Genomic DNA, 57,671 nt, shown 5'->3' on the forward strand with positions numbered 1-57,671 from the left:
GCGTGAACACGTCAACTTTCATGATTGGCTCAAGAAGTTGTGCACCCGCTTTAGGGATAGACTGACGGAATGCGCCTTTAGCAGCGATTTCGAACGCGATTGCTGACGAGTCAACTGCGTGGAAACCACCGTCGAATAGCTCAACTTCAACGTCTAGTACTGGGAAGCCCGCTAGTACACCTTCGTCCATCATTGACTTGAAGCCTTTCTCAACTGCTGGCCAGAATTCCTTAGGAACGTTACCACCAACAACTGTAGACTTGAACGTAAAGCCAGAACCAACTTCACCAGGCTTGATACGGTAGTCAATCTTACCGAACTGACCAGAACCACCAGACTGTTTCTTATGCGTGTAGCTATCTTCAACTTCTTGTGTGATAGTTTCACGGTAAGCAACCTGAGGCTGACCAACGATTAGGTCTACACCGTATGTACGCTTAAGGATATCTACCTTAATGTCTAGGTGAAGCTCACCCATACCTTTAAGGATAGTTTCACCTGAATCTTCATCAGTCTCAACTTGGAATGAAGGATCTTCTGCAACCATCTTACCGATCGCGATACCCATCTTCTCGTTACCACCTTTATCTTTAGGTGCAACAGCGATTGAGATTACTGGATCAGGGAAGATCATCGCTTCAAGTGTACACTCGTGCTTAGGATCACATAGCGTGTGACCTGTTTGAACGTTCTTCATACCAACAACAGCGATGATGTCACCCGCTTGTGCTTCAGTAAGTTCAGTACGCTCGTCCGCTTGCATCTCAACCATACGGCCGATACGCTCTGTTTTACCAGTTGCAGAGTTAAGGATAGTGTCACCTTTCTTCATGCGACCAGCGTAGATACGGATGAACGTAAGCGCACCGAAACGGTCGTCCATGATTTTGAACGCAAGCGCTTTAAGTGGCGCATCAGCGTCAACAGTTGCTACTTCACCAGTAGGCTCACCTGTTTCAGGATCTGTTAGTGGCTGAGGCTCAACTTCTGTAGGAGAAGGTAGGTAATCTACAACAGCGTCTAGTACAAGTTGCATACCTTTGTTTTTGAACGCTGAACCACAGAAAGTTGGGAAGAACGCAAGATCACGAGTACCTTTACGGATACACGCTTTGATTTGTTCGATAGAAGGTACTTCACCTTCCATGTATGCTTCCATTAGGTCGTCGTCTTGCTCAACAGCAGACTCAACTAGCATTTCATGGTATTCTTCAACTTTGTCCACCATGTCTGCAGGAACGTCTTGTACTTCGTAGTTTTCAGGAAGACCTGTGTCATCCCAAACGTATGCTTTCTTCTCAAGTACGTCTACAACACCACAGAATTGGTCTTCGATACCAATTGGAAGCGTCATCACTAGTGGGTTAGCACCAAGTACTTTCTCAACTTGATCAACTACGCGGTAGAAGTCTGCACCCATACGGTCTAGTTTGTTTACGAAGATACAACGAGCAACTTCTGATTCGTTCGCATAACGCCAGTTAGTTTCTGATTGTGGTTCAACACCACCAGAACCACAGAATACACCGATACCACCATCAAGTACTTTTAGTGAACGGTATACTTCTACTGTGAAGTCAACGTGTCCAGGAGTATCGATAACGTTTAAACGGTGGCCTTTCCACTCACAAGTTACCGCTGCTGATTGGATTGTAATACCACGCTCAGCTTCCTGCTCCATGAAGTCAGTAGTAGACTCACCGTCGTGTACTTCACCAGTTTTGTGGATTTTACCAGTAAGCTTTAGAATACGCTCAGTGGTGGTAGTTTTACCCGCATCAACGTGCGCGAAAATACCAATGTTTCTGTATTTCGATAAATCTGCCATTGTTTTACTCTATTTAAAGTAGAAAAATTATTCGGCGGGAGTATATCACCTCTTGTAGCGAACATCATCCTTGAAGTCGTCTAAAATGCAATCAATTCGCGAAAAAGTTTCTAATGCGAAACTTTGTGACCTATTTTTACCGTATCGCTTACTGCTAGGCCGCTGTATTTAAGAAAATTCCGTTGTATTTTGTCAATTTCAGGGCGGTGAGCTTGGGTTTTTGTTTAAAATATCTGCTTTCCGAACAAGTTGGCATGCTGGACTTGGAAGGCATCATCTAGCAAAGAAAAATGCGCTATTTTACCCACTTCAATGCTACCAAGTTCATTGTCCATATTTAAATAAGTTGCGGGTACTAAACTTGCCATATTGATGGCTTCTAGAAGCGGAATATTGGCCAATTCTGCTAAATTCTTCACTGCTTTTTCAAGTGTTAGTGTACTGCCGGCCAAACTGCCGCTGTGAGTTTTCGCCACGCCATCCTTGACCACAACTGGCATTTCACCCAATTGATATTCACCATCTTTAAGGCCACCAGCATTAATACAATCACTGATCAAGGCCACCTTATGCTGACCTTTTAGGCGGTAGATCAACTGTAAAATCGCAGGGTGCAAATGAATACCGTCGGCAATCACTTCCACCAAGGCTTGGCTATCAAGTAACAACGCACCAGCACAGCCCGGTTCACGGTGATGAATGCCGCGCATGCCGTTAAACACGTGGGCCCCGCCGCAGGCACCATGTGCCAAAGCGGCATTGGTTTGCGCAAAATCCGCATCACAATGACCTAGCATCACTCGCACCCCATGTTTACTTAGGTACTGTGTCATCTTTACGCCATTAGCCTTTTCTGGCGCAAGCGCCACTGCTTTAAGCGCACCATCAGCCGCGCTAATCATTTCATCAATTAAGGCTTCATCTAGCGGCTTAAAGAAAGCTTCGTTATGGGCACCTTTGTGTTTCTCGCTAAAAAACAAGCCCTCACTATACCCGCCTAGCACCTGAGCACCTGGCATCTTTTGCTTATAGGCGGCTCCAATAACCTTCATCGCGGCAATAGTTTGTGGCCACGTAGTCGTCACCGTGGTAGCCAAAAAGCCAGTGACGCCATGTTTGAGCAACGAGGTGCTAATAGTTTCTATACTGGAGAGTTTGCCATCAATAACATCGCACCCCTCTCGGCCATGAATATGCAAATCAATTAACCCAGGCCACATATCTAAATTAGAATAACATTCGGTATTATCAGGCGCTTCCGCCGCTGGAATAATCGCGTGAAAACGCTCACCTTTTATTACCGCAACGTGCGCTTCAAAGACGCTGGTAGGGGTATAGATACGACGGGGCCGAATATAACGAAGCTGTTCAAGCATGCACTTTGCTCCCTAATAGGGCCGCGCCTAATGCACCACTTGCATCACCATGCTTGGCTCTAACAATATCTGGTACTGACACCGCTGAAAATACATGAGGTTCGATGGCTTTTGGGAGCGCCTCTACAAGTTCATCGATAAGCGACATGCCACCGCCAAGCACGATAACTTCAGGGTCATATGCTTTGATTAAATTTGCAAACGCCGAGCCCAACAGATCCATATAGCAATTAAACGCATGGATTGCTTCACTTTCTCCAGCCCGCATCGCTGTGATAACTTGTTCTGAGGAACGCTTCCGCGTAGTGAAATGTTGATACAAACCGGCAAGCCCTGGTCCTGCGACATAGCGCTCTAAACACCCTTGCAACCCACAGCCACACGCTAAAATAGGCAGGTGATATTTTTGCTGTAACACCGCAGAAAGCGGATGGTGGCCATATTCACCGGCGATCCCTTGGGCACTTTTATACAACGCACCATCAATGCAAAACCCGCCTCCAGCACCGGTGCCTATTATTGCCCCAAAGACCTTTTGATATTGCTTACCGGCTCCAAGACTGGCCTCTGATAACGCAAAGCAACGGCAGTCATTTTCAACCGCGATGGGCCGTTCCAGTTTTGCAACGAGATCAGCCTTAACTTCTTTACCATTGGCGCAAGGGACATTTGCTGATAGCACGCGCTGCTGCGCATTTACTATCCCCGGCATACCAATACCAACCTGTCCTTTACAACCATATTTGTCATCGGCTTGCTGCACCAAAGTGACGATTTGCGCCAAAAACGCCTCATAACTGTGCTTTGGTGTCGCCACACGCCAAGACTCTAAGCGTTGTAGCTTTTCATCAAACACCGCAATTTCAATTTTGCTCCCGCCAACATCCACTCCATAAATCATACTTCACTCCCAAATGGATGAATGACTACGCCCTGTACGACTCTATTCACTTCCCCCGACGGGCAAGGATTGTCCGGTGAAATACCGAGATTCAGCGCTTTATAGAAACTTAACTGCTGTGCAAACAACATATACAGTAATCCTTGCCACACATCTTCTAGTGGTGGCACTTTAGGACAAAGTGAATGCACCGTCATGGCTGTACCGTCACGCTGCAATTCAGCAACTAAATCCTGATCGTACAAGCTGGTATAACCATCACTTGAGATAAAACATACCACGACAGTTTTGCTATTGATAAGTGATTTTGGACCATGACGGAACCCAAGCGGTGACTCGCTCACGCTCATTACTTGGCCTGCCGATAACTCAAGCATTTTTAACGCAGCTTCCTTTGCAAATCCCAACAAACAGCCAGAGCCTAGGTACACCAAACGCTCAAATGGTTGTTGTGCAAATGCACGGATATTTTGCTGCTCTGCCGCAGCTAACATGCTTTGCGCTGCATTGATCAACTTATCCACGGAGCCGTCATCCACTGCAAAAAGTTGTAGCGCTGCAACCATCATTGACGAATAGCTACTCGTCATTGCAAAACTTTGGTCAAGCGTAGGTTCCGGTAGCAATATACTTGTTGCATTGCTTGTCTGCAGCGCTGCTTGATGCAACTTTCCATCACGGTTGCAGGTGATAAAAAGGTGCTGGCTGTTACTAACCAGCTGTGTTACCAACTCTACGGCCGCCACACTTTCTGGACTATTACCAGAGCGAGCAAAAGATACTAATAAACAAGGTTTATCCGTCGCTAGGTATTGTCGTGGTGCAGCAACTAAATCAGTTGTGCTCACTGCCCGCACACTTTGGCGCATGTGTGCATTAAGATGAGTGGCGATAGCGTCACCGATATAAGCGGATGTACCCGCCCCCGTCAAAATAACCTGAGTATCAGGGTCATCTAGAAGAGGAGCTAACTCCACCAAAAGCTTAGGCTTTATGCTCGCGACTAATTGAGCGGTTTCTTGCCACATCTGTGGCTGCTGGGTGATCTCTTTTGCTGTCCAATAGGCATTTCGTGTTTTTAATTGCGCAATTTCGTGTCCTAGCAAAGTGTTCATGACGCTTTCTCCATGGCAAAACACGCATTTGAATAGCGAGCCACAACACGTTGAATTTTGGCAATCACTAACGCTTTGGCATCCCTTGCTATTTCACCACGGCGTACTTGTTGATATAGCTCTGGAAAATATTGGCTGATAAGCGGCAATGATAAGGTCTGCTGCGCTAGGTTTTCGAGCATAGTTGCTAACGCCTTTTGCACCGCATCTTGATGCCAGTAATAGCGAATACGGTCGCTAAAGCTAAATTGACGCAAGAAACGGAGTTGCTGTGATTCGCCGTGATAAAAACGCTGCCAACTCGTAGGCTCTGCCAGCATGACCTCGTCCACCACCTCAACAAACTGACTATGAACATAGGGTAGTAATTGCTTTTCAATATGGTGAAGCGCGAATAATCCCTCGCGCAGCGCAAAGGTCAATTCAGGCCCGACTTTCAAAATGGCAAAGTGATCAGCAACCAACGACTGATAAGCGGCTGCAGTTTGATAATCTGTCGAATGCGCTTCGAAAGCAATACGGTCAACGGTACGAATAAAATCTTTTAATGCACTCGCTTCATTCGATTTGTAGTCAAAAACTTGGGTGTTATCAAACTCAACACCCGGCTGCACCACCATTGCAACCACGCGTTGCCAAGCATCCGCTAACCCTTTATTTGCAAAGAGTTCACGATGGCAAGCTAGGGTTTCTTGCGCAGCAACTTGGCTGGTCGGTTGTAGACTGTCAATCTGTTCATCAGCGCCACCTGGAGGGGGAACTTCAGTACCAATCACATAAACAATATCACTACGACCAAACGTCGCAATCGCGGCTGCTTCCGCGGTTTGACACAACAAAGCAGCGCGATTAGCTACAATATCATCGCTTAACACGTCAGGATCGTCAGCACAGGGCATGCTGGCATCTAAGTGAATTTTCTTAAAACCAGCCTTCACGTATTCAGCGACTAAGTCACACGCTTTGGCCATTGCGGCTTGGCTATTTTCACTCGTCCAACAGACTGGTCCTAAGTGATCACCACCAAAAATCAGTAACTGCTTATCAAAACCAAGCTCGTCGGCCATCTCTTCGACTTTGGCAATAAAATCCGCGGGACGCATCCCGGTGTAACCGCCAAATTGATTAACCTGATTGGCCGTGGCTTCAATTAATAGCAGCGTATTTTCCTGCTTGGCATATCTTATCGACGCTTCTAGCACCCAAGGGTGAGCTGAGCAAATGGCATAAATGCCTGAGTTTTTCCCTGATTTATTGGCTTCGATTAGGGCTTGAAAACGCCGCATATGATCACCTCTTAAGACGTTATTAAATGTACCTCAATTCCGGCGGCAACCAATTGCTGATGAACATCAGCTGGAATACCACTGTCCGTAACCAAAACGTCAATTTCTTCGCAGGCGATAATACGGTGTACACCTTTACGATCGAATTTACTGGAGTCCGTCACCACTATGACTTGCTTTGCAACCTTACACATCTCGCGGTTAAGCGCAGCTTCCGGTTCAAAGTGTGTTGTTACACCAACATCAACGGAGAACCCATCAACACCGAGCACCAGACGGTCAAAGTGATATTGCTTTAGCTGATCTTCTGCATGGCTGCCATAAAACGACAGCGACTTTTTACGCAGTGAGCCTCCAGTCATCAACACTTCAACGCCATCGGCTGCAACGAGCGCTTGCGCCACGTTAAGACCATTGGTCATCACCACTAGCTGTTGATGCTCGGTAAGTTGCTTCGCAACCTCTTCAGTGGTGGTTCCAGAGTCCAGAATTATAGACTCATCATTGCCTATAAGGCCCGCCACCAACTTTGCAAGCTCGACTTTCACTTGGTGATGATGATCGTGCTTTTCCGTTATGGTGAGCTCTTTGGTTAACCTAGAACTCGCAACGGCACCACCATGAGAGCGAACCAACAAACCTTTTTCATGCAGGGCATTGAGATCATTTCTGATCGTCACGGTTGATACACCAAATTGTTCTGCCAGCTCAGATACTTCTACTCGTTCCGTTTGACCAACGAGTTGAACGATTTCGTGGCGTCTTTCGATGGTGTTCAGCATGACACCTCCTTTCGTTTTGGTTAAATTTAGTCTACACAGCTTTCATTTGCTTTCAATTTATTTTTTTAACTTTAAACAAAAACAAACACAACCACCTGTTTCATAAGGATTTAAAGTTAAATTAGAAACACATCGAAAACAAAACGAAAGAATGTGAAAGATATTTTTCTTGCGTTCAAAATAAAACTGCCGTAATAATAACCAAAAAATAACATTTCGTTTTTAACAACAAGAGTGAACAACTAAGAGGTTATTATGGGTGATCTAAACCGCCGGCGATTTCTTCAATCAATGGCTGCTATCGCAGCAACAAGCGCAGTGGTTGGCTGCGCGAGTAACAATAATAAGACGCCGCTTACACCAAAGCCACAAGGAAATTCAGTTCAAGGTCTAGTCGTACCGAAACTGGATGTCGTGCGAGTGGGCTTTATTGGTGTAGGTCAACGTGGTGTTGGCGCGGTAAAGCACTTTTGCCATCTTGACGGTGTCGAGATCAAGGCCATCTGCGATACGCACCAAGCAGTCGTCGATAGAGCCGTTAAAATTGTTGTCGACAAGGGTTTACCAAAACCTGCGACTTACGGCAAGAGTGATATGGACTATCGCCGCATGTTGGCGCGCGATGACATTGATATTGTGATCATCTCTACGCCTTGGAAATGGCATACGCCTATGGCGGTAGACACAATGGAAAGTGGCAAACACGCTTTGGTCGAAGTGCCAGCAGCAGTAACCATAGAAGAAGCGTGGCAATTGGTAAATACCGCAGAGCGCACGCAAAAGAACTGCATGATGTTGGAAAACGTTTGCTATGGTCGCGACGAGCTGATGGTATTAAACATGGTTCGCCAAGGGCTATTCGGTGAGTTACTGCACGGTGAAGCAGCTTATATCCATGAACTTCGTTGGCAAATGAAAGAAATTGAGCATAAAACTGGCTCATGGCGCACACATTGGCATACCAAACGTAACGGTAACCTCTACCCAACCCATGGTCTAGGCCCGGTTTCTCAATATATGAATATCAACCGTGGCGATCGCTTCGACTATATCTCCTCCATGAGTTCACCAGCGCTTGGTCGTGCAGCCTATGCTAAACGTGAATTTCCAGCAAATCATGAACGAAACCAACTTAACTATATTGCTGGAGATATGAACACCAGCATCATTAAAACCATCAAAGGTCGTTCGATTATGGTACAGCACGATACCACTACCCCACGCCCTTACTCCCGCCATAATTTAATTCAAGGTACTAACGGCGTATTTGCAGGATTCCCCAACCGCATCGCGCTTGAAAATGGCGGGAGTAAGAGCTTTCACGAGTGGGATTACGACATGAATGATTGGTACGGTAAATATGACCATCCACTTTGGCAAAAAATGGGAGCTGAAGCAGAGCGCAACGGCGGCCATGGTGGCATGGATTTCTTAATGTTCTGGCGCATTATTTACTGCCTTCGTAATGGCGAGCCGCTAGATCAGGATGTTTACGACGCAGCTGCTTGGTCAGCGGTCTTCCCTCTTTCAATGGACTCAGTTGCAGACAGAAGTAATAGCAAGGACTTCCCGGATTTCACCAGGGGCACATGGCGCACTGCAGCACCACTAGGCATTGTCACATAACTAACCAGAGGTTAAATACGCTATCTATAGCAAGTACTAACAATGCCTGAATAAGCGCCCGTAAAGCGGGCGCAATAATAACAACACTCAACAGGACAACAAGATGAAACACACTCTAAAACTGTGTGCTGTGGGATTGGCCGTGAGCTGTGCCCTGTCCCAATACGCGCACGCACAGGAAACAGAACAAAACAGCGGATCTGACGAGCAAGATAAAGCCAAGCAACAAGTAGAGAAAATTGAAGTACGCGGCGTACGTTCCAGTATCAAAGAGTCACTCTTTCTCAAGAAAAACGCAGTCGGCGTAATGGACGCCATCGTTGCCGAAGACATTGGCAAGTTCCCAGATCAAAACCTAGCTGAAGCGCTACAACGAATGACAGGTATCGCTATTACCCGTAACGCAGGTGAAGGACAAAACGTCACAGTACGGGGCCTTGGCGGGGACTTTAACGTTACCACCATCAATGGTCGGAGAATGGCATCTGAACACACAAGCCGTGACTTTAACTTCGATTTAATTGCGCCTGAAATGGTTCAAGCATTAGAAGTATACAAGTCACCACAAGCACAAACACAAGAAGGGGGGATTGGTTCGGTCATCAATATAAAAACCCGCCGACCGTTAGATATGGATGGCTTTACCCTCGCCGGAAGTGCCAAAGCCATTTACGAAGAACGTACCGGCGATACCAACCCTCAAGCCTCCTTCCTAATTAGTGATACCTTTTTTGACAATACCTTTGGCGCCCTATTTACCGCCGTTTATTCCGAGCGGACACAACGCGAAGACTCCTATGAAGGACAAGGGTTTTACGATCCAGAAGAAAATACTGACGTGCGAGTCCCTGTTGACAGTAACCGAAATGGCGAGCTAGATGAGGGCGAGAAAGTACACCCATCAATGATCCCAGGATATGTACGCTACTCGAACTGGCAAGATAAACGTGAGCGTATTGGTGCAAGCCTCGCCTTACAATGGCGTCCAACGAATGATATTGATGTCACCTTTGATAGCTTATACTCAAGCTACAAAACCGACGGTGAAAAATATCAAATCTCTTTCGTCACCTATGATGAGCCTTGGACGCCGGGGATCCCAGCAGTAGGTGAGTTAAAATTTAATGAAGATGGCAACGTCAACTACATTGAGTTAGTCGATGGTGCAATGGCTGAGCTACTGAACGTCTCTGAACCTCGCAATACCGACACTTGGCAGGCCGGTCTTAACTTCAAGTGGTATGCTACCAGCGACCTAACGCTTGAATTTGACGTGTCTAAGTCCCGTGCTGAGCGGATCAATGATGGCGACAACCGCTACATCGTGGCGCGTGGCTTTGTTGATACTATCACCATAGATCAAACAGGCGACAATCTCCTGCCAGATGTGACCATGTCACCAGCACTTAATGCCGATCAACCCTTTGGTGCTCACTACAGCTACAACTATGGCACGGAAGTAATAAGTGATGTTGAAGAGTTAAGACTAGAAGGAACATTTATTCCGGAATGGGAATTTGTCAAAGACATCAAGTTTGGCTTTCATTACGGTAAGCAAACTAAAGGCAGAGACGTGAGCAAATCAAATAACCCATCAATGTTCAGTAATGGTGGAGCTTATTTTAAAAACTCAGATTACGACAGCTTTGATAACTCAAGCGTAGAAAAGCTCGGTGGCCTTAACTTATTTAGACTACCCGCAGATGTACTTGTACCCGCCAACTTTGATAACTTCCTAGATGGTGAGCCAGGCATGCACCCTGCGCCGTGGGCAAGCTTCGACTACGACAAACTCTATGCTTTTTATCAATCCATTAATGCCCAAGCCGCAGATGAAAAAATTAGAGCTTCCAAGAGCCCTAAAGATTCCTACGAGCTTTCTGAGTCAACGTTTGCACTTTATTTAGAGACCAATCTAGTCGGCGAGCTGTCGGAAATGCCTTACAACCTAAACCTAGGCGTAAGAGCAATCAAAACCGAGATCACCTCTGATGGCTACGTTTTTGATTACCCAAGTCTGGTATACAACGTAGAAGAAGACGAAGATGGCGACATTATCTATCGCATAGAAGGGGATATTGCCGATTATTACTCCGATTCTTACGTAGAAGATGACTACACTGATGTACTGCCTAGCATGAACTTTAAGTTAGAAATAACAGACTCACTGTTATTTAGAACCAGCGCGGCTAAAGTTATCACCAGACCTAGCATCGATTTTCTAACCCCATATAGCTCAATTAATTTCAGTAAGTTTGAGCTTAATCTTGCCACCCCTGGGATCAAGCCACTTAGAGCAGACCAACTTGATTTGGGACTAGAGTGGTACTTCTCTGATTATGGTGCGCTCACCTTTGCAACCTATTACAAAGACATTAAATCTGTTATCGCTCAGGGGCGTATCGGTACGATAAAAGTGGGGAAATTCTTAAAAGACGGCGTTGAAGTTGACGGTCCGGAATTTACCCAAGTATCTCCACGTTCAGAAGCAGGAGCAGAGATCAAAGGGTTCGAAATTGCTTACCAACAGTCGTTTGAGGAATTGCTACCGGCACCTTTTGATGGCCTAGGTATGCAAATCAACTATACATTTACGGATAGTAAATACGACGACCCCGAAAAAGACGAGCTACCATTCGCTGGAATGTCTGAGCATTCTTACAATGCGGTTATCTATTATGAGAAAGATGACTACCAAGCGCGTATCGCTTACAACTGGCGAGATGATTACCTGAAGTATCCAGATGCGTGGGGCGGCCCTGAATGGGCAGCAGATTATGGTCAGTTTGATTTCAGTGCCAGCTATAATCTTACTGCAAAGACACGGATTGACCTAAACGTGACCAACCTCACCAATGAGCGTCAATGGTCATACATTAAAACCCAAGAGCAAGTGAGCCACTTGAGCCGTTACGGCCGCAGTATCAGTTTAGGCATTAACACTTCTTTCTAATCAACATGGGGCAACGCGCCCCATTCAAGGAACTTAAGATGAAGAATACAATAATGACACCGATACTGCTGTGCGCCTCGCTATTTGCCTCAGCACAAGAGGCTTATATCAGCAGTTACGGCAACGCTTGGGTCAACAACGATATTGACGCCAGCAGGCAATATATAACTCAAGCTGGAATTGCCCGATGGCAAGATAAGCAGCTTAGATTTAATCACTATTTTTATGCCAATAACGTTGGCACCTATACCCTCTATTTACACCTTGAGAAACCAAGTGCACCAAGTACATTGCTAGTAACGCATAACAATAAACAAGTGACGCTTAACCTCGATAGACAAAGCCCGACTAAGGTTAAAGTCGGTGACTTTGCTGTGACACAAGTTGGCTATCAAACGGTCCAAATAGCCGGTGACACATTAGCCAAAGGGCGAAACAGTACCTTCCCCGCCATTACCGGGCTCAGTCTCGATGGCGAGGCCATGACCCCTGCACCTAACTATGTCAAAGAAGACTTTTACTGGGGTCGTCGCGGCCCTTCAGTACACCTTTCCTATACCGTACCTGACAAAAAGGACTATAACTGGTTTTACAACGAAGTGACGGTGCCATCTGGCTATGATCCACAAGGTTCGTATTTTATGGCGAATGGTTTTGGCGAAGGGTACTTTGGTATTCAGGTAAACTCACCCAGCGAGCGCCGCGTGCTGTTTTCGGTTTGGAGCCCATATCAAACGGATGATCCGAGCACGATTCCTGACAATCTTAAAATCAAATTACTCGCTAAAGGCGACGGCGTTTACGTCGGTGAATTTGGCAATGAAGGTTCTGGAGGACAAAGCTATTTACGTTATAACTGGCAGCCAGATACGACATATCGCTTTTTAGTCAATATCGAGCCCAGTACGACTTATGAAGGCCATACTGAATATCGCGGCTATTTTTATGCGCCGGAAACCGGCCAATGGAAGCTAATCGCAGCCTTTAGCCGCCCTGAAACCAACACCTATGTTGCAAGACCGCATAGCTTTTTGGAAAACTTTTTACCCGAAGCTGGACAGTTTGAGCGTAAGGCATTTTATAATCGCCAGTTTTTGCGTGACACCCAAGGTAACTGGGTTGAGTTAAATCAGGCTAAATTCACTTATGACGCCACCGCCAGAAAAGGGTCGCGTTTGGATTATCAAGGTGGTGAGGAGCAAAACCGTTTTTACTTACGTAACACCGGTTTCTTCACGGGACCCACACCTTATCTCAGCGAATTCACTCGCCCTAGCAGCAATGATGCGCCAGTGATCCCATGGCAGTCACTACAGGCACACCCTTAATTTAGATGATAGCTTCTCTCTGGTCGGCCAATGCTACCGTAGCTTTGGTCGGCTTTTACTTCTTCTATACTAACCAAAAACTCTAAATAGCGCCGAGCGGTTGAGCGGCTCACCCCCACCAATTCTCCCATTTGGGTTGCTGTAAACACCTGCTTGGGCTGACTTTGAAATGCCGTACGAATTTTTTCCAAAGTAAGTGGGTCAACGCCTTTAGGTAGTCTAGCTGTACTTTGTATGCTCGCCTGTTCACTACCAAATAAGGTGTCGACCATAGATTGCGTCACTTCATCGGCACCATCCAAACACTGCTGACGCGCCTCAAAGCGAGCGAGTGCGAGGTCGAGCCGTTCCAAGATCAGAGGTTTAACTAAAAAATCACAGACTCCCAGACGGATCGCTTTTTCTAGCGTCGCCACTTCTTTTGCTGCGGTGATCAGCATCACTTCGCTTTTACAGCCTTGCTCGCGTAGCATCTTTAAAAACTCAAGACCGTTACCATCGGGTAGATAAATATCCAATAAAATTAAGTCGGCTTGTATCGCACTCAACAGTACCGTCGCGGTAGAAACATTGTCGCTACTGGCCACCACCCGATATTGCCCTTGTCTTGCGCTACTTGGTGTTGCCGGTGTCACAAGGTATTGCGCTAATAATTGTGCCACAGCTACTTCATCTTCGATGATCACCACAGAATAAGTCATTGTTATTGCTCTTTTACTTGCTTGGGAATAAAGACCGTGATCCTTGCACCAAGTAATTCAGACTCCCCAACCTCTAAAGTTCCGTGGCAGGAATCAAGATTTGTTTTTACGAGATATAAGCCAACACCATGTTGGTCGCCGGACTTAGTACTAAACTGCGGCGTAAACGCCTCTTCGACATTACCAATCAGTCCAGTGCCGCTATCTTCAACATCAAAGATAATATCCTGAACCGTTTCATCCACTGTTACGACCACTTTGGCAGGCCGTAACTGTGCCGTCGTTCTCGCCGCTTCGATGGCATTATCGATGAGATTACCTAATATTGAAACTATTCGTTCCAACATCTCTTTTTGATGGATAGCGCACAGCGCACTGTCGGAACTCACCTCTAGTGCCATATTATGCTCTCGCGCTTTATGGTATTTACCGAGTAATAAGCCCGCGATCACTGGCTCTTGTATATAGGTGAGGAGGTTTTCAATTTGCGCTTGTGAGCCTTGGCTTTCTTGACCTATCAGCTCAATCGCTTTGTCATATTGTGCCATTTGGATAAGCGCGCCAATGGTATTTAACTTGTTTGAATAGTCGTGCGTTTGCACTCTCAACAGTTCTGCAAAAGCCTGTACTTTAGTGAGCTGCTTTGACACATACTCTAGTTCATCGGAGGGTCGCATACTCAGTAAAATACCTTCGTGTTGACCTTGCACTTGCAGCGCAAACCGCGATAACACCAAACGCTTGTCAGCAACAAATAGCTCAAAACCAACTAAAGGGCGATTGGGATTATGCAACAAGAAGTCGCTATGCTCTGGCAACAGATCGCTCAGGTGCAAACCTTGCTTACTCAAGCCGCGAGGCTTTTCGAGAATTTCGCACGCACGTTGATTCAAACGACGCACGCTGCCATCAGGGTCAAGCGCGATAATCCCCGTCCGTACGGTATTCAGTATGGCCTCTTGCTCTGCAAATAAGCGCCCGATTTCATCTGGTTGCAGGCCAAAAATGGCTTGGCGGACACGTCGACCAATCCAAATTGCGGCAATGACACTGAGCAGTAACACCGCTGCAGCTCCGATAAAAACGGCAATGCTGCGCTGCAACACCAACGACTCGACGGATTGCACTAAAAAGCCTACCGAGACTAAACCAATCACCTCACCAGCGGGAGAATACACAGGCACTTTTCCCCGAATAGACTCACCTAAACTGCCCTGTGCCGTTGAGATATAACTCTCTCCAGACAGTGCGGCTTGGCTATCCCCTCCGACCATAGTGCGACCAATTTTTTGCTCATCTGGGTGGGCGATACGTCGCGTTTCGGTGTCACCAATGACGATAAAATCTGCGCCAGTTGCCTGGCGCAGCAGCTCAACATTAGTATTGAGGCGTTGGATCTGTGAGCTATCCCTATCTGCTATGAGTGCCGTCATAACATCTTCACGAACCGCCACCGCCTTAGCCAAAGCCAAGGCTTTTTCTCCCACTTCCTGGTGTAAGCTTTGCGTAATAACCTGATACACCAGCGCGGTAAATAAGCATGCTTGGATCACACACAAGCCCACAACCCAAGTGATCAGTCGCGTTTCTAAGCGTTTTGGTCTGCGTGCTAATTTTTGTGATTGCGACACACGTATTTCCTCACTGCTGGGTTACTGCGCAACTTTTCGTTGCTGGAAGTACTCTTTTAATGGGATCAACAACACTAACATGGCAAGCGCAAATATGCCTAAAGTTAGTGGCCTCTCCCAAATAAAGCTAATAGAGCCATCCGAAATCATCATGGCGCGGCGGTAATTGCGTTCGATCATATCGCCGAGAATAAACCCAAGGAGCAAAGGTGCCATCGGGAAACTCAATAATCTCAGCACCACCGCCACCAAGGCAAAACCTACCATCATAAACAAATCAAAGGTATTAAATGACACCAGATACACGCCAATCAAGCTAAAGAATAAAATCATCACCGTGAGAACTGAGCGTGGCAGAGTCAAAGCCTTTGCAAAATAAGGGATCAGTGGCAAATTTAAAATCAGCAGCACAATGTTGCCAAAATACATGCTTACGATTACCGACCAAAACACCGTAGGATTGTCCTGCATTAACGTAGGACCCGGCTGAATACCATAGGCAATCAGCGCCCCTAACATAATCGCAGTGGTGCCAGACCCCGGGATCCCAAGCGTTAACAAGGGTACAAACGACCCAGTACAAGCAGCATTGTTTGCCGACTCAGGTGCCGCTAAGCCGCGGATTTCACCACGCCCAAAACGCTCACGAATGGCTTTTGGTGCCAAATTTCGCTCTGTCGCATAAGCCATAAAACTCGCAATCGTTGCGCCAGCCCCCGGCAATACGCCAATGATAAATCCTAAAATCGAAGAGCGCCCCACAACTGGCGCCATTTCTTTCACTTCAGCGCCAGATAATTTTGTTGAGCCAATAACGGGGGTGTCATCATCATTCGAACCTTGATTAGCTTTTTCTGGACGGATCACGTTGATCAGCGCTTCAGACAATGCAAAGGTTGCCATTGCGACCAACAAAAAGCTTACGCCGTCTAGCAAGTCTGCCTGACCAAAGGTAAAACGCTCAGTTCCAGATGAAGGGTCTATTCCCACCGTCGACAATATCAAGCCAAATACAGTCATCATCATGGCTTTTAAAAATTGCCCTTTTGCAGAAAAAGCAGCAATCGCAGTCAAGCCCAAAAACATCAACATCACATAGTCTGGAGACTGAAAGCTTAAGCTCACTTTTGCAAGTAGTGGTGCGGCTATCATGAGCATCAACGCACCAATCGTTCCCCCAGTAAATGAAGCATAAGCGGCAACAGCTAAAGCCTTACCCGCATGTCCTTGTTTTGCCATTGGATAGCCGTCAAATGACGATGCCACAGTACCAGCTACACCGGGAGCGTTAATCAAAATAGAGGAAGTCGAGCCACCAAAAATAGCGCCGTAATATACGCCCGCCATTAAGATCATACCGGAGTCGGCACCGATGTTGTAAGTGATAGGGATCATCAACGCAATCGCCGTGATTGGCCCTAAGCCGGGCAACATGCCGATAAAAGTACCGACAAAGCAGCCAACAATTACGTACAGTAAGTTTTGCCACATAAAGGCCGTGGACAGGCCAACTAAAATACCGTCTAACATGGCTTAACTCCAAAACTCACCGGGAACCAAATAGATCCCCAGTAGCTGCGTCATAATGGCCCAAAACACGATAACCACAGGCACTGACGCCAATAACAAAATTTGCTTACGTCGCTCACCCATAATTAAAAAGCCACAGCCTAAAAACAAAATGGTCGAAACAATAAACCCGAGTTTTTCAAGCACACTGCTGTAGATAAGCATCAATACAATCAGTGCTGCACATTGGGCTATGGTTGCCTTGGAGGTAGTCTCTGCTTTTTCACGTGTATCAGGTGCAGGGACGCCTTTAAACAGTGTTGCGGCAATCGACAAAAGACAAACAACAATGCCAATCAGCGCGTATACCTTAGGCAAAGTTGCTGAGTTTACCGCCTCGTACTCTTCAAAAGGCATAATCGGGATTTGCCAAGCAGATACCGCATAGAGTGAAAACAGAATTAAAAACAGCACTGGGCCTAACAATTCTCGGTTTAACATAGTGAATTACCCACTTTTAGGTGATGCAGTAACCTCACTGCAACCACCTATTTAATTTAATCAGCGTCTAACGAAACCCAATTCTTCCATCACCACTTTCAGCTGTGCTTCTTGTGCCTCTAGCGCCTCAATAAACTCGTGCTGTGGCTTAAATAGATTCAACCAACCGTTGCGTGCGCGTACCGCTTCCCACTCTTTGCTTTGCACCAGTTTTTGTAATCTCACGGTATATTCGTCGAGTTTTGCTTGAGGGAGATCCGGAGCCGCAAAAAAACCACGCCAGTTAACAAATTCCATGTCATAGCCTAAAGACTTCAGGGTTGGGATCTCTGGATAGTCCGCGATAGGCTCTGGCGCAGTAACAGCAAGAATGCGCGCCTGACCACTTTTTGCCATGTCGAGCGCTTCACTTAATCCGGTCGAGAGCATCTTCACTTCGCCAGACAATAAACCGGCCTTAGCTTTGCCACCGGCATCGTAAGGAATGTAACGCAGCTTACGACCATCAACGCCTGCTGCTTTTACAGCTTGTGCTGCAACGAGATGATCCATACTGCCGCGAGCAGAACCACCCGCAACGGTCACAGAGCTCGGGTTTACTTCTAGACGAGCAATCACCTCCTGCCAGCTCTTAAAAGGCGAATCATCACGCACCACGAATGCACCATAATCGGCAATTACGCTGGCAACGGGCGTTAAATCACGATAACTGTAGGGGATCTTACCCGACAATGCGCGCAGCACGATTGGCGTTGAATTAACCATCAACATATCGCCTTTTTTATTGCCCGATTCAATCAAATAAGCAATAGCACGGCCGCCACCACCGCCTGACATATTCTGAAACGATGCATTGGACTCAAGCCCTGATTTCACTAACGCCTCGCCCACAGCTCGAGCCGTGGTATCCCAGCCACCACCTGGACCACCGGGAATTAAAAAGTGGGTATCCGCTAATACCTGAGTAGACATCATTGCTACACCAGCCATTGCTAACTTGAGATGCTTTAATGCAAACTTCATAACCTGCTCCCGTTAAAATAGATACTGCAAGCGTGCAGCAAAACCAAATCCTGAATCTTCGTCACCAACCAACGCAGTACTTCCAGCGCCTGAAACGTCCACATAGACAAGGTTAGCCATGAACTTTAAGCTGCTGGAGTGGTAATAGGTGCCGCCCAGTGTGTAGGCGTCGACTTGCGTGCCTTGGTTGGCGTTTTCAGCATCCATGCTGGAAATACGTGCAACCAACTCCCACGCATTTTTTACCTCTTTAGGTTGCTTAAATACCGCAGAGCCTGCGGAATATTGTTTGTGTTCACCGGTCAGGAAATAGCTCAAAGACAAGTGATAACCCGAAATATCTCCCCCATCTAATGCAGAAGTAGGGTCTAGGGTATCTAAGTTGCGTGTGGCATATTCGGCCTCAAGCATAAAGGCGTTATGTTGATAAGCGAGTTCTAACCCGGCTTGTGACATGCTATCAAGGGCAACTACATCACCGCCTGCAGCATAATCCACGAGGCGCACTTTGGCTTCGCGTACTTCACCGCGAGCAAGGCGATTACCCAGCGTTGCACCGCCCATATCACGGTACGAACCCCAACCACCTAAATGCAGGGTTTTACCGGGAGTGTGTTGCGACCAAGTCAAACGCCCCGAATAGGCAAGTGCCAGACGGTCATCTTGGTCACGCCCAGATGCACCAAATGCGTCGTTTTTATATACCCCTAACGCATAGCGAAAACCGGAATCTTTAAAATATTGATAAGCTGATGCGCCCCACCGAAAGTAAGGAGAAAACGTATCAGCGATGGAACTGCGCTCTATGGTATTGATGTGTTTGCTGCTAGTGAGCGCATTCAGGGTGATATCTTCTCTTAATTTACCAAACTGAAAGCGCGGGCCGTTGTTCCAACCGGTATAGCGCACTCTTACTGTGACTATCTCGGCATCGCCTTCGGCAAAATCGAGTAGTAACTTGTGTTCCCAGTCGCCTTGCTCACTCTCTACATAGGTGCGGATCCGACGCGGAAAAAAGTCGCTGGCGGCATTACCCTTATTATCGGCGCTGTATGCACCACTAAAATGGTTAAAATCGAGTTGTACACGCCCACCAAACTCAAGGTTCAGTGATTTATTGGACTGTAATTCCTTTAATTGCGCTTCTAGCTTTGCAACCTTGCTGGCGAGTGCTTCATCTTGTTGTGCCAAAACGGGGCAAGCAGTTACTGCAATTAATGACATTGCTGCAACTGGCTTCATTATTGTTGTTCTCATTGCTCTGTACTCATTTGTCTTAAACGTATTGTGACTAGCGACTACAACCTGCTATCAAGTACGAGCTTATTGTTAACCCTCAATTAACCATAGATTGCGGAAATAAGTTGATTAAGTTGAGTAAAACGCGTTTTGTGCATAAAAATCATGAGCAATATGCACAAAACCCAAAGTAGTGTGGAAATAAATAACGAGTGAAGCGAAAGTATGACTGCTGCGTTAATCAAAATATCTAAGATGTGGATGATGAATTAACCGAGCTTTTCTCTGAGGCTCTGGAAACGGTGAGCCTAAAAAGCTCAATATAGAATAATACTTTGCCCCCTAGAATAAGCAGAAATAAGACACACAACACACCAAAAACCATCACATTAATAAAACAATACACTCAATAAATTTAAATTTGGTGTAATTCCAACCACTTAGATCTAAATAAGAATTATTTTCAAAAAGATCGTTGACAGCCCTTCAAATCTAATTGATAATCACTATCAACAAGGCGAGAGTGACGGCTCAACTTGTTATCACAATAGTTTCTTGACCCGAAACAAGGCTGGTATCCACAACTACCAAGGACGTTAGCAGGCACTTGCATTGCTCCTCGTATTTAGACGCTAACTCCACTTTTTACTTGCTACATTGCTCATATCGGTGACGGTAGATATGAAATCAAAAAGCCCTGCTCAGGGCTTTTTTTATGCCCAAAATTTATTTTCACTTCGGTATTTCCTAGAAAAACAGCCACACTAATATTAATGAGAATTATTTTCAAAAAAGTATTGACTCATTGTTAAATCTAACTGATAATCACTATCAACAAGACGGCAACGTGTTGTTTCGCCAACTCAGTTAGTAAGGTTGATAGTTGTAAAGCCCTGTCTACCTGATGTACTCACTACCTTGAGATTGGCATTAGTACTCTAGTTTGTTTCTCGACCCTGAAACACGGCTGGCCAACGTTAATGGCTTGAATGAACTTAACTCAGTCGCCCCTAAACCTGACTAAGTTTATTCTCACAATTTACTTGCTACATTGCTCATATCGGTGACGGTAGATATGAACGTAAAAAGCCCTGCTCAGGGCTTTTTTTATGCCCAAAATTTATACCAATTGAATTAATTCTCTAATCAATTTGAAGGGTGAAATAGCATATTAGCTTCGTTAAAAATTTCTCATTTAGAACAACTAAATAGCAAAATTTTTGCCTTGCTACTAAAGCTATTTCCCTGCTTCAAGATAGATCATTTACTTAATACAACTGGTATTATATCTATTTTCAGCACTTACCGAAAAACAGCTATACAAATATTAATGAGAATTATTTTCAAAAAGGTATTGACCTAACGGCTAATCTAATTGATAATCAATATCAACAAGAGGACATACTCTTGCTGATTCGACCCTGAATCGTGTTGTCGGTGATGTGCTACAACGCCCCTTGATGTGTATCACTGGCAACCACTTTTTACTTGCTACATTGCTCATATCGGTGACGGTAGATATGAATCAAAAAGCCCTGCTCAGGGCTTTTTTTATGCCTACATTTTCTATCAGCGTTTGTTCAGCTGTAATGTCGTGTAATCGTTTTCTTTTACTAGAATCCGTATCATTCTATTTTTCCAAAAATAACAATAATATGAACGCTCGACGCTACCGTTATAACATGTTGTTAAGCCTGCTGCTGCTGGTAGGGTTTATTTTCACCAGCTGGATAAGTATCGAGCATGCTAAACAATCGTTGTATAAAGGGGTGAGCGATGATGCTCTGCCACTCACCAGCCATCTGATTGATTTAGATATACAAAAACGGCTTCAAGCTCCAATTATTGTTTCTCAGCAAATGGCAAATAACGTCTTTATTAAACGTTGGCTAACGTCTTCACAGCAAGACCCTGCGCTTATTTTCACCTACTTAGAAGATACTCGAGTATTACATCACGCAAAAACGAGCTTTTTAGTGGATGACAAGAACCTCACTTATTACCACTTTGATGGTAACACCCAGCAGTTAGACATCCGTGCCAAACAAAATGATTGGTACCGAGAAAGCCTGCATAGCGATGCTGACTATGCGCTCAATGTTGATATAGACCCAAGAGATAACAACGAAGCCATTGTTTACGTCAATCATAAAATAAGGCAAAACAACGATGTAATTGGCGTTGTTGGGGTTGGCATCTTATTGGCTGATTTACATAATTTAATCGAACAATACGAAGCCAGCTACGCACGCAAACTGTACTTTATTGACCACAAAGGCAGGCTATTATTTTTTAACGATCAGACCCTATCTGGCACCAGTATTCATGATCGTTTTCCAACCCAAGCAACGGCGCTGCTCAATCAATCCGAATATCAATTTCGGTTGGAAACTGACGACCATGCCGAGTTTGTTCATTCGCGCTATTTGGACTCTATAGGCTGGTATTTAATTGTTGAACAAACAATAGATAAATCAAGTGGAATAAGCGACATACTCACAACCAATTTATGGGTAGGGAGCCTAGTCACCCTATTAATATTAGCCGTAGCGCAGTTGACGTTTAATCACTATCAAAAACGCTTAGAAAAAATGGCGAAGTACGACAAACTCACCGATACCTTTAATCGCCAAGCCTTTGAGCCACAGCTTCAGCACCATTTAGCGAAAGCGCGTACCCAATCAACCCCAGTAGTGATGCTGATGATGGACATTGACCACTTCAAACAAGTGAACGACCAACATGGCCATGTGGTAGGCGACAGAGTGCTGCAATGCTTCTCGAACGTATGTAAACGCCAGATAGAAAACAACGGTTTGTTGTGTCGCTGGGGAGGTGAAGAATTTATGGTATTGCTACCCAAAGCGACGTTAGAACAAGGAATTGCGATTGCTGAGAAGATCCATGTTGCTCTAGAGCAGGCGGAATGTGAGGTCAAAGTGACTGTCAGTATTGGCGTTGCACAATACCATATTGATGAATCAGAAGATGGTTTTATAAAGCGCGCCGATGCCGCGCTCTATCGTGCCAAACAAGGCCGGAATCAAACCAAATTCGCTGCTTAGCGGCGATTCTTACGCGCTCTTGCGCGGCGCTGACGTTTTTCATCTTCACGCGCAGCCTTTTTGGCCTCAGCTTGTGCTCGTAACTCAGCAACCATTTCTTCTTCCGACTCTCGCATTTCCGGCGTTTCCATCGTGATCTGCCCGATAACAGCATCGCGCAGTTCGTTGATTAAAATCTCCGACATCTTATGCGTATCGACCTGATTGCCGCCCTTTACACAACCACGCTTGCGGCCAGCCATCTCGATAAATGTCCAGTCACAGTCCGGTAATTCGTCGAGCTTGTAACGTGCTTTTAAAAGCTCTGGATATGCACCTAGCAGATATTCAGCGGTGTAACTCGCCACTTCTTCATAATTGATAGCAGTATCGCGAATAGCACCCGTTGCCGCCAAACGATAGCCCGAGTTTTCGTTCTCAACCTTTGGCCACAACATACCCGGCGTATCGTAAAGCATAATGCCGTCTTCAAGCTTAATACGCTGTTGCGCTTTAGTTACCGCTGGTTCATTACCTGTTTTTGCAACAATTCTGCCAGCAAGTGTATTGATAAGTGTCGATTTACCCACATTTGGAATACCCATGATCATGGCTTTTAGCTGCTTATCTTGACCCACTTTATGAGGTGCAAGCTTTTTGCAAAGCGCATTAATACGCTGTACTTCATTCGCCTTATCATGACCAAACGCCAGCGCTTTTACACCGCTCTCACGTTCAAAATACTCCATCCACTGCTTGGTCAGTTCAGGATCGGCAAGGTCCGCTTTATTCATGATTTTGATAACAGGCTTGTCACCACGTAACTGCCCTACCATCGGGTTTTCGCTACTGTATGGAATACGAGCATCCAGCACTTCAATAATGACATCCATCTGCGGCATGATCTCTTTGATCTCATTGCGCGCTTTATTCATATGCCCTGGGAACCACTGTATTGCCATTATAACCACCTGTATTAATTAACTTTAAAAGCTCATATGTTGAACACCTTGCCAAGCTCACACCTACCATCGCGCCATTCGTACGAAGCAAGAGATAAGTAAAGGATACAACATAGGGTACTAAACGCTTTTAATACAGCAGCAGTACCTCATCACTAAGTTGGTTATTCTACTATAAATTGACAGGATTGGGTTAATGGCTATGAATTCTGTTTAATTCACGTATCACTCTCAAAATACTTATCTATGTATCGCTGCTATGAGTAAAGTCAGCCCGTCCTCCTGACCGGGTTTTGGCGCCCATCAATCACACCCAGAAAGTATAACTTCTCGGCGGGTGCCTCCCACAAACCTATTTGCACTGCGAATTAGGAGGCTATGCTGATAGTTTTTGTAACCCTTGCAAACAGCTTCATTGCTGATGGCTTTGTGAACAGCTAACAGGCGACTTATTCCCCCTCCATCAAACCTTTCATGGGTGGCAACTGTCTACCCGAGAATATTGGAAAAGTGGACTTCATCAAACATCTACACTTAATTGCAGATATGGGAGATATGGAAATCACTGATATGACCAGCTTGGTTTCTAAAGCAATAAAATAACAATTAAATTGAACTCGGAACATAGAGTTAGCTTACAGACAGATTCACGAGGCATTTTGTTAGACGTTAGCAGCGCAGTGGAGAATATACTCGCCTTGAATAATCCACTCAAAAGTTGAGTGGATTATTCAAACTCAAGAACTCACAACGTAAACTTAGACAGTAGCGCTTCTTGTTCATGGGCGTTTTTAGCGAGTTCTTCGCTGGCGCTGTATTGTTTGTCGGAAAAGCTGCCGACTTCGACACTAATATCGTTGATATGTATTGTATTTTTATTGATTTCTTCAATCACCACACTTTGCTCTTCTATGGCCGTTGCGATTTGAATATTGCGATCCATAAGCTCTTTTACTGCCTCTGAGATTTCTTCTAGCATATGTGTCGCTTGCTCGGTTTGTGACACACATTGCTGGGTTTTATCTCGGCTACTTCCCATAGATTGCTGAACTTGAATGGACGAGGCTTGGATCTGGTCGATCATGGACTTAATTTCGGTGGTGGATTCCTGTGTTTTTGATGCTAGAGAACGCACTTCATCGGCCACAACCGCAAAACCACGACCTTGCTCTCCGGCACGTGCGGCTTCAATTGCAGCATTAAGTGCCAGTAGATTGGTTTGTTCTGCAATGCCATTGATGACCGAAAGAATATTCTCAATATTTTGGCTGTATTCTGCAAGTTGCGTACTCAACTCGTACGATGCAGTAATATCGTCAGCCAAAGCATTAATTTGGCTTCGCGCTTTAAAGAATATTTCTTGCCCTTCGGAGGTCTTTTCATTTACAGAGGTGATAGAGCTTGCGGCTTGCTGCGCGTTACCTGCGATTTCGGTCGAGGTAGTACTCATTTCATTCATCGCGGTAGCGAGGTTTTCAATTAGGCTAACTTGTTGATCAAGTTTCTGTGAAGAATGCGTCGACAGCTCTTTGGCGGCATCACTGCTTATCACCACGTCGTCTGCACGTTCTTTTACATTACTTACTAACCCATGCAAAAAGCCCAAGAACAAATTAAATTGTCGCGCTACCGTGCCGCACTCATCTTCGTTAACAATTTTTAAGCGCTGAGTTAAGTCACCGCCCCCACTTGCCATGCCGGTGATTGCAGATTCCAAATCCCGTAATGGTTGGAGTAAGTGAATTGCTAACGTCCGTACGCAGAATACTCCAATAGCCACGGCTAAAATAGCAATGATCAGGGAGTTTATTGTAATTTCAGTCAGTGTTTTGTAGGCTTTTGATTTATCGATTAATACCGCCAAATACCAGTCCGTACCAAAGGTGTTATCAAGCGAATGTAAGTAAAACAACCTTTTGCCTTCTTTGGTATCCACTTCTTGCAACTTATCTACGCTATCTAAGCGTAAAGCTGGATATACCTGTTGCAATTTTTTGCCGTTAAATTCGGCATGTTGATGAGAAATTACATTACCAGACTTGTCGACCAAAAAGGCATAGCCAGTGTTATCAAAGTTAACCTGATTGACACTATTAGCGATGGTTTTTAGGCTTAAATCTCCCCCAATTACCCCTTTAAAATTACCGTTCACTACAATGGGAGATACCACCGACAGCAATAATTCACCTGTCGCCGCGTCCGTATATGGACTGGTATAAACGGTTTTATTTTGGTTTTTACCAAGCTGATACCAAGCTCGCTCTCTAAAATCGACGCCTGGAGGATTTTTGCGAGCGGGGTTGTTCGACCTGAGCCCTTCCTCATTAGCCAAAGTACCAAAAGCCAGCAGAAACTCCTTTTTAAACACTGGTGTATTCAGTGCTTGTTGAAAGTTATCATCGCTAAAGTTTTGCTCTAACTGACTTTTTATCACATTAATTTGCGTTGCTTTACCAGCCAGCCAATTCTCTATGCTCACAGCCAGCAATTGCGTGCTATCTGTTACATAGGCATGGGTTTTGGTTTTCACCGAATCGCTAACAAACCAGTAAGTAGAAAGCGTCGTCGTCGTGATGATCAATAAGATCACTATGGCAGAAGTCACAGAGAACTTAGTGCGGATCTTCATATTCAACAGCCTGAATAAAAAGTGCTCGAATATCAAAAGTGTTGTCTATAATTCGATTATTGGCAACTGAGCGATGTAAAAACCATGAATTTTACTTTGAGCAACTCAACCGCACTGATTGGCCTAGCCTGTTTACTGACTTCTTCAGCAACTTTGGCAACCGATCGACCTGTCACCATGGCCGACATTGAAAATCTTGAGCGGCAATTAGCTGAGCTTAAAGCTCGGTTTATGACGCAAAATAGCGAACTAAAGGCCGCAGCTCCAATGGCAAAATCAACACCACAAAGTGACCCTGTAAAATCACCTACCGAGCCCTCAACCACGCTCAAAACCTATGCCACAATACGCCCGACATTTGGCGTAATCAATCAAGATGAGGCAAGTAACTGGGATGTTCGTGATGCCTTATCCCACGCAGGGATTAAAGTAACTCATGAATTTATGCCGGGCTGGCAGGCCGAACTTCATGGTGAATGGGGCATCGATCTCGCCAATGAAGGAAATTTTGGCAAGTCACGCCGTGCTTATACTGCGCTAGGTACACCGTATGGTCGATTTGGCATTGGCAAACAAAGGCCTGCACAGTATCTGTTTATTGCCGAATACGTTGATATTTTTAATCACGCCAGCAGCCCATTTGCTTACGATCCAGAGAGTATTTTTTTCGTTGATAATTTAGTCACTTACCGCTACGAATTGGGGCCAATGACGTTTATCGCCGCAGGCCAATTTAATGGTGATAAGGGCGATAATCAAACGGATTTATTCAACACTGGGTTAAGTTACGATAACGCAGGTTTACACGCGGCGATTACTTATCAACAAAACGATGTGTACGATAACGAGCAACATATTGGCGAAAACCAACTTTGGTCTGGTGCGCTGGCTTACCAATTTACCTCCCGCTTTTACGCTGCTATGGCATATCAGGACAAAGACTATCAACGCGTGAAAGCTCTTGATTCTCGACAAGGCCACACCTTTGATCTTTCGTTGGCCTATCAACTCGCAAAACACTATAAACTCAAAACCGGATATTTTGATTTTGATGACGGTTACGGCAGTCATGATCCGCTTAATCAAAGCTTCGATGGCTACAATGTTACACTTGAGTGGCTACCAACACCGCCCCTCAGAGTGCACTTGGAGTATTTGAACAAGTCCTTCGACAACCAAATCGATATGGACTCCATCTCCATTGGCTTTAGGTACGATTACAAGCAAGAGTGGCAATTTGATTAGTTAGAATAATAATTTCTAATTTGGATTGATTTATACATCAAGTATTCAAGTGAGGGTGGTACACTCGCGCAAGGCTTAGAAGTATTCAAGTTTAAAGAGGCGGTATGAACCACGCTCCTATTCCACTCAATATTACCGCGAGCGCCAAAATCGAGAGCATTGTGGTGCTACACGGCTTGTACATGTCTGGCTTTGTGATGCGCCCGCTTAGCGCTCGCTTAGGTAAATCGGGCTACCGTATTCTCAATTTAAGCTATAACACATTAACGCCAGATATTGATGAGATCTGCGCCGCTATTGATACTTTTGTTGGCGATCGCCCCGCCGCCCTCGTTTGCCACTCCATGGGAGGCTTAGTTGCAAGAGCATATTTAGAACGAGGTTCTGCCGCGAGCAAGCAAGTAAAAAAAGTGGTGACCTTGGGGACACCACATAAAGGCAGTGCCATTGCCAAGCATATGCACGACAAAGGACTGGAGCTACTGTTAAAAAACAGTGTGGAGTTTTTATTATCTAACAATCAAGATTGGCCTTTCGACGCCAAGCTTTACAGTATTGCCGGTGACTTACCCATTGGACTAATGCCACTGCTACAAAAAGGTAGCCAGTCGGATGGCACTGTGCTGTTAGAAGAAACCAAGCTCAGTGGCATGGCCGAACACAAAGTATTTCATCTCAGCCATACCAGCTTAATATATTCCCGTGCGGTAATGGACTATATCTGCGAGCTGTTAGGGAGGCCTTAGTGCTCTGCGCTTGCAGCTACTTTGTAAGCAATCACTGCGATCAAGCCAACTAATAACGGCACTGGCGCTGCAATATAGCCAAAGGTATCTGAGTTTGCGATGCTTGCGCCAGCTAAGTGACCTACGAGCCCAACAACAAAAGCCACTAAAGCGATAACAACGACGACGAGTTCCATTTTATGTTCTGATTTTGTTTTGCCTTTCATACTCATTTCCTCCAGTAGTAGACACCGCGTTTTTTGTGTCTTGATGAAATGATTATGCGCTTATGATGCGGTGATATTTTGACCTAAATCAAGTTTAAAACCGCCAAAAGACGAACGAGATTAAACGCTTGTCTTAGATCAAAAACTACGCGCTCTGGTTATATTTTGGGAAAAGTTGGCAAGCTTTATTCCCAACGAGTACTCATGTCACCTTGTTATTGTTGAGCGCTTTTTAGGGTTTCATCTTGTTTTTTAATGCACTCATCCCAACGTCATATTGTATTAATATTTAATATGTTTTTATTTTATTAATTGATTTTTCCGATTAAACACTTTGATTTTAATCATTGGGCAATCACCTAAGGTTGCGCCATACTGACTGTGAATCAACAAGGAGCATCGCATGACAAACATTAATTCTATCGGTTTAGACAAAGCAAAGAGCCAAGCGCTAGTAACGTCACTTAATACGCTACTAAGCAGCTACCAAATTCAATATATGAATGCCCGTGGTTTTCACTGGAACATCAAAGGTCGTGAGTTTTTTGAACTACACCTAAAATTTGAAGAAATTTATACGCTATTACTTGAGAAAGTCGATGAAATCGCAGAGCGTATTTTGACAATTGAAGGCAACCCATTGCATGCGTTTTCTGATTATTTGGAAACCAGCAAAATTCAAGAAGCAAAAGGGATCAGCAATGGTACGCAAGCACTAGAAACCCTGCTTGATGGCTACACAACGCTTATTTCTATGCAGCGTGAGATTCTAGCGCAGGCGGGCGAAGCCGAAGATGAAGGGACAGCTGCGCTAATGAGCGACTATATCAAAGAGCAAGAGAAGCTGGTGTGGATGCTTAAAGCATATTTAAACTAAGATTAAGGCTAGGGTGTACAAGTCGAGCTAAAAGCTACGACCTACAAGCGAGCCAGCTCCTACCTTGATTCTCCTCTGGTAGGAGCGAGTTCACCTCGCGATCTTTTATCTCGCTGTTGTCGAGTTAGAGCTAGGGTGTACAAGTCGAGCTAAAGCTACGACCTACAAGCAGAGCCAGCTCCTACCTAGGTTTTCCTCTGGTAGGAGCGAGTTTACCTCGCGATCTTTTATCTCGCTGTTGTCGAGTTAGAGCTACGACCTACCATTCAATAAGCTGATAAAGAATGCCATTTCTAGTGCTCTTTCATGTAAGCTTTTAAATCGGCCTGAGGCACCACCGTGACCTGCTTCCAAGTCGGTTTTAAAGATCAGCACGTTATCATCCGTTTTATATTCTCTAAGCTTAGCAACCCACTTCATTGGCTCCCAATACTGCACTTGCGAGTCGTGCAGACCTGTGGTGACTAGAATATTTGGATAGGCTTTGGCTTCAATATTGTCATACGGCGAATACGCTAAAATATTCTGGTAGTCCGCTTCATTATTCGGATTACCCCATTCATCATACTCATTGGTTGTCAATGGGATTGACTCATCCAACATGGTAGTTAACACATCCAAGAAAGGCACATGGCAGCCTAACCCTAAATACAGCTCTGGAGCTTGGTTTGCAATTGCACCCATTAACAGGCCGCCTGCACTCCCGCCTGATGCAAACACTTTGTCTTTATGGCCGTAGCCCTGCTCAACCAAGGCCTTGGTAACATCAATAAAATCGTTGAAGGTATTTTGCTTATGCGCTTTTTTGCCTTGCTCATACCATTCACGACCAAGCATCTCAGAACCTCGAATATGCGCAATCGCGTATACAAACCCTCTATCTAACAGGCTTAGAATTTGACTAGAGAAGTTAGGGTCGATAGTAATACCATAAGAACCATAGCCATACTGCAATAGTGGATTGCTACCGTCTTGATTAAACTTATCTTTGCGATACACCAAAGACACAGGGACTTTAACACCATCTCTTGCGGTTATATGCAAACGTTCAGAGTGATAATATTCAGGTTTAAAATCACCTAACACTTGCTGTTGCTTTTTCAGCGTCTTCTTACCAGTGGTTAAATCACAATCGTACACTGAGCTGGGAGTTGTCATACTCGAGTAGTGGATACGAATATTACTTGAACTTGGCTCAGGGTTATTTCCTACCGTAGCAAAATAACAAGCATCATCAAATCCAAGGTGATAGCTCTGCCCTTGATAATCATGGACAACAAAACGGATCTGCCCTTGTTCACGCTCAGTCAGCACAAAGTGACTATGGAACAGCTCCAAGCCTTCTAATAGTACATGGTCGCGATGGGCAACCAACTCTTCCCATTGCTCGACATTACCAACGGTTGCCCCTGTTGCACGCATTAAACGGAAGTTTTTAGCGTTCTTATTACTAAGGATGTAAAAGAACTCTCCCATTTTTTCAAGACCATATTCATGGCCAATTTCTCTTGGAATAAGAGTGCTAAACTCACCGCAAGGATCGTTTGCATCCAGTATTAACTGATCGCTCGTTTCCGTCGCTGCGAGATAGATATAAATAGCGCTTTCGTCACGACTTTTACCCAATCCCATATAAAATTGGCGATCTTGCTCTTCAAACACCAAAATATCATCACTTTGTGGCGTTCCCAACACATGGCGATACACTTGGAAGCCGAGCAACGTTTGCTCGTCTTTTTTGACATAAAATACAGTTTTATTGTCGTTCGCCCAAATTACCTGACCTTCCGTGTTATACAGCACATCTTGCAGTAATGTATTGGTGTTTAAATCAAGAAACTTGATGGTGTAAATTCGACGCCCGTCGGTATCTTCACTATAGGCAAGCAGTTGCTCATCTGGGCTTACAGTAATATCACCGATGTCATAAAACTCGTTGCCAGCGGCTAACTGATTAATGTCTAAAAGAAGTTTTTTATCCGACAAATCTTCTTGTGATGCGCGATAATATCTAGCATATTCCTCATCACCACTCACTTCACTCACATACCAATAGTTGCCATCTTTTGCGGGCACTGAGCTATCGTCTTTTACGATACGACCTTTCATTTCTTCAAACAGCTGGGTTTGCAGCGCTTGGTGAGGCGCCATTTGCGCTTCACAGTAATCATTCTCTGCTTTGAGGTGTGCCAACACATCAGCATTTTTACGCTCGTCATCACGCATCCAGTAGTAGTTGTCGATACGCTCATGATTATGGTGCAGCAAGGATTTCGGCTGCTTTTTGGCTAGCGGTTTAGTTTTTTCCATCACCAAGTTGTCATCCTAAATTCGTTATTTTTCGCCAGTGTATCACAGCAAATTTAGGAATTAACAACCATCTAAAAAGCTTTCTGGTGTTTCCTCTACAGCAACACCCTGAGACTTTGCAACCTGCCACAATTGCTCTCCTTGTGATTTAGGCACAAGCCAATTACAGGCAAAACTCGAATATAGATAAACTTCTTCATCTTCTACAGAAAGTAGCTCAACCCCAAATTGATCCTGCTTATTTGGATGGCGATAAACACAAAGCTTATTGTTGCTCGTCATTCTATACACTTTCGGCAGTGGTGAGCGCCAGTTATAAATGTGAATTTCACGATTCTCAAAGTTGAGGATTAATGTGTGTTCCAGATTAATGATTGCATAAACAATGACACCTGCAGTGAGCAATAGCATCACTATTATTGCTGGTCTTGCCAAACTAGCATCCACAGTCAATGAATTGCCAGAAACGACATCCTCAACCGTTATCGCATAATAAGTACCCAATGCAAAAAATATAGTGCATGCCAAAATTCGCAAAGGTAGAAGTCTAAAGCTTTTTTTTAATGTAACGCACTGAATCATACTATCCTTTATTTTCTAATCACTGATAATCAACTCTATTGGGATAGCGCATATTAAGACGTTAAATTAGCAACCAGAATGGCTTAGGTGCAGGCTCAACCGCCCTCTTTTTTTCTTTTGCCATTTGCCAAAACAACGCAGCTTCAGCGTCACTGGCTTTCCACTCACACGCACAGCTTAATTTTGGTTCTGTGTCGTTTGGGCAATCATACAACTCCAAACCAAATTGATTTTTATGTCTAGGATGACGATAAATCGCTAACACACAGGCTGGTTTTAGCAAAATAATTTGCACACGGCTGGAAAATTTTGGATAAAAATAAATGCGCCCTTGCTCTAAGTCAATTTCTAGTTTGCGAGGTGCCTTTAAGATATCGTACACAATAAAACAAAGCGCAATGCCAATCAAAAAAAGAGTAACATCTCCTTTAAAACGAACACTAGCGGTTGATGAACCATCTGGATGAAACCCTTCTATCGTAAGTGCGTAATATGCCATCACAGCGAAGAAAGAGGTGACAATACCGACTCGCAGCGGCAGCAAGACGGAGCGTTTTGTAAACGTAATTTTTGTCTGCATAGGATAAACCTCAGAAAATTTATTACTTAACAAATGATAAGAAATATTATCAGCTCACAATACTTACTTTTAGTAAGTATTGTGAGCGAACAGATCTACTAACTACTCATGCTTAAAGCCAATACGTATCACTGAAATAGCATATTCAGTCCCCTCAACATCCATGCGTCCTTGCTGATTTCTATTCCCTGCACTCATTTCATCAAGGTAAATCGTTAAAGACTTGTCTGCTGCTGCAATGACTTCACCAACATCAATCACCCCGTTGTGATTAGCATCTTGCCAAACCTTAAGGTAATGATAATTATTATCAAGTTTGTCGAGTATTGCATCTTGGTTTGAATCTAATAGAGAAATAGTGTCTTGAGTCTCTGTAAATGGCCTGAATAATATCTCACTTGCACTATCTAACTGATTGTTTTGATTTGCATCAACGATCAATAATGCATCAGCACTTCCCACTGTAATGGAGTTGGTGTTTGGATTAAGTGACCACTCTACTCCATCCTGTGCCAGATCAAGTACTATAAAATGCCCTGACGCAGCTAAAGTATCTAGGCTTCTATAGCCTCGGCAAGGTGGCTCATCAGGTCTATGTACTACACTCATCATGCTACAAACTATATCTGTAACGGTTTCTGGGCCTTCGTAATGTTGAGGAGGGTTGCTCCAATTGTTTGGAATATTGAGTTCTTGTTGCAGAAGATTATCCATATGCTCTTCAAAAGCAGCTCCCACATGGTAACTACCTATGATCTCAGCAATCCTTATAGCAAACTTTTTTGAGTGCGAAGCTCTTTTTACTAAAATTGCGGCTTTTCCAATAGATGTTCCAGCCGCCGCTCCGACAACAAGTGTTAGTGCTTCAGATATAGCCTCGCCATTTTCCCCCTTTATAGCATGAGCAATGCCTTGTAAGCCTTGCCCACCTGCTGCAATTAATAAGTTAATTGCATCAATCTTCTTTTCTATTTTTCTCACCAGGATACTATTTTTACGAGCTCTTGCCCTTAGCTCTTCTAACGCATTAAGCAGCTACTTTGCAGCGACTGTTAAGTCTACCGCAGCTTCATCAAGTTCTGACTCTGTTTTTGATGCATCGCTCGACTCACCGCCGCTAGCTGCTACTCCCATTCCACCAGAAACCCCACCTGATGTGCCACCCCAGCCCCCCGAGAAACATCGTGCCTGCCTCATACTACGTACATTAATTACGCATTCTCTCTCGTGCTTCCAGCCATTAACTTCAATACGTTCAACGTCATCACTTGCTTGTACTTTAGCTGATGCACTGATGACCCCCAGAGCAAATGTAATAGCGCCTGAAATAAGTGATACTTTCAAAACAACCCCTCAATTAAACAATTTTTTGCAATTATATTAAAATTACCCAAAACAGGTATAGCAAGAAATTATTAATTTCCCTTTTTCGGAAACGGATTAGGTTTTTAATACACAAAAAAGGCCGAGCATCACTGCGCGGCCTTTATATTATTGAGTGTAAACGAGAGTTTCTAAGCTTCTGCTTTCTCTAGTTGGTTATCGCCAGATTTAGGCTTGCGTCTGATCTTCGCTTTTAAGCGTGAACCCGCACCCTGCATATCCGTTAAGATGATGTATAGGGCCGGCACTAACACCAGCGTGATAAGCGTTGCGAATAGCACTGCAAACCCAAGTGATACCGCCATCGGAATAACAAATCTTGCTTGTAGACTCGTTTCAAAGATGATTGGCATTACACCAGCAAACGTCGTGATAGAGGTTAGCGTGATTGCCCTAAAGCGTGCACACCCCGCTTCAATAACCGCCTCTTTAAGCTTAACGCCCTCAGCACGTGCTTGGTTGATATAGTCCGTCATTACCAAGGAGTCGTTGATCACAACCCCTGCAGCGGCTACTAGTCCAAACATAGACATAGTACTCATATCTAAGCCAAACACTAAGTGACCCCATAGCGCGCCCACTAAGCTAAACGGAATTACCGACATCACGATAAGCGGTTGTGCGTAACTCTTCAGCGGTACAGCCAATAGGATATAAACCATCAACATACCAGCGGCAAAGAATAAGATCTGCTCACTGGTTTGCGCTTGACGCTCTTCCACACTACCACCTAGCTTAGTTTTGACGCCTGGGAACTGTTTTAGTAGCTCTGGTAAGATATTTTCTTCGATATTCTTAACCACGGCATCTGGCTCAATCAGCTCTTCATCGATGCTACCGTATACATATACCGTTCTAAAGCCATCTTCACGACGAATATAATTGATACCCGGCTTCTCGGTAAACTCTACGACATCGCCTAGCATCACTTCTTTACCTTTTGGCGTTGTGATGATAGTACGCTTAAGTGAAGCCAAAGCTTTACGATCTAGTTCAGGATAACGCACCATCACTTTGATTTCTTCGCCATCACGAATAACACGCTGTGCTTCGCCACCGTAGAAGCTATTGCCAACCTGAATCGCAACATCAGCAAGTTGCAAGCCAAGCTCATAAGCCACTGGCTTAAGCGCGATCTGCATTTCTTTACTCGCAGGGTCAATACTTGAGCTGATATCAAATAGTCCAGGTTGCTGCTGCAACATTGAAATAAGCTGCCTACCCGCCGCGTTGAGGGTCTCGATGTCAGAACCTAGCAAGCGATAGCCAAATTCGCCCTCACCACCACTTTGATCGCCAACACTGTCATACACGATGATTGATTTCACTGCGGTGATCTCTGGCATTGCCTCGCGCCAACGGCGTGCAAGTTCAAAAGCCGTAAATGGTCTTAGCTCTTCGTCAACTAACGTCGATAACACTGAGCCCTTAGCGCGGCTTTGGTTCCAAGAATATACATCCTTAACCATACCTTGACCGAACTCTTGGGCAATCTCTTTATCGACATTGCGCACCATTAACTCAATAGACTGCATTGCCGCAATGGTTTGCTCGTCCGAGACATTGTCGTTCATGGTAATTTCGATCTTTGGATAATCCTCTGGCACTTTCGGGAATGGAATAAAGCGCACTAAATTCGAAGTCACTAAGCTAAAGCTAAATACCAGCATCGCCACAAAAGTTAATAATACGGTCCAGCGCCAGTCAACACAGCGCTGAATAAAGCGTCTGTATGGTCCGTTTACAAATGCGAAGAACTTCTTGTTAAATGCAGCACGACGACTGTTTGGACGTAGTGGTTTAATCTTAGTATGAGCAATATGCGCTGGCAAAATCCATTTGGATTCAATCAAACTGAATACCAAGCACAGAATAATAACGCCCGAGATTGACTTAAAGAATGCACTTTCAGGACCAGATGAGAACAACATAGGTGCAAACACAGCAATGGTTGTTAGTACGCCGAAGGTTGCTGGTGTTGCAACACGCTTAGCACCAATCACCACATTCTTAACGCTGTGGCCTTTGCGTTCAATTTCGGAGTAGGCGGACTCCCCTATGACAATGGCGTCATCCACCACGATCCCAAGTACCATAATAAAGGCAAATAGCGATACAATATTAATACTGATCCCAAGAGCTGGCATAAATAGGAATGCACCAAGGAAACACACCGGCAAGCCAATCATTACCCAGAGCGCTAATTTGAAGCGTAGGAAAATAGTCAGCATGATTGCGACGAGTAACGCACCCTGTAACATATTGCTCTTCATCATCTCGAGTCGAGCGTTCAGGTAGTACGTCATATCAACGATTGGTTCTAATCTTAAGCCTGCGGGTAACTTAGCATTTTTCTCTTCGATATATTTATGTACCGCTTTCGCGATTGGGATCATATTTTGGTCTTTGGTCGCTTTAACCGACAGGAATACCGCATTTTCACCATTCAAACGGAAGTAATATTCACCTTCAGTCAGGCCATCTTTAATTTCTGCGATATCTTGAAGATAAATTTTGGCGCCGTTATCACCGACCTTAACAGGGATGTTTCTAAACTCATTACCGCGATACATTTGGTTTTCAACACGCACTGCAATGATGCCTGATTCAGTTCTGATTTGACCTGCTGAAATGTTGGTTGAATAACGTCTAATTGCGCTACTTACATCACTAATCGTTAGGTTGTAACGGCGCAGAGCATCTGGATCAACTTCAATACCAATCTCATAGTTTGGGGTTGAACGGTCAACCAATGAAATCGTTGGAATTTCGAGTAATTCATCTTCGATCTCTTTGGCGATTGGCTTGAGTGCATTCAACGGTAGATTACCAGCCAGTGCGACGTTCACCACGTCTTGACGAAATTCTATAAGCTGAACCTGCACGGGCTCCATGGATGCTGGGAAGGTCGCGATACTATTCACACGCGAGCGAATTTTATCTTCTACTTCCGTTAAGTCTTCATCTTTATAGATTTCAAGTTGCGCACTACCGCTGCCTCTAGCGGCACGGTAAACCCCTTTTTTGATTTCTGTAACGTCTTTTAATGCTTCTTCAATTTTGATCAAAATCCCCTCTTCAATTTCTTGAGGAGACGCGCCAGGATACACAGCTGACACCGTCACATAATTGATTTCAAAGTTTGGAAACATTTGTCTTTGGATAGTCATATAACTGATAAAACCCATTATCAGTATGAAGACCATCAACAAGTTCGCCGCTACCGTATTATTCGCAAAATAAGCGATAATACCGCGCTGCGATGTTTTTTCTATATCACTCATGGTCGCTCCTTGCTGTTACAGCTTTTCCGGCTGACTACTAGGCTTTGATGAGGAGTCCGTGCCAGCAACTTTAACTTCCATGCCTTTTTGTGGATATTCAGGTGGTGTCATGACCACTTTATCGCGACTTGTGATGCCATCGCCGATTAAGAAGAACTCACCCTCTTCGCGGATAACTTGCACTTTTCGTGGCTCAAGCTGGTTATCTTGATTAAGTAACCAAACCGACTGATTATTCACGATATCTTGTGGTAGACGATAGATTTGTTTTAATGTTTTACCCGCAAAGCTAACTTGTACATACGTGCCATATTTTATCGCTGGCTGGCGCGTTGTGAGACCATACGGGTCATTGATACGTACCACCAGGTTGTTCATACGCGTTTGTTGGTCAACAGTACCTAAATCTCTATCAATCTCAGCTTCACGAGTGAAGGCATTCACACCACGCTGATAAACCGTAGCGGCAAGCCCTGACACTCGCTCAGGTAAGAACACAGAATCAAAACCCGCGATAGGAATAACCACTTCCGCCGTTTCGATGTTATTGACCGTACCAACTGAACTCCCCATAGAAACGAACTGGCCAAGACCAACGTCTTTTTTCACCACTAGTGCGTTATAAGGCGCGATAACTTCGCAGTTTTCTAGGTCTCGCTTTGCACGCTGCAGTGCAGCTTTTGCCGATTTTACAGAGGCTTTGGCACTCATGACCTGCGGTTTACGTAAAAATAGGTCGGTATGCTTTTTATTTGGAAATCTTCTTGCTTCATCAGCAGCTACATCAGCTTGTGCTTGCTCTTCGATAAGCTGCGCCTGAGCTCTGGCAAGTTCTGCTTCTGCTTGTAGTAACGCGGCTTCGTAGTTATCTTGCTCAATACGCAGTAACACTTCGCCTTTTTGTACCACACCGCCTTCAACAAAGTTAGGGTGCCAGTATTCAACTTCGCCCGATACTTGAATAGAAAGTTGTGTACTTTCTAGCGGTTTTACTTCGCCATAGCTTTGGATCACAACTTGGTGATCTTGCGCAGCGAGTGTTTCAACTTCAACAACAGGACGAGAATCGACTTCTTGCTTCTCAGGTTCACTCTTAGCAACGGCATTGACGAACATAAATCCGACAACACCCACTATAAGCACGGTAAAGGGTAGAATCCATTTTAAAGTTTTAGCTTGCATGACAGTACCTATTGATAATTTCCTGACCGTATAGTACCAAGTTTAGCGCGTTCTCGGATGTGACATTTGTAAGAATCTGTTACACCTTTAGAACAACTTTTTATAACTATCGAAAAACAGCAAAAATTATAAAGTTATTTCAAACAATTAAGTACTAAAACCATTGATTTAAAAAGACCTTTTTAAGTACGATTTTTGTGATTTATATAACAGTTTTTTCGGCTTTTTGTCACATTTTTCACCCTAGATCTGCTTAGTGACATGATGAAGCTCAAGCACTAGAACTATACTGCCTACCAATACGATAGCGAACAACAGATAGATCCCAAGCAGTGGACTCAAAATACCAAACATACTCGCCACGACTAAAGACAAGAAAACTGCAATAACAACTGCGACTAACACGAGAGAAGCCCGACTCCAACACTGCTCAATAAGAACATCACGTACCTTAGCACCGACTAAACGCTTGATATAGAAGACTGGCGTACTCAATATGGCGAGGTAGCCGAGCAAACCATACATACCTGCCACTACCTGTATTAACATCATCAGTGCGATCACCAGCCCAGCTAAAAAGCTCAGCATGGCTGTTTTATTGAGTTGCTGCATCCGCGATTTGATATCGACGAGCTTTAAAATAGATTGGCTTGGGTTTTGTTGTTTGTACAAGGCGGTAACCGTATGCAAGTCTAATTTCTCTCCTGCTTTGGCTCGCACCAGAATATTTCCACTAATAAAATTAAAAGGTAGATAAGCTAAGGCTTGTGCTTGAGACGTATGGCTAAAGGTATTTTCGACAATACCCACAAGGGTAACGGGGCGCTGATTTCTGTCGTAGATGGTCATGCCGATATCTGCTGCTGTTACGCCAAGGCGCTGTGCTAAAAGCTGATTGAGCACCACTTTTTTCCCTGAACTATTGATAGCTAGGTCATCCTCAGAGAATCCGCCACCAGCAATAAACCTTAGGCCTGAGGTGATAAAGTAATTTGGCCCGCTGAGCTGTAAATAAGCGACGACTGAGTCGCTGCCATCATCAACTAAGCTTAGCGGCTCCAGAAATACAAACTCGTGGGGTAATACGCCAGCCAGAGCAGCACTCTCGACGCTTGGGTGCTGTCTAAGCGCCGACAAGTTTATCATCGCTTGATTATATCTTGCTTGAATAGCATCTGAGCTGCGATCGTAGTTACTTTGCTGTAACTCAACAAAATAAAGATTATTTGAGTTAAAACCACTTGAGGTATTCAACTGCCCGCCAAAATAGCTCAATAGCCAAAATGCAAAACTCATTGTGACTATGCCCACACCGATTTGCAATCCGAGTAAGGCTTGACTCATTGACTTAGGCAATTGTTTGACCTGCCCCTTCCCTGAGCCACTTAGTTGACTACGAATATCCTTAAATGACACCTGAGACATTGCCAGTTTTACAAACACCAGTGCACAGAGTTGAGCAAAAGCACCTACCAATAAAAAGCTCCACCAAGGTAGTTTGAGCCAAACTGCATGGGCTAGGGTCTCCTTCGACCAAAACTGCATTAGCCAAACGCCAGCATTCGCTATCCCTATAGCAAGCAATGACGCAAACAAAAAAATCAAGGCAATATAACGCCACTGTTCGAGTTGTAGATTGCCGCGCTTAGCACCGAGTACAATCGCCAGTGCCAGCTGGTTTTGTTTGGCTTTAAAGTCTAGCAAGTAGAGCGAAAATGCATTCACTAAGGTGATGACAAGCAGCCCAACGCCTGCAAATGCTAACCATTGCGTCGTTGTTCTTAGCTGCCCTTTTAATTTATCAGCAAGTGGTGACAACGAAAATCTGAGCGTCGCACGACCAGATATCCCTTGTTCTAATTGAGCTTGCTCAAATGCAGTTTGAAACTGTGCCTGCAAAAGCGTTAATTGCAGCTGCGCATTTTCTTGTTTTATGCGACCCACAAGAAATAAGTCGCTTCTTACCGCCAAGTGGTCCATACCCGTAATACGGTCACCCATCATAAGTGTGAATGGCAAAAATACCTCACTCATCCGGTTAGATTGATATAACTGCGGTTCGGACTCATCGCACGCGGCCACTCCCACCACGATATAACGACGGTCATCAAGTTGAATGCTCTGTTCTATAATATTTTCATCAGGAAAATATTGCTGTACAAAGCACTCTGTCACAACGACTTCGTTAGGTGCTGTACCAAGCTCATTACTTTGGGAAAGCCACCTCCCTTCTTTTAAAGCAATATTAAAGAGCGAAAAAAAATCATCACTGACGTAAGTTGTCTCAATCCTTGACTCAACCACTGAACCACGTAATAAGCTGTGGCTATACAATACTGCGGAGGCTTTATCAAACAATTGCTTATCTTGAGCAAGCTGCCACGCAACAGGCGTAGAGATAGCATTTTCCATGATCGTCTTGTCATGTTCATCTAACATATTCCCTTGCAGCCAAACGAGTTTATCGCTTTGCGGATAAGGTAGCGACTGATAAGCTTGCCATGATAAGCCAATACTCATCATCATAGCGGCGAAAGCGCCGCTCAATAACACGACTAACATCAGACTTAGCCTAAGCCTATACCTCAATCGCCTCAATAGCTTACGCCATAATGTCATGCTTATCCCTTCACTAATTCAGATGGGTTGATTAATGAATTGAGTGGCCTGCGCAGTAGTTGTTGTAGTGAAAAGTACAAACACGAGCTCGACACTAACACTATCCCCACAGCCGCAATCGAAAACTCTGCCACATTAAATGTTTGCTGAAAGTATGGCGACAATAATAAACACCCGGTCAGGGAAATCATTAACGCAATACCTATGTGCTTAAAGTGGGTGATAAGATCCTCTTGAGTTAGATCGCTATGCTTAGCACCCAGCACCATTTTCGTACCGTAATAAGAAGCTTTAAGTGATTGGCTATAACGAAAGACACCAAACAGGCCAATAATCACGAGCAGCAACGCCAACGCGAAGATAAACAGTGCTCCATAGGTAACCAAGGTATCAGTCAACAGGTATTGCTCACGCTGCGCAGTAAGTGATTTAAAACTAAAGATTTTCAATGCTGGATGAACTTGCATCAGCAGCGCTGCAAAATGGGATTTAGTGACAGGCTGCTGAGTCTTAATTAACACCGTATTACTTCCTTGTACTGCTCGATACACATGGGGCAGTACGGGTTCGCCAGGCACGGCTAAATCAGCAACGACACCAATAATTTCAAACGCCGCATCTTCGTCTGTAATGTTAAAACTCAAGCGCTTGCCTAGCGCCTTTTCCTCTCCACCTAGTTGCTCTGCAAAGGTTTTATTGATAATTAACTGCTGCTCACCGCGGCGCACCGCTTCACTATCGAAAAACTGACCTTGTAGTAACGGCAAAGAAAAAAACTCAAGATAACCACTATCCACAACTCGGCCAACCGGATGCACGCGTTCGAGCGTCTCGACTTCTTGCAATGACCAAGTGCCAACGCCTTGTCCGATCGGTGAACGGCTTCGACTCACCGCGATTACTTCTGCGGTATTCGCAAGGACTTCACTGGCTTGACGCATTACCTCTGTGTATTCATCTCTTGGCATAGTATCAGGGGCATAAAACGTCACTTCGTATTTATTCTTGAGATCTACCGCATAAGCATTTTTGAGATGAGATAAGGCAGCAACGCCGACATTGAAGCAGAAGAAGAGCAAGATAATAGAAATACTTAACTGACTCACCGCCATGAACCGTTGCACTCGCGCACTCACAACAACGGCATTCCCCTTACCGCTTTGTTTTAGCATGTGCGTTAAGTGACGAAAGCGTATTGCAGACATTCCTGCGAACAACAATAACCAGCTCGTCAATAAAGCGACCAATCCCAGTGCAAGTATACTTTGCCAGGTTAACGCTATCAGCTGCGCTTGCGGCAACAGCCCCACTAGTTCTTTTTGTAGCCACTGGCAGATAACATAAGACGCTCCAATTGCAACCACGAGTGATACTAAGCAAAGTGCTAGCAGCGGTAACCACTGCATCAGCGCAATATCTCTTATTTTTGCTCCCACCACCGCTTGAATTGCCAGCGTGCGCTGGATCTGACTGAGTCTTGCAAGGTATAAGTTACTGATATTTAATAGCGCGATACCAAGTAAACCAAGCGATACCACAAACATTCCAAATAACAATAAGGGAGACTTACCGAGCATAATTGATTTCAACGACACCGCGCGAATGCCAATATACCACTTCGCAAAATACTCACTGTCGCTCACTTTGCTGCGCCAAAGTGTGTTCATTTCGTTCGATAGCAAGAGGCTGACTTGTTCATGCTCCACCCCTGTAGCCAGCTTACCCACCATCAAGTTAAGCGCATATCGGTTCCACCAGTAAGGTTTAGCTTCGTCTGCAGTTAGGTTGTATTGCCAAGGTAGCCATACCGCAGTGTTGTGTGTCAGCTTTTTTAAGTTAGGTTCATAAAACTGCTCTGCAGCAACTCCGACAATCGTAAACTCTCGCCCATCCAGTCGCAGCGTTTTATTTAAAATATCAGGATCACCATTGAAGTGACTTTGCCAAGCTTGAAAGCTCAACACTGCGACAGGGCTGCTCTCATCTACAGGTTCAGTAATAACCCGCCCCATCACAAGCGGCATATCAAAAATACTAAACCACTGTGGCGAGACATAAGCTGATTCAACTTGTGGCGCATCGGCATCCGAAGTAAGCAATTGCTCAGCATAATGCACCATCGCCAGCTGCTCCATTGCGGCAGGTTTATGCTCGTATAAATGCATCAATGATGGGTAATTAAAGGCTTCGCTGCTCTCGTTACCACTTTCATCAAACATCGGGTATTCAAGCTTCACAATACGTTCTGAATCTGGATATGTTAAAGGTGAAAAATACAGGCTATGTAACATCCCCATTGCGACCAGCATCACAACGAATACACAGCTCAGCGTAGTCACCACACTAACATGATAAATATTTGCACGGCCTAAGTTGAACACTTGCATGGTGCCCTCTCTATGCTCGTTGACTAACAGGTTGAGCAGAAGCGACGGTGCCTAACAGCTCACCATCGAACAATTTCACCTGCCTTGGAGCCATATCGGCATAACGTGGATCGTGCGTCACCATACAAACTGTGGTGCCTTGCTGATGCAATTCAGCGATTAATTGCATCACCTGATCGCCACTTTTCGAATCTAAGTTACCCGTCGGTTCGTCCACCAGTAGAATGCTTGGTTCGGTCACCAAAGCACGAGCAATCGCGACACGCTGCTGCTGCCCGCCTGATAACTGATTTGGCTTATGTTGAACGCGATGCGACAGTCCAACCTTTTGTAAACAAGACTCGACTCGGAGCTTTACTTCAGCCTTACTCAACTTCTCAGGACGATACTTTAGGGGTAAAGCGACGTTATCGAATACCGAAATTTCATCAATGAGATTAAAAGCCTGAAAGACAAACCCAATATGCTCATTGCGAAGCTCAGCGGCCTGATCAAGCGTCAGGGTTGTCACATCATGAGCACCAATCGTATAGCTACCACTTGTTGCTTGGTCAATTAAACCGATGATGGATAGCAAAGTAGATTTACCGCATCCTGATGGGCCAGAGATCGAAATAAAATCGCCTTGTGCTATTTCCAGTGAAATATTTCTCAGTGCATGTGTTTGTAGTTCTTCGGTTTCGAACACTTTATTGATATTTTTAAGCACTATCATTTTGATATTCCTACTTTAATAAGATTGTCTCATCTAGACTGGCAAGATAGGCTAGATCAGAAATGATTAATCGTTTCCCGGCTTCAACGCCAGAATCTATAACAATATATTTCCCCGTTGAAGCACCAAAGGTGATTTCTAGCGGCTTTGCGGTGTCATCACTAGTCAGTGCAAATAAGGTCTGCGTTTGATTGTCTTTGGCATTGACAGGGCGCTGAACATAGGTGGCATTGGCAAGATGCTTAATGGCGATGCTGGCAGAGATACTCAGCTGCGCTCGCGCCTGCTTCGGTAAGGTATTTGGTAAACTCACCTCTACTTCCACGCTATTGTTTGTCACCACGGGGTCAACTCGGAGCACTTTGCCTTTTACTTTGTTGGCCTGCATGTTCACCATCACGTCTTGCCCAGTTTCAACCCAGCGCACTTGGGATTGTGGCACAGACAATACCGCCATCAACGACTGGTTAGAGCTAATCAATGCTAATTCGTCACCAACATTGACTCGTTGCCCAAGTGCCAGAGGCATGCGCTCAATGATCCCTGAAGTGCTGGCTTTAATCTCCAGTTGTTGTTGTTTTTCTAGTAAGTTATTGAGTTCTTGTTCACGAATATTGATTTCCTCGTTAGCAAGAATAAGCGCCGAGCCATGTAGTGCTTGCAACTGTTTAGCTTGCTGTTCTAGCATGCTAATTTCATGCTGCAAGGTACTCAAACTGGTTTCAGTTTGGGCAAAGTTCAGCGCGGAAATAATGCCTTGTAGTGCAAGGTTTTGCTCCGCGCGGTGGCGCAATACTAAGGTTTTAAGCGCGCCTTGTTTTTGCATCAGCTGTGTTTGTTCGTTTAACAGCTCCCTTTGTTGAGTGAGTAGCAGCTGTTCTTTTATTGTCCGCGACTGGCGCAGAGCTTGTTTGGCTTGTTGAACCTGTAACGCCAGATCTGGGCTCACAAGCTCGGCGATCGCTTCACCTTTGTGCACAATTGCGCCCGCTTTATGGTGGATAGTTTTAACGATAGCCGAACTTTGCGCGTTTAATAAAAACTGCTCAGCACTACGTAACTCCCCAAAGCTATCTACTGATAAAGTAAGCGGACCTTGTTTCACTTCCGCCACCAGTATCTCTGCGCGTATCACACTAGAATGAGACGCCCATTGTTGCCACAGTAAATAAACAATTATCACCACCATTAAACAGACAGCAACGATGTAATGTTTGGTTTTTCTTGGCTTTGCCGGTTTGACTAGATCCATTTCCCCTCCTCACTGACTGTCGACTGATAGCGAGAACCATGCCAAATAAAAATAAATAACCATTTCAATAAATTAACTTAATTCCAGATATCAAAACCGGCTGATATTTCGAAATCGAACACAGCTTTTCGGAATTGGAAAGAGATCTTAACTTTGTTTGCCAATATGTCATTTATCTTTTGTTACATTCATTTTACCTTGAGTTTCTGACAGGCTCTGATGTTTTGGGTACACTCAGATTTTTACAATTTCGAGTCAACATTATGAAGAAAACGGCATTAAGCATTGCCCTTGCGCTCACCTTCGCAAGCGCCCCAAGCTTTGCAAAAAAAGACAAAAAAGAAGAAGAAAAAACAATCGCTTCACTAGTCGAAAATAAAACCAGTATTGATGGCCTGTTTCCGCTTTATCAGGATAAAGAAAGCGGAGAATATCTAATGCAAATCAATGAGATGCAACTTGATACTCCGTTCTTATACTTCGCGCATACTGTTGATGGCGTTACCGATGTCGGCCATTTTCGAGGTAACTACCGAGAAACGAAACTGATTGAGTTTAGAAAACACTTTAACCGCATTGATATTATCAGCAAAACACCGCGTTTTATCTTTGATGAAAACTCAGCTATTGCGAACGCGAGCGATGCCAACATCAGTGAAGCCGTACTCGCCAGTATCGAAATTGAAAAAGCTGAAGACGGTAAAATTTTATTCAAAGCAAATAAGCTATTTTTAAGTGAGTCACTGCATAAAGTATCTCCTTGGAAACGTGCAGATGACAAGAACGCAAGCAAGCGCTTTGCCCTTGGCAAATTAGACGACAAGAAATCTCGAATCGTTAAGCACCGTCCATATAGCAACAACTTAGATATCGTTGTTGATTATGTCTTTAGTAACCCAAACCCAAAAGTTGCAGGTTCAAATGCAGTGACAGACTCACGTTTTGTCTCGCTAAAAGTACAACATAGTTTTGTCGCACTGCCAGACAATGACTACCAACCTCGCTACGATGATGCACGTATCGGTTACTTCACCAATCAGTTTGACGTGCAAACTTCACCAGATTGGGCGCCGTATAAAGACGTTATTAAGCGTTGGAACTTAGTGAAGAAAGATCCAAGCGCGGCGCTTTCTGAACCTGTTGAACCTATCGTGTGGTGGATTGAAAACACCACACCAGTCGAATGGCGTGACACGGTTCGTGATGGTGTACTAGGATGGAATAGTGCGTTTGAGAAAATCGGCTTTAAGAATGCCATTGTTGTAAAAGTACAACCTGACGATGCCACTTGGGATGCGGGTGATATCAACTACAATGTACTGCGCTGGACTTCTTCACCTCGCCCACCGTTTGGCGGCTATGGTCCAGCAACTGCCAACCCGCTTACTGGCCAAATTCTTGGTTCCGACATCATGCTAGAGTATGTATTTATGCGTAACCGCTGGATGTATGACTCACTCTACTCACAAGGTCAAATGAGCCATGGTGCAGAGGCATCAAGCGATACACTACACTGTTCGCTTGGACATGAAATGCAAGGTCAATTGATGACGGCAAGCCTTGCAACAGGTGCTGACATCGAACGCAAAGAAATGCTACGACAGGGCTTAGTACAGTTGGTTCTTCATGAAGTAGGACACACCTTAGGCCTAAACCACAACATGAAGTCTTCTATTTTGTGGGGTCCTAAAGAAGTACACGACAAGTCAAAAACACAAGGTATCGTAACCGGCTCTGTGATGGACTACGCGCCAGCTAACATTGCCCCTCTAGGCGTTGACCAAGGTGATATCTTCCAAACCAAACCAGGTCCGTATGATGATTGGGCGATAGAATTTGGTTACAGCACAGCACTTAACGATGACACCCAAGAGCAACAGCGCCTTGAAAAGATCTTATCTCGTTCTGGCGAACATGGCTTAGCTTTTGGCAACGATGCCGACGATATGCGTGCGCCGGGGCGTCATATTGATCCTCGCGTGATGATTGGCGACTTATCATCCGATCCGGTGACATACGGGGTTGACCGCATGACTCTGGTCAACCATTTATTCACCGAACTAAAAGACAAAGCGCGTGTTGAAGGTCAGTCTAACCAACAGTTATTAACCTCTGCGAATATGCTGTTTGGTCAATACCGTGCTCAAGCAACTGTGATTTCACGCCAAATTGGCGGTGTATACGTTGAGCGCAGCGTAGTAGGCACAGAAGGTGAAACAAAACCATTTACACCAGTACCACTTGCGCGCCAAAAAGCGGCTATGACCGCGCTTAAGGAAATGGTTTTCGCACCGACCGTGCTTGAAAATATGCAGCCTCTTTACAACTACATGCAAGCGCAGCGCCGTGGCTTTAACCATTATGGTAAGAACGAAGATCCTAAAGTCCATAAGATGGTACTTGGCATGCAAAAGTCGGTACTAGACCAAGTACTACACGCGAATGTATTACAACGTATCAGCGACTCTACGTACTATGGTAACGAATACAGCCTAAACGAGGTGATGAACGACCTGACTGCCGCTATTTTCGTTGCTGATAAGAATGCAACTACCTTAAGCCAGAACCTACAAATTGAGTACGTTTCTCGCTTAATTAATGTTGCAGGATTGAGCAAAGCGAGCAAATACGACAATTTGGCAAAAGCCGCTGCACTATTCCAACTGCAGAGTATTTTGGATAAGAGCACAGCTTGGGGTGCCGATCAGGCAACTAAGGCACATAAAGCGTATATTGATCGTATGATCACAAAAGCGTTAGAAGCGTAACTCGAAAATTTTTGTATTACGCGAGTGAAATGAGCGAAAACGTTAAGGGCTAGCAATTTGCTAGCCCTTGTTTTGTCTGTTTATATCACTAAGCTAAAGCGGGTTTAGAGCGATAGTACTGAATACAGCCTAATTGTGCGGCATTAGTCAGTAAAATCATCACAAACATCAACACGTGAGCTACGCTAACATGACCTAAGCTCAGTTCAGCAGCCAAGCCAATTCCTCCGGCTAAAAACTGCAGTGAGAAATACCTAGCGCTTAAGTTAGAGACATCACCGCTTTTAATTGTTTTATAGGTCTGCGGCATAACTCGAATTGAACTCATCACTAGCCCTAAGTAAGTTAACGCATTTAGCAACGCAGCAGCTTCAATGTCCTTTGCCAATAAAAGCCCAAATGGCAACGTCGACAAAGCAAGCAAGAGTGCTAATTGATTACACTGTTTCGAGCTTGCGTTGTAGCGAATAAAATAATATAAAATAAGTGCACTTAAAGAACCTGTAACAACAAAAGGCAACACCATAAAAAAACGTTCAAAGAAAACGTTGTAGGCAATAAAGTAAGAGCTTTGTGCAACACCAAAACTCATCATTAACAGTGAGACACCTGATACACTGCGATTTTTACGGATCTTCCTAATCAAAGGAACAAAGCTTAAAACCAAAACGAAAGAAGAAACGATCGGTAAATATTCGCTCAATGCCAACTCCAAATGTCTAAATTGTTGCTAAGTTAAAGTGCTGTAAAACCCTTAAAAACACTTTGTAAAATTATGATTTTTAAGGTTTTTATTTTTGAAGGCGCGCATTTTAAGAACTAAACATAAAAATACAACATAACCTATAGAATCTATTTCCCACCCCTTGGCAAGGCTCAAATACAACCGTATAAAAATAAGTACACTTTAGAAGGCTTAGAAATGCGGCGGCATGAAAACATCTAACTATCAGCCGGCATGGAATTAATAAAGTAAAACTTATGTTAAAATAATATATATAAAACTTTACAAAACGAATTATTGTTTCTATTTTGGTGTGTGGATGTTCAAAAAACATACCACCAACTGGTCGTGCCCTACAGTGCACCCAAGGCTTGGTTCGGTATTGAACGACGCCCAACTTTTTATCTCAAGTTGGATAACCACACACTCAAAAGGAATAACAATGAAACGACACATTCTTGTCACAGCATTAGGTTTAGCATCAGGTATCGCGATGGCACAAGCGCCACTAACGGAAGCTCAGATGATGGAATATACCAGCAAAGCTAGCAAAGCAATGATTGGTAAAAAGTACGAACTAAACCTTCCACTTATTACTCAAAACAGTGCTACAAGCACTTCAACGTCTACACAAACTATTGTGCAAACAGTTTCACACCCAGATGCAAGCTACATCAAACTACACTTTAAAAACCTCACCCTTGCAAACGGCGGTAAACTCGTTGTTCGCTCGGAGGATAGTGGCGAGCGCTATGAATACACCCAAGCAAACCTCCGCGCAGCAACGGTTGATCCAAGCCTCGGCGATGACGGCGTTAAACAGTTTTCTGCTATGTCAGTCTCTGCTGATAAAGTCATCATTGAATATACTCCAGGCCAAGGTAATGCAGGCAAAACACCCGAAGTCGATTTTTACTATCATGGTACTGAAGGGCAAGCAACTGTTGAGGGCTTGACCGATGTGACGCCCATGTCAACTTGTGGCGCAATGGAACGCAAAGACGTGCAGTGCTGGGCGCAATCGCACCCGGTGGAATTCGAGCGTTCGCGTCCAGTCGCCAGACTGCTCATGAACGGCAGTGGTTTATGTACGGGTTGGCGTGTTGGTGCAGATAACCGTATGTTTACCAATAATCACTGTGTGGGATCAGCATCAGAGCTGGCGAATACTGAGGTATGGTTTAACTATCAAAGTACGAGCTGTAACGGCAGCCAGCGCGAGACTGTGGTTAAGGTCACAGGTAAAGACTTCCTTAAAACAGATTACACACTAGATTATACGCTGTTTACCATCAATGATTTCGCTAAGGCCCAGCCGTTTGGTTATTTTGGCTTAGACGTGCGTAATCCATCGCAGGGCGAGCGTATTTACATTCCTCAACATGGTTCAGGTAATCCTAAAGAGCTGTCGATTGAGTCTGATCAAGACACCAATGGACTGTGCTCTGTTAACCAAGCAACGGCGAATGGTCGAGGTACGGGTACAGATATAGGCTATTACTGCGACACTATTGGCGGCTCGTCAGGCTCGCCTGTACTTGCAGCCTCAACCAATAATGTTGTTGCGCTACACCACTTAGGTGGCTGTACCAATAAAGGCGCTAAAATCAGCTTAATTTGGCCTCAGGTTTCTAGTCACTTTGGTGGCCAAATTCCTGTTGGCGATAACGGCACTACCGATCCATTGCCCGTTGCGTTATTTACTTACAGCTGTAATGACCTAAGCTGCAACTTCGATGGTTCAGGCTCTAGTTCACCAAATGGTTCTATTACACAGCATAGCTGGCAGTTTGGTGATGGCGCATCCGCTTCAGGCGCGCAAACGTCATATAGCTTCACAAACTCTGGCAGCTATACCGTAGAACTCACCGTGACAGATAGTAATGGTGACACTGCGTCAACAACACAACAAGTCACCGTGACGCTGCCAGGTGAAGAGCAAAAGCTTATCAAGGGAGTAGCCAAAACAGGGCTTGCTGGTGCTAGCGGCAGTGAAACCTTCTTCTATTACGATGCCCCTGCAGGCACGAATACAGTGACATTCAATACAAGTGGTGGCACTGGTGATGCTGATATGTACGTACTTAAAGGTGCAGAACCAACAACCAGCAATTGGACTTGTCGCCCTTACCGTTATGGTAACAGCGAATCTTGTACCCTAAATGAAGGTGCAGGTCGTTATTGGGTGATGATCCGCGGGTATAATGCTTACTCCGGCTTGCAGATTATAGCGAACCATAATTAATCTCAGCACTTTATAACACACCAAACAATGTGCGGGGCTAGCCTCGCACATTGTTTGATAGCAGTCCGCAACGATTACCTACAACTCATACCAAACACTAAACCAAACACGGTTTTCATTGGTCATATTACGCCCCTCTATACGACCAACTCCAGCACTAAACCGTAGATCGGTTAATCCGGCAGGAGCAAAATCAGCGGCCTTATCTAATATCACTCGAGACAAAGGTAAGCGCATCTTAATACCGTAATTTTGCCCAATCACTTCTCCATCTAACTGATGCTGCTTATAAAATAACTTAGGTTTGCCCTGCTGCCATGAAGTTGCAAATTCATAGCCTAAATAGCGGCTTCCCGTTGCAAATAGATGCGGCAACATAGGTTCGCTGACAGCGTGTAAACTGTTACTAATACTAGTACTGGTAAGCGCTCCACCGCCCACAGATAGAGGCAATTCGCTGCTGTAGCGGCTATCGACCGATGCATAGAATGGAATTAGCCATGCTTTAGCAAACAAGCTCAGCTGATAATCAAAACCATCTAATTCACCTAGCCACTGAGCTGCAGAGACTTGCAGTGCTACACCATGCTGCTGCGTATCCCACATTGCACGACCGTTAAAGCCGTAACGCCCGCCGCTCCATGCTTTTTCACCATGTTGCACACGAATAACGCCCAATTCGGGAGCGAGGAAATTCAATGCTTCACCAAAACGATAGCTAGATGACAAGGCAAATTGCTTAAAGCTGCTTTTATTCTGGATCTTTACTTGTGGCGAGCGAGACTGCTTATCCGCTTCTAGCTCTTGATATCCAGCATCAAACGTCGTTTTCCAGTTTTCATGACGATATTCAAGTTGGGCAAATGCGCCCATCAACGCACCATTATTGATGCTTTTCTCGGCTCCAAGCTGCCAAGCAAGTTGGCGCAGCACATCCTGCCCTTTTAATGCCACGCCCAAACTATCAAAAGAGGCGCTATTTAATGCGCCTGATAAGGCGACAGAATAAGACTGTTCGAACACAGAATAATCAGAACTGGGCAGCGCGGTTTGATCTATCTTAGCCGCAGGTAATTGATGGGGATGCAGTTCTTTTTGTTCCGCCTCATTCACTTGCTCCAACACGCTCACGGTGCGCCAAGCCGGAGACACTATTTTGTTAACCTTGACCCCCTCAGGGGTCGCATAGCTCACCAGTAACTGCTGTGAATGGGTAATAATTTGCTCAAGCGGTTTAGCACTCGCAGGTAAGGTCTCAAGTATTTTACTCGCCATGTCATAACGCATCACCGCTAAATGGCCTGCGACTCCAGAGATAAAGTACAGCTTGTCATCATCATGAGACCAAGTTAACCCCGAAAGGTATTGATGTGACTTGGGTAAATAAACAATTTTAGTTGTATCATGGCTAAGATCTTTAACAACAAGTTGCCAGCGTTTGTTAGGAGTAACATGCACATAGGCTAATGTCGTCTTTTTATTAGAGAGCACAGGAAAGTCATGGACATCCCCAAGCTTGCTTGTGGTGATTGGTGTTTGCTTGCCTGAGTCCAACTCTATGGTCACTAGCTGTGAGTAACCCAAACGAGACACCTCCGCAATAACGGTATTGGCATCAACAATACTAAAGCGACGAATACCCGCGCCTTCGGTTAGTTGCTTTGGCTTTCCAGTACCAACTTTCCAGACAAACAAATCATTGATAAAGGTATTGTCTGTAGCCGGCGTTTTTGCAACGAAGTAAATATGGCTGTCATTCAGCCATTGGGGGTAATAGATACCAGCAAAATTGTGAGCATCAAGCTGCGCAAGTCGCTTTTTTGGAAAGACTTCGGGTGCGATATCCACAATATCTTTAGGATCGGCATTTAATATCGCTTCGTTGCGCTTATTAAATTGCTCAATGGCTTCTACATTTTCTTTGTTTTCGTAGATATTGAGTGTGACTTGGCGTTTACGATTTTGCTCTACCACCAAAAACTGACTGCCATCTGGAGAGAATGCAATATCTCGAGCAGCATATGAGAACCGCTGCCAAAGCTCACTCTGTGTCGGAACCAAGGCCAGCTCCTGCTGCATGGCCTGATAGCTATATTCAACAATAAAGCGACGATATAACTGGCTTGCTGGCGCTCCAAAAGCACCACTAAATGCGGTTTCAAAACTGCGAGATTCCACCGCCTGCGCTCTTGTCCACACTGCATCTAACGTCTGTGCGCCATAATTATCCTCAAGCCATGCTAGAAAACGTACGCCTACTAAGTATGCCATGGAATTGGAAAGGTAAGACTTGTCGCCATTATCTAAAGCGCTATAGGTCGGTAATGCACCTTGCTGCGCGTAATAACGCACAATGCTCTCACTGTAGTTGTCGTATAAACGTCCTCGTCCCGTTAATCTAGACTCCAGCAAGGTAGCATAGCCTTCGCTGACCCAGCGCGGTAATACCGCATCGAGCAAGTCGGTAATATCGTGCCAATCTCTGAGATGTTGTCGCCATTGATTACGGCTCGGCTGTGATAGATGAACGAGATGAATATATTCGTGCAAAATGAGCAACTGCTGCCAACTGGTGTTATTTGCGATGACGGAATCAGCTTGAGGCGGCGTCGCTTGCAGTGCCATCATTGGTTTATCTGTGCTGGGTAATGCAAAGCCATTGGCCACATTTTCTGGATCGTAAATAATCACATCAGCACGTTCACTCAAGGCTCTACCTTGTTGTGCCAGCACTTTATCTCGCACCACCTCCAGCTCATTTGCTGCAGAATACGCCCATTGCTGAAGCGCCTGAGGATAATGCACATTAAAGTTTTCGGTTTTGATGGTTTGCCACTTAGCCTGTAAACCAAAGCTAGTTAAAGCAACAAAAATTATCAGTAGCGCTCGCATTACCTTTCCTAAATAAATCCGGTGGCGCTAGCTTAACAAGAGATGTAAAGAAAAAGTGTGCTTTTTAGTAACAATTTCTTGCGCACGCTACGCCTTAAAACGCCTATTTCGGGGCAAGCAAAATCTGAGTTGCTCTAAATGCGCGTAATTTTTCAGTGATTTTGTGGCTGTGCAAGGGTGATAAACAAGCTAAGTACCGCAAGAGACACTGCAAAAACAAAAAATACCACGGTTGAACTCAACCCCGCCTGCCATTTTGCCGCGGCGATTAAACCCGCGCTCAATAACACCGCCAACTTTGCCTTGGTATGTGCATGTGGTTTGAATGATTTGGAGTAGCTATACGCCATAAAGATAAAGCCGCTGGCCAGCAGATAAGTGACTAACATGGTAGCTCCTTGCCAAGGTTTTGAAGGAACTTTAATTATATGCTAATGATAATTATTATCAACAAGGCAAAGTGATTTTTATTAATCCTCCTGAGTCTGTGTTGTGACAACTCAGTTGTCCATCGTGTAACTCTACAATGGTGCGGCTAAAGGTTAAACCTATTCCCTGCCCACCTTCTTTGGTGGAATAGAAAGGAGTAAGCATGTTATCTAGGTTGGCAAAGCCCGGGCCATTGTCTTGCACATCAATCACCGCTTGTTGCTGCTGATAATAAGCATGTAGCGTCAACTTGGCACTTTCACCACTGGCCTCAATGGCATTTTTAACTAAGTTAATCAGCACTTGCTCAATTAAGGCTTTATCGAGATTGAGCGTATTCACAGTGCAATTTACTTGGATGTCGGTATCCTCAAATAACGCAGCAACAGAAGACAGTAACAGCATGATAGAGACTGACTCCCGATCTAGCCTTGGGGTTTGCGTAACTTTGGCGTATTGGCTCACAAATTGTTGTAAATGCTGGCAACGCTGACCTATTACACTTAGCGCATGCTGCTCTTTTTCGTCCTTTGCTCTTGCTAATAAGGTTTGCGCTAGGGAGCTGACGGGCGTCAAACTGTTATGGATCTCATGACTTATTACTCGGATTAAGTGTTGCCAAGCAGCCAGCTCCTTTTTACGTAATGCCTTAGTAATATCGAGTGCGACAAGTAAAGAAAACTGCTTACCCTCTTGAAAGAATTCACTACTTTGTAGTTGCCACCGAGATTGCTGCGCTGTATCTGCAAAATGCCAGTGATTATCTTGTTGCACCAGCCCAAACTGAGCCGCGCTTATTCCCTTACACTCTAACCAAGGGCGATGATAAAGTGACTCAAATGCACAATTGGCATAGGCAAGTTTGAGTTTTTCGTCAAACATCATAATAGGCGTATTAAGGCTGTCTATTAGCTGATAAATGATAAACTGCTGACTATGATAGCGGCGCTTTTGACTGTGTAGCTGTGCACTTAAGGCCAGTAAGCGCTGTTCAAATTCGGCTACCACGCCCGCTGTATAATGTGGCTTAATAGTTTGAGTAAAATCACTTTGTGCAATCGCTTCCAGCTGCCAATTAGCACGCATGGCAATGCGTTTAAGGTGAGACAGCAGTATTTTTTGTAACCCGCCCAACAGCCCCAACACACTCACCGATACGGCAGCTACCCACGTTATCTCTAGCTGTAATTGCAGAAGCAGCAAAGTCAGTAAAACCGTACAGCTAATGGTTAACAGCGTACAGTAGGCCCCAAGCCGCCACTCAACGCTAGCCAGATGTTTTAAGGCCATATTTTTCCAAACGCCGATAAAGAGAAGAAGCCGTGAGTCCAAGTATTTTAGCGGCTTCTGCGACATTGCCTTGAGCGCGTTGCATCGCTTGCTCCACCATTTCTTGCTCCACTTGTTGCAAAGTCTTGCTTGGCATATCACTGATCACTTTAGGTGCGGCGGTAAAGCGTAGTTGGCAATCACTGAGCTCAATCTGCAAGCCTTCCGCCATTAACACGGCACGCTCCATGACGTGACTTAACTCACGCACATTGCCGGGCCAATTGTGTTCAATCAACACAGCTTTAACCGCAGGGCTAAGTTCACGAATTGGCTCACCATACTGCGCACAGAATTTAGCGACAAAATACTCAGCCAACGGCACGATATCGCCAAACCGCTCGGCGAGCCTCGGCACTTCAATCACAATTGTATTGATGCGATATAACAAGTCTTCTCGGAACTCACCGGCTTTCACTAAGTCGTCAAGATTGGTGTTGGTTGCGCAAATAAGTCGACAATCCGCTTGTTGCGTCTGACTGCTACCCACAACTTCATAACTGCCATTTTCCAGCACCCGCAGTAATTTTGCTTGTAAAGGAAGTGGAATAGTCGCAACTTCATCCAAAAATAATGTGCCCTGCTTTGCCATTGCAAAACGACCAACACGATGCTGCTTTGCATCTGTAAACGCCCCTTTGCTATGACCAAACATCTCACTTTCGAATAATGATTCTGGCACCGCGCCCATATTCACCTCAACCCAAGGTCCTGCTGAACGATTAGATTGTTGGTGTAACCACTGAGCTAAATGACTTTTCCCCGCGCCACTTGGGCCGGTAAGTAGTACCCTAGCGTCGGTTTTTGCTACTTTAGCAAGCTGCTTATATAAAGATTGCATCGCCTGAGAGCGCCATTGAAACGCGCCGCGCTCGCTGTGTTTTGCTACGATATTCGCTTGCTTTAATGATATTTTGAGTTGTTGCTGCACGGCTTGCAGCAGCTGCTGATTGTCCCATGGCTTTTCGATAAAGTCGCTCGCACCAAGCTGCATTGCAGACACCGCTAACGCGACATTTCCCCAACCGGTGATACAGATCACAGGCACATTAAGATTGGAGTCACGTAGCCAGCGCAAAAAGTCCAGCCCTTCATTGCCTGAGGTGGTATCTCGGGAGAAGTTCATATCGAGCAAGGCTAATGACACTTGCTTAGCGGTGAGCAGTGGCTTGGCAAGTTCAAGGGTTGCCGCCTCAATTACATTGAAACCTTGATCTTCTAAAAAGAATACGGCGCTGAGGCGTACTTCGGCGTTATCGTCGATAACCAGTATTGTGGGCTTTTCCATAGGGAGAATTTTTATTGTTATAGGGTTTCAGCGGAGCATAGTGTGCTCCGCGAATATAAAATTATAACCAACGGATGATTGTACTTAAGGTATGGCTTTCACCTGGTGCAAGTTGCACGGCATCGTCCATTACGTTACAAGCTTCTAAGCACAACATCTTGTGGTATTCGTCATCATTAAAGTTGCTTAAACGC

At 44.7% G+C, this 57,671-nt stretch carries 41 protein-coding genes (2 of these 41 only partly in view); 9 read left to right on the plus strand and 32 right to left on the minus strand.

All coding sequences use genetic code 11. From position 1 onward, the window contains the following. The 6 genes from fusA to agaR form a co-directional block, all read right to left on the minus strand. Nucleotides 1–1,828 carry the 5' portion of an elongation factor G gene (gene fusA, locus PNC201_RS17260; RefSeq protein ID WP_095728810.1) on the minus strand. The gene continues 260 nt to the left of window position 1, outside the view, so the window shows 1,828 of its 2,088 coding nt (coding positions 1–1,828); its start codon is at nucleotides 1,826–1,828; its stop codon lies off the left edge, out of view. A 224-nt stretch (nucleotides 1,829–2,052) separates the two neighbouring features. Then, on the minus strand, nucleotides 2,053–3,204 hold the full coding sequence (gene nagA, locus PNC201_RS17265) for an N-acetylglucosamine-6-phosphate deacetylase (protein WP_102057731.1): 1,152 nt from the start codon (nucleotides 3,202–3,204) through the stop codon (nucleotides 2,053–2,055). Next, a complete protein-coding gene (locus PNC201_RS17270; protein WP_102057732.1) occupies nucleotides 3,197–4,105 on the minus strand; it encodes an ROK family protein in 909 nt (302 codons plus the stop codon). The genes nagA and PNC201_RS17270 overlap by 8 nt, the downstream gene beginning before the upstream one ends. Beyond that, complete coding sequence (locus PNC201_RS17275; protein WP_102057733.1) at nucleotides 4,102–5,220, minus strand: SIS domain-containing protein; 1,119 nt, start codon at nucleotides 5,218–5,220, stop codon at nucleotides 4,102–4,104. Before PNC201_RS17275 ends, PNC201_RS17270 begins: the two co-directional genes overlap by 4 nt. Next, nucleotides 5,217–6,506: a D-tagatose-bisphosphate aldolase, class II, non-catalytic subunit gene (locus tag PNC201_RS17280; protein WP_102057734.1), complete on the minus strand. Its 1,290-nt coding sequence runs from the start codon at nucleotides 6,504–6,506 to the stop codon at nucleotides 5,217–5,219. The genes PNC201_RS17275 and PNC201_RS17280 overlap by 4 nt, the downstream gene beginning before the upstream one ends. An 11-nt stretch (nucleotides 6,507–6,517) precedes the next feature. Beyond that, nucleotides 6,518–7,288, minus strand: a complete 771-nt coding sequence (agaR, locus tag PNC201_RS17285) for a transcriptional repressor AgaR (protein WP_102057735.1) — start codon at nucleotides 7,286–7,288, stop codon at nucleotides 6,518–6,520. Between the two features lie 255 nt (nucleotides 7,289–7,543). Here agaR and PNC201_RS17290 point away from each other — a divergent pair, with 255 nt between their 5' ends. From PNC201_RS17290 to PNC201_RS17300, 3 genes are all read left to right on the plus strand, one after another. After that, nucleotides 7,544–8,914 carry a Gfo/Idh/MocA family oxidoreductase gene (locus tag PNC201_RS17290; RefSeq protein WP_010606892.1) on the plus strand — a complete coding sequence of 457 codons (1,371 nt, stop codon included), beginning with the start codon at nucleotides 7,544–7,546 and terminating at the stop codon, nucleotides 8,912–8,914. A gap of 103 nt (nucleotides 8,915–9,017) precedes the next feature. Continuing rightward, nucleotides 9,018–11,867 (plus strand): TonB-dependent receptor, encoded by a 2,850-nt coding sequence (locus PNC201_RS17295; RefSeq protein WP_102057736.1) that lies wholly within the window; start codon nucleotides 9,018–9,020, stop codon nucleotides 11,865–11,867. A gap of 38 nt (nucleotides 11,868–11,905) precedes the next feature. After that, complete coding sequence (locus tag PNC201_RS17300) at nucleotides 11,906–13,195, plus strand: DUF3472 domain-containing protein (protein WP_102057737.1); 1,290 nt, start codon at nucleotides 11,906–11,908, stop codon at nucleotides 13,193–13,195. On the opposite strand, the gene PNC201_RS17305 is transcribed toward PNC201_RS17300, so the two are convergent. Genes PNC201_RS17305 through PNC201_RS17330 form a run of 6 tightly spaced genes read right to left on the minus strand, consistent with a single transcriptional unit; the run spans nucleotide 13,192 to nucleotide 19,802 of the window. Beyond that, a complete protein-coding gene (locus PNC201_RS17305) occupies nucleotides 13,192–13,896 on the minus strand; it encodes a response regulator (protein ID WP_102057738.1) in 705 nt (234 codons plus the stop codon). The genes PNC201_RS17300 and PNC201_RS17305 overlap by 4 nt on opposite strands. 2 nt (nucleotides 13,897–13,898) lie before the next feature. Continuing rightward, nucleotides 13,899–15,527 (minus strand): ATP-binding protein, encoded by a 1,629-nt coding sequence (locus tag PNC201_RS17310; RefSeq protein WP_102057739.1) that lies wholly within the window; start codon nucleotides 15,525–15,527, stop codon nucleotides 13,899–13,901. Between the two features lie 21 nt (nucleotides 15,528–15,548). After that, the gene (locus tag PNC201_RS17315) at nucleotides 15,549–17,057 is read right to left on the minus strand and encodes a tripartite tricarboxylate transporter permease (RefSeq protein ID WP_102057740.1); all 1,509 of its coding nucleotides are present in this window, start codon (nucleotides 17,055–17,057) and stop codon (nucleotides 15,549–15,551) included. A 3-nt stretch (nucleotides 17,058–17,060) separates the two neighbouring features. Beyond that, entirely contained in the window at nucleotides 17,061–17,537 is a 477-nt protein-coding gene (locus PNC201_RS17320) for a tripartite tricarboxylate transporter TctB family protein (protein ID WP_102057741.1), read from the minus strand. Nucleotides 17,538–17,597: 60 nt separating this feature from the next. Beyond that, nucleotides 17,598–18,560: a Bug family tripartite tricarboxylate transporter substrate binding protein gene (locus PNC201_RS17325; RefSeq protein ID WP_102057742.1), complete on the minus strand. Its 963-nt coding sequence runs from the start codon at nucleotides 18,558–18,560 to the stop codon at nucleotides 17,598–17,600. A gap of 12 nt (nucleotides 18,561–18,572) precedes the next feature. After that, nucleotides 18,573–19,802: an OprO/OprP family phosphate-selective porin gene (locus PNC201_RS17330; protein ID WP_102057743.1), complete on the minus strand. Its 1,230-nt coding sequence runs from the start codon at nucleotides 19,800–19,802 to the stop codon at nucleotides 18,573–18,575. Between the two features lie 1,652 nt (nucleotides 19,803–21,454). Between PNC201_RS17330 and PNC201_RS17335 the strand changes: the two genes are divergently transcribed. Continuing rightward, a complete protein-coding gene (locus PNC201_RS17335) occupies nucleotides 21,455–22,864 on the plus strand; it encodes a sensor domain-containing diguanylate cyclase (RefSeq protein ID WP_102057744.1) in 1,410 nt (469 codons plus the stop codon). Here PNC201_RS17335 and ylqF read toward each other — a convergent pair. Together ylqF and PNC201_RS17345 are read right to left on the minus strand one after the other, a co-directional pair. Beyond that, a complete protein-coding gene (gene ylqF, locus PNC201_RS17340; protein WP_039493363.1) occupies nucleotides 22,861–23,805 on the minus strand; it encodes a ribosome biogenesis GTPase YlqF in 945 nt (314 codons plus the stop codon). The genes PNC201_RS17335 and ylqF overlap by 4 nt on opposite strands. Before the next feature lie 745 nt (nucleotides 23,806–24,550). Next, entirely contained in the window at nucleotides 24,551–26,434 is a 1,884-nt protein-coding gene (locus PNC201_RS17345; RefSeq protein WP_102057745.1) for a methyl-accepting chemotaxis protein, read from the minus strand. Nucleotides 26,435–26,518: 84 nt separating this feature from the next. Between PNC201_RS17345 and PNC201_RS17350 the strand changes: the two genes are divergently transcribed. Then, on the plus strand, nucleotides 26,519–27,679 hold the full coding sequence (locus PNC201_RS17350; protein WP_102057746.1) for a porin: 1,161 nt from the start codon (nucleotides 26,519–26,521) through the stop codon (nucleotides 27,677–27,679). Nucleotides 27,680–27,783: 104 nt separating this feature from the next. Continuing rightward, nucleotides 27,784–28,425 carry an alpha/beta fold hydrolase gene (locus tag PNC201_RS17355; protein ID WP_010606909.1) on the plus strand — a complete coding sequence of 214 codons (642 nt, stop codon included), beginning with the start codon at nucleotides 27,784–27,786 and terminating at the stop codon, nucleotides 28,423–28,425. Here PNC201_RS17355 and PNC201_RS17360 read toward each other — a convergent pair. Next, the gene (locus tag PNC201_RS17360; protein WP_010376516.1) at nucleotides 28,422–28,631 is read right to left on the minus strand and encodes a hypothetical protein; all 210 of its coding nucleotides are present in this window, start codon (nucleotides 28,629–28,631) and stop codon (nucleotides 28,422–28,424) included. The two genes, PNC201_RS17355 and PNC201_RS17360, sit on opposite strands and share 4 nt — an antisense overlap. A 403-nt stretch (nucleotides 28,632–29,034) precedes the next feature. Here PNC201_RS17360 and PNC201_RS17365 point away from each other — a divergent pair, with 403 nt between their 5' ends. Continuing rightward, nucleotides 29,035–29,508: a Dps family protein gene (locus PNC201_RS17365; protein ID WP_010376518.1), complete on the plus strand. Its 474-nt coding sequence runs from the start codon at nucleotides 29,035–29,037 to the stop codon at nucleotides 29,506–29,508. Between the two features lie 252 nt (nucleotides 29,509–29,760). Here PNC201_RS17365 and PNC201_RS17370 read toward each other — a convergent pair whose 3' ends face one another. The 11 genes from PNC201_RS17370 to PNC201_RS17420 form a co-directional block, all read right to left on the minus strand. After that, nucleotides 29,761–31,818, minus strand: coding sequence for a S9 family peptidase (locus PNC201_RS17370; RefSeq protein WP_102057747.1), 2,058 nt, complete (start codon nucleotides 31,816–31,818; stop codon nucleotides 29,761–29,763). A gap of 60 nt (nucleotides 31,819–31,878) precedes the next feature. Then, a complete protein-coding gene (locus PNC201_RS17375; RefSeq protein ID WP_102057748.1) occupies nucleotides 31,879–32,400 on the minus strand; it encodes a hypothetical protein in 522 nt (173 codons plus the stop codon). A gap of 61 nt (nucleotides 32,401–32,461) precedes the next feature. Further along, nucleotides 32,462–32,980 carry a hypothetical protein gene (locus tag PNC201_RS17380; RefSeq protein ID WP_010606912.1) on the minus strand — a complete coding sequence of 173 codons (519 nt, stop codon included), beginning with the start codon at nucleotides 32,978–32,980 and terminating at the stop codon, nucleotides 32,462–32,464. Nucleotides 32,981–33,082: 102 nt separating this feature from the next. Continuing rightward, entirely contained in the window at nucleotides 33,083–33,961 is an 879-nt protein-coding gene (locus tag PNC201_RS17385; RefSeq protein WP_102057749.1) for a hypothetical protein, read from the minus strand. 54 nt (nucleotides 33,962–34,015) lie between these two features. Next, nucleotides 34,016–34,324: a hypothetical protein gene (locus PNC201_RS17390; RefSeq protein WP_102057750.1), complete on the minus strand. Its 309-nt coding sequence runs from the start codon at nucleotides 34,322–34,324 to the stop codon at nucleotides 34,016–34,018. A 170-nt stretch (nucleotides 34,325–34,494) separates the two neighbouring features. Then, a complete protein-coding gene (locus PNC201_RS17395) occupies nucleotides 34,495–37,647 on the minus strand; it encodes an efflux RND transporter permease subunit (RefSeq protein WP_102057751.1) in 3,153 nt (1,050 codons plus the stop codon). Between the two features lie 15 nt (nucleotides 37,648–37,662). Further along, a complete protein-coding gene (locus PNC201_RS17400) occupies nucleotides 37,663–38,829 on the minus strand; it encodes an efflux RND transporter periplasmic adaptor subunit (RefSeq protein ID WP_102057752.1) in 1,167 nt (388 codons plus the stop codon). Between the two features lie 243 nt (nucleotides 38,830–39,072). Continuing rightward, a complete protein-coding gene (locus PNC201_RS17405) occupies nucleotides 39,073–41,391 on the minus strand; it encodes an ABC transporter permease (RefSeq protein ID WP_233525189.1) in 2,319 nt (772 codons plus the stop codon). A 59-nt stretch (nucleotides 41,392–41,450) separates the two neighbouring features. Next, nucleotides 41,451–43,835 (minus strand): ABC transporter permease, encoded by a 2,385-nt coding sequence (locus tag PNC201_RS17410; protein ID WP_102057754.1) that lies wholly within the window; start codon nucleotides 43,833–43,835, stop codon nucleotides 41,451–41,453. Nucleotides 43,836–43,845: 10 nt separating this feature from the next. After that, the gene (locus PNC201_RS17415) at nucleotides 43,846–44,550 is read right to left on the minus strand and encodes an ABC transporter ATP-binding protein (protein WP_102057755.1); all 705 of its coding nucleotides are present in this window, start codon (nucleotides 44,548–44,550) and stop codon (nucleotides 43,846–43,848) included. Nucleotides 44,551–44,560: 10 nt separating this feature from the next. Continuing rightward, nucleotides 44,561–45,802 carry an efflux RND transporter periplasmic adaptor subunit gene (locus tag PNC201_RS17420; RefSeq protein WP_102057756.1) on the minus strand — a complete coding sequence of 414 codons (1,242 nt, stop codon included), beginning with the start codon at nucleotides 45,800–45,802 and terminating at the stop codon, nucleotides 44,561–44,563. 263 nt (nucleotides 45,803–46,065) lie between these two features. On the opposite strand from PNC201_RS17420, the gene PNC201_RS17425 reads away from it, so the two are divergent. Continuing rightward, nucleotides 46,066–48,570 carry a zinc-dependent metalloprotease gene (locus PNC201_RS17425; protein ID WP_102057757.1) on the plus strand — a complete coding sequence of 835 codons (2,505 nt, stop codon included), beginning with the start codon at nucleotides 46,066–46,068 and terminating at the stop codon, nucleotides 48,568–48,570. Nucleotides 48,571–48,658: 88 nt separating this feature from the next. Here the strand turns inward: PNC201_RS17425 and PNC201_RS17430 are convergent, their stop codons facing one another. Continuing rightward, nucleotides 48,659–49,273: a PQ-loop repeat-containing protein gene (locus PNC201_RS17430; RefSeq protein WP_102057758.1), complete on the minus strand. Its 615-nt coding sequence runs from the start codon at nucleotides 49,271–49,273 to the stop codon at nucleotides 48,659–48,661. 463 nt (nucleotides 49,274–49,736) lie between these two features. Between PNC201_RS17430 and PNC201_RS17435 the strand changes: the two genes are divergently transcribed. Further along, nucleotides 49,737–51,539 carry a PKD domain-containing protein gene (locus PNC201_RS17435; RefSeq protein WP_102057759.1) on the plus strand — a complete coding sequence of 601 codons (1,803 nt, stop codon included), beginning with the start codon at nucleotides 49,737–49,739 and terminating at the stop codon, nucleotides 51,537–51,539. A 78-nt stretch (nucleotides 51,540–51,617) separates the two neighbouring features. Here the strand turns inward: PNC201_RS17435 and PNC201_RS17440 are convergent, their stop codons facing one another. From PNC201_RS17440 to PNC201_RS17460, 5 genes are all read right to left on the minus strand, one after another. Further along, on the minus strand, nucleotides 51,618–54,431 hold the full coding sequence (locus tag PNC201_RS17440) for a hypothetical protein (RefSeq protein WP_102057760.1): 2,814 nt from the start codon (nucleotides 54,429–54,431) through the stop codon (nucleotides 51,618–51,620). Between the two features lie 152 nt (nucleotides 54,432–54,583). Continuing rightward, nucleotides 54,584–54,820 carry a hypothetical protein gene (locus PNC201_RS17445; RefSeq protein WP_102057761.1) on the minus strand — a complete coding sequence of 79 codons (237 nt, stop codon included), beginning with the start codon at nucleotides 54,818–54,820 and terminating at the stop codon, nucleotides 54,584–54,586. 58 nt (nucleotides 54,821–54,878) lie between these two features. Next, nucleotides 54,879–56,150 carry a sensor histidine kinase gene (locus tag PNC201_RS17450; RefSeq protein WP_102057762.1) on the minus strand — a complete coding sequence of 424 codons (1,272 nt, stop codon included), beginning with the start codon at nucleotides 56,148–56,150 and terminating at the stop codon, nucleotides 54,879–54,881. Next, complete coding sequence (locus PNC201_RS17455; protein ID WP_010606927.1) at nucleotides 56,128–57,477, minus strand: sigma-54-dependent transcriptional regulator; 1,350 nt, start codon at nucleotides 57,475–57,477, stop codon at nucleotides 56,128–56,130. The genes PNC201_RS17450 and PNC201_RS17455 overlap by 23 nt, the downstream gene beginning before the upstream one ends. A 61-nt stretch (nucleotides 57,478–57,538) precedes the next feature. Beyond that, nucleotides 57,539–57,671, minus strand: the final stretch of a protein-coding gene (locus tag PNC201_RS17460) for a D-hexose-6-phosphate mutarotase (RefSeq protein WP_010606928.1). 719 nt of this gene lie beyond the right edge of the window; only the last 133 of its 852 coding nucleotides appear in the window; its start codon lies beyond the right edge, outside the window; its stop codon occupies nucleotides 57,539–57,541.

The sequence above is a fragment of the Pseudoalteromonas sp. NC201 genome (assembly GCF_002850255.1).
Lineage (GTDB): Bacteria > Pseudomonadota > Gammaproteobacteria > Enterobacterales > Alteromonadaceae > Pseudoalteromonas.

Coding starts and splice junctions, on each gene's coding strand:
- nagA (WP_102057731.1), bottom strand. CDS start 3,204: ATGCTTGAACAGCTTCGTTATATTCGGCCCCGTCGTATCTATACCCCT.
- PNC201_RS17270 (WP_102057732.1), bottom strand. CDS start 4,105: ATGATTTATGGAGTGGATGTTGGCGGGAGCAAAATTGAAATTGCGGTG.
- PNC201_RS17275 (WP_102057733.1), bottom strand. CDS start 5,220: ATGAACACTTTGCTAGGACACGAAATTGCGCAATTAAAAACACGAAAT.
- PNC201_RS17280 (WP_102057734.1), bottom strand. CDS start 6,506: ATGCGGCGTTTTCAAGCCCTAATCGAAGCCAATAAATCAGGGAAAAAC.
- agaR (WP_102057735.1), bottom strand. CDS start 7,288: ATGCTGAACACCATCGAAAGACGCCACGAAATCGTTCAACTCGTTGGT.
- PNC201_RS17290 (WP_010606892.1), top strand. CDS start 7,544: ATGGGTGATCTAAACCGCCGGCGATTTCTTCAATCAATGGCTGCTATC.
- PNC201_RS17295 (WP_102057736.1), top strand. CDS start 9,018: ATGAAACACACTCTAAAACTGTGTGCTGTGGGATTGGCCGTGAGCTGT.
- PNC201_RS17300 (WP_102057737.1), top strand. CDS start 11,906: ATGAAGAATACAATAATGACACCGATACTGCTGTGCGCCTCGCTATTT.
- PNC201_RS17305 (WP_102057738.1), bottom strand. CDS start 13,896: ATGACTTATTCTGTGGTGATCATCGAAGATGAAGTAGCTGTGGCACAA.
- PNC201_RS17315 (WP_102057740.1), bottom strand. CDS start 17,057: ATGTTAGACGGTATTTTAGTTGGCCTGTCCACGGCCTTTATGTGGCAA.
- PNC201_RS17320 (WP_102057741.1), bottom strand. CDS start 17,537: ATGTTAAACCGAGAATTGTTAGGCCCAGTGCTGTTTTTAATTCTGTTT.
- PNC201_RS17325 (WP_102057742.1), bottom strand. CDS start 18,560: ATGAAGTTTGCATTAAAGCATCTCAAGTTAGCAATGGCTGGTGTAGCA.
- PNC201_RS17330 (WP_102057743.1), bottom strand. CDS start 19,802: ATGAAGCCAGTTGCAGCAATGTCATTAATTGCAGTAACTGCTTGCCCC.
- PNC201_RS17335 (WP_102057744.1), top strand. CDS start 21,455: ATGAACGCTCGACGCTACCGTTATAACATGTTGTTAAGCCTGCTGCTG.
- ylqF (WP_039493363.1), bottom strand. CDS start 23,805: ATGGCAATACAGTGGTTCCCAGGGCATATGAATAAAGCGCGCAATGAG.
- PNC201_RS17345 (WP_102057745.1), bottom strand. CDS start 26,434: ATGAAGATCCGCACTAAGTTCTCTGTGACTTCTGCCATAGTGATCTTA.
- PNC201_RS17350 (WP_102057746.1), top strand. CDS start 26,519: ATGAATTTTACTTTGAGCAACTCAACCGCACTGATTGGCCTAGCCTGT.
- PNC201_RS17355 (WP_010606909.1), top strand. CDS start 27,784: ATGAACCACGCTCCTATTCCACTCAATATTACCGCGAGCGCCAAAATC.
- PNC201_RS17360 (WP_010376516.1), bottom strand. CDS start 28,631: ATGAAAGGCAAAACAAAATCAGAACATAAAATGGAACTCGTCGTCGTT.
- PNC201_RS17365 (WP_010376518.1), top strand. CDS start 29,035: ATGACAAACATTAATTCTATCGGTTTAGACAAAGCAAAGAGCCAAGCG.
- PNC201_RS17370 (WP_102057747.1), bottom strand. CDS start 31,818: ATGGAAAAAACTAAACCGCTAGCCAAAAAGCAGCCGAAATCCTTGCTG.
- PNC201_RS17375 (WP_102057748.1), bottom strand. CDS start 32,400: ATGATTCAGTGCGTTACATTAAAAAAAAGCTTTAGACTTCTACCTTTG.
- PNC201_RS17380 (WP_010606912.1), bottom strand. CDS start 32,980: ATGCAGACAAAAATTACGTTTACAAAACGCTCCGTCTTGCTGCCGCTG.
- PNC201_RS17395 (WP_102057751.1), bottom strand. CDS start 37,647: ATGAGTGATATAGAAAAAACATCGCAGCGCGGTATTATCGCTTATTTT.
- PNC201_RS17400 (WP_102057752.1), bottom strand. CDS start 38,829: ATGCAAGCTAAAACTTTAAAATGGATTCTACCCTTTACCGTGCTTATA.
- PNC201_RS17405 (WP_233525189.1), bottom strand. CDS start 41,391: ATGTTAGTCGTGTTATTGAGCGGCGCTTTCGCCGCTATGATGATGAGT.
- PNC201_RS17410 (WP_102057754.1), bottom strand. CDS start 43,835: ATGCAAGTGTTCAACTTAGGCCGTGCAAATATTTATCATGTTAGTGTG.
- PNC201_RS17415 (WP_102057755.1), bottom strand. CDS start 44,550: ATGATAGTGCTTAAAAATATCAATAAAGTGTTCGAAACCGAAGAACTA.
- PNC201_RS17420 (WP_102057756.1), bottom strand. CDS start 45,802: ATGGATCTAGTCAAACCGGCAAAGCCAAGAAAAACCAAACATTACATC.
- PNC201_RS17425 (WP_102057757.1), top strand. CDS start 46,066: ATGAAGAAAACGGCATTAAGCATTGCCCTTGCGCTCACCTTCGCAAGC.
- PNC201_RS17435 (WP_102057759.1), top strand. CDS start 49,737: ATGAAACGACACATTCTTGTCACAGCATTAGGTTTAGCATCAGGTATC.
- PNC201_RS17440 (WP_102057760.1), bottom strand. CDS start 54,431: ATGCGAGCGCTACTGATAATTTTTGTTGCTTTAACTAGCTTTGGTTTA.
- PNC201_RS17445 (WP_102057761.1), bottom strand. CDS start 54,820: ATGTTAGTCACTTATCTGCTGGCCAGCGGCTTTATCTTTATGGCGTAT.
- PNC201_RS17450 (WP_102057762.1), bottom strand. CDS start 56,150: ATGGCCTTAAAACATCTGGCTAGCGTTGAGTGGCGGCTTGGGGCCTAC.
- PNC201_RS17455 (WP_010606927.1), bottom strand. CDS start 57,477: ATGGAAAAGCCCACAATACTGGTTATCGACGATAACGCCGAAGTACGC.